45 protein-coding genes (2 of these 45 only partly in view) are annotated in these 57,671 nt (G+C 60.9%); 37 read left to right on the top strand and 8 right to left on the bottom strand.

Annotation, left to right across the window (positions count from 1 at the left end; genetic code table 11):
* Nucleotides 1-282, bottom strand: the 5' end (the start) of a protein-coding gene (locus HU759_RS14685; protein ID WP_186616942.1) for an MFS transporter. It extends 924 nt beyond the left edge of the window; only the first 282 of its 1,206 coding nucleotides appear in the window; its start codon is at nucleotides 280-282; the stop codon falls past the left edge of the window.
* Nucleotides 283-396: 114 nt separating this feature from the next.
* Here HU759_RS14685 and HU759_RS14690 point away from each other — a divergent pair, with 114 nt between their 5' ends.
* The 13 genes from HU759_RS14690 (at nucleotide 397) to HU759_RS14750 (ending at nucleotide 15,545) form a co-directional block, all read left to right on the top strand.
* Nucleotides 397-1,308: a LysR family transcriptional regulator gene (locus HU759_RS14690; protein ID WP_186616941.1), complete on the top strand. Its 912-nt coding sequence runs from the start codon at nucleotides 397-399 to the stop codon at nucleotides 1,306-1,308.
* Between the two features lie 42 nt (nucleotides 1,309-1,350).
* On the top strand, nucleotides 1,351-3,405 hold the full coding sequence (locus HU759_RS14695; RefSeq protein WP_186616940.1) for a prolyl oligopeptidase family serine peptidase: 2,055 nt from the start codon (nucleotides 1,351-1,353) through the stop codon (nucleotides 3,403-3,405).
* A gap of 50 nt (nucleotides 3,406-3,455) precedes the next feature.
* Nucleotides 3,456-4,298 (top strand): DUF1460 domain-containing protein, encoded by an 843-nt coding sequence (locus HU759_RS14700; protein ID WP_186616939.1) that lies wholly within the window; start codon nucleotides 3,456-3,458, stop codon nucleotides 4,296-4,298.
* A gap of 497 nt (nucleotides 4,299-4,795) precedes the next feature.
* Nucleotides 4,796-6,235: an ATPase domain-containing protein gene (locus HU759_RS14705; protein ID WP_186616938.1), complete on the top strand. Its 1,440-nt coding sequence runs from the start codon at nucleotides 4,796-4,798 to the stop codon at nucleotides 6,233-6,235.
* A gap of 23 nt (nucleotides 6,236-6,258) precedes the next feature.
* The gene (locus tag HU759_RS14710; protein ID WP_017135562.1) at nucleotides 6,259-6,624 is read left to right on the top strand and encodes a response regulator; all 366 of its coding nucleotides are present in this window, start codon (nucleotides 6,259-6,261) and stop codon (nucleotides 6,622-6,624) included.
* 180 nt (nucleotides 6,625-6,804) lie between these two features.
* Nucleotides 6,805-7,263 carry an Hsp20 family protein gene (locus HU759_RS14715; RefSeq protein WP_056859925.1) on the top strand — a complete coding sequence of 153 codons (459 nt, stop codon included), beginning with the start codon at nucleotides 6,805-6,807 and terminating at the stop codon, nucleotides 7,261-7,263.
* A gap of 146 nt (nucleotides 7,264-7,409) precedes the next feature.
* The gene (locus HU759_RS14720) at nucleotides 7,410-9,218 is read left to right on the top strand and encodes an ABC transporter ATP-binding protein (RefSeq protein ID WP_186616985.1); all 1,809 of its coding nucleotides are present in this window, start codon (nucleotides 7,410-7,412) and stop codon (nucleotides 9,216-9,218) included.
* A 216-nt stretch (nucleotides 9,219-9,434) separates the two neighbouring features.
* A complete protein-coding gene (locus tag HU759_RS14725) occupies nucleotides 9,435-10,382 on the top strand; it encodes an AraC family transcriptional regulator (RefSeq protein WP_186616937.1) in 948 nt (315 codons plus the stop codon).
* 107 nt (nucleotides 10,383-10,489) lie between these two features.
* Nucleotides 10,490-11,866 (top strand): Rieske 2Fe-2S domain-containing protein, encoded by a 1,377-nt coding sequence (locus HU759_RS14730; protein ID WP_186616935.1) that lies wholly within the window; start codon nucleotides 10,490-10,492, stop codon nucleotides 11,864-11,866.
* Entirely contained in the window at nucleotides 11,863-12,351 is a 489-nt protein-coding gene (benB, locus tag HU759_RS14735; RefSeq protein ID WP_186616933.1) for a benzoate 1,2-dioxygenase small subunit, read from the top strand. Before HU759_RS14730 ends, benB begins: the two co-directional genes overlap by 4 nt.
* A 10-nt stretch (nucleotides 12,352-12,361) precedes the next feature.
* On the top strand, nucleotides 12,362-13,384 hold the full coding sequence (gene benC, locus HU759_RS14740; protein ID WP_186616931.1) for a benzoate 1,2-dioxygenase electron transfer component BenC: 1,023 nt from the start codon (nucleotides 12,362-12,364) through the stop codon (nucleotides 13,382-13,384).
* Nucleotides 13,385-13,394: 10 nt separating this feature from the next.
* Complete coding sequence (locus tag HU759_RS14745) at nucleotides 13,395-14,156, top strand: 1,6-dihydroxycyclohexa-2,4-diene-1-carboxylate dehydrogenase (RefSeq protein WP_186616929.1); 762 nt, start codon at nucleotides 13,395-13,397, stop codon at nucleotides 14,154-14,156.
* Between the two features lie 54 nt (nucleotides 14,157-14,210).
* Nucleotides 14,211-15,545: an aromatic acid/H+ symport family MFS transporter gene (locus HU759_RS14750; protein ID WP_186616927.1), complete on the top strand. Its 1,335-nt coding sequence runs from the start codon at nucleotides 14,211-14,213 to the stop codon at nucleotides 15,543-15,545.
* Nucleotides 15,546-15,600: 55 nt separating this feature from the next.
* Here the strand turns inward: HU759_RS14750 and HU759_RS14755 are convergent, their stop codons facing one another.
* On the bottom strand, nucleotides 15,601-16,515 hold the full coding sequence (locus HU759_RS14755; protein WP_225933053.1) for a LysR family transcriptional regulator: 915 nt from the start codon (nucleotides 16,513-16,515) through the stop codon (nucleotides 15,601-15,603).
* 247 nt (nucleotides 16,516-16,762) lie between these two features.
* Between HU759_RS14755 and HU759_RS14760 the strand changes: the two genes are divergently transcribed.
* The 4 genes from HU759_RS14760 (at nucleotide 16,763) to pgm (ending at nucleotide 23,092) form a co-directional block, all read left to right on the top strand.
* Entirely contained in the window at nucleotides 16,763-17,785 is a 1,023-nt protein-coding gene (locus HU759_RS14760; RefSeq protein WP_017135574.1) for a zinc-dependent alcohol dehydrogenase family protein, read from the top strand.
* 720 nt (nucleotides 17,786-18,505) lie between these two features.
* Nucleotides 18,506-19,936, top strand: coding sequence for a hypothetical protein (locus tag HU759_RS14765; protein WP_186616925.1), 1,431 nt, complete (start codon nucleotides 18,506-18,508; stop codon nucleotides 19,934-19,936).
* Entirely contained in the window at nucleotides 19,933-21,339 is a 1,407-nt protein-coding gene (locus HU759_RS14770) for a PLP-dependent aminotransferase family protein (RefSeq protein ID WP_186616923.1), read from the top strand. The genes HU759_RS14765 and HU759_RS14770 overlap by 4 nt, the downstream gene beginning before the upstream one ends.
* Nucleotides 21,340-21,445: 106 nt before the next feature.
* Nucleotides 21,446-23,092, top strand: a complete 1,647-nt coding sequence (gene pgm, locus HU759_RS14775; RefSeq protein WP_186616921.1) for a phosphoglucomutase (alpha-D-glucose-1,6-bisphosphate-dependent) — start codon at nucleotides 21,446-21,448, stop codon at nucleotides 23,090-23,092.
* Nucleotides 23,093-23,207: 115 nt separating this feature from the next.
* Here pgm and HU759_RS14780 read toward each other — a convergent pair whose 3' ends face one another.
* The gene (locus tag HU759_RS14780) at nucleotides 23,208-23,903 is read right to left on the bottom strand and encodes a pirin family protein (RefSeq protein ID WP_169985964.1); all 696 of its coding nucleotides are present in this window, start codon (nucleotides 23,901-23,903) and stop codon (nucleotides 23,208-23,210) included.
* A 220-nt stretch (nucleotides 23,904-24,123) separates the two neighbouring features.
* Between HU759_RS14780 and HU759_RS14785 the strand changes: the two genes are divergently transcribed.
* Nucleotides 24,124-26,571, top strand: a complete 2,448-nt coding sequence (locus HU759_RS14785; protein WP_186616919.1) for a UvrD-helicase domain-containing protein — start codon at nucleotides 24,124-24,126, stop codon at nucleotides 26,569-26,571.
* A 139-nt stretch (nucleotides 26,572-26,710) separates the two neighbouring features.
* Here HU759_RS14785 and HU759_RS14790 read toward each other — a convergent pair whose 3' ends face one another.
* On the bottom strand, nucleotides 26,711-26,983 hold the full coding sequence (locus HU759_RS14790) for a DUF1652 domain-containing protein (RefSeq protein ID WP_026013572.1): 273 nt from the start codon (nucleotides 26,981-26,983) through the stop codon (nucleotides 26,711-26,713).
* Between the two features lie 256 nt (nucleotides 26,984-27,239).
* On the opposite strand from HU759_RS14790, the gene HU759_RS14795 reads away from it, so the two are divergent.
* Genes HU759_RS14795 through HU759_RS14810 form a run of 4 tightly spaced genes read left to right on the top strand, consistent with a single transcriptional unit; the run spans nucleotide 27,240 to nucleotide 31,010 of the window.
* Nucleotides 27,240-28,046, top strand: coding sequence for a helix-turn-helix domain-containing protein (locus tag HU759_RS14795; protein ID WP_017135582.1), 807 nt, complete (start codon nucleotides 27,240-27,242; stop codon nucleotides 28,044-28,046).
* 49 nt (nucleotides 28,047-28,095) lie between these two features.
* Nucleotides 28,096-29,502: an FAD-dependent oxidoreductase gene (locus HU759_RS14800; protein WP_186616917.1), complete on the top strand. Its 1,407-nt coding sequence runs from the start codon at nucleotides 28,096-28,098 to the stop codon at nucleotides 29,500-29,502.
* Between the two features lie 26 nt (nucleotides 29,503-29,528).
* Nucleotides 29,529-29,870 carry a cupin domain-containing protein gene (locus tag HU759_RS14805; RefSeq protein ID WP_176992238.1) on the top strand — a complete coding sequence of 114 codons (342 nt, stop codon included), beginning with the start codon at nucleotides 29,529-29,531 and terminating at the stop codon, nucleotides 29,868-29,870.
* Between the two features lie 60 nt (nucleotides 29,871-29,930).
* A complete protein-coding gene (locus HU759_RS14810; RefSeq protein WP_186616915.1) occupies nucleotides 29,931-31,010 on the top strand; it encodes a polyamine ABC transporter substrate-binding protein in 1,080 nt (359 codons plus the stop codon).
* A 129-nt stretch (nucleotides 31,011-31,139) separates the two neighbouring features.
* Here HU759_RS14810 and HU759_RS14815 read toward each other — a convergent pair whose 3' ends face one another.
* Nucleotides 31,140-31,925: a helix-turn-helix transcriptional regulator gene (locus tag HU759_RS14815; RefSeq protein ID WP_099549791.1), complete on the bottom strand. Its 786-nt coding sequence runs from the start codon at nucleotides 31,923-31,925 to the stop codon at nucleotides 31,140-31,142.
* Nucleotides 31,926-32,125: 200 nt separating this feature from the next.
* Here HU759_RS14815 and HU759_RS14820 point away from each other — a divergent pair, with 200 nt between their 5' ends.
* From HU759_RS14820 to HU759_RS14865, 10 genes are all read left to right on the top strand, one after another.
* Nucleotides 32,126-33,490 (top strand): APC family permease, encoded by a 1,365-nt coding sequence (locus HU759_RS14820; RefSeq protein WP_186616913.1) that lies wholly within the window; start codon nucleotides 32,126-32,128, stop codon nucleotides 33,488-33,490.
* A gap of 9 nt (nucleotides 33,491-33,499) precedes the next feature.
* The gene (locus HU759_RS14825; protein ID WP_099549790.1) at nucleotides 33,500-34,603 is read left to right on the top strand and encodes a P1 family peptidase; all 1,104 of its coding nucleotides are present in this window, start codon (nucleotides 33,500-33,502) and stop codon (nucleotides 34,601-34,603) included.
* 368 nt (nucleotides 34,604-34,971) lie between these two features.
* Nucleotides 34,972-36,420, top strand: coding sequence for a serralysin family metalloprotease (locus tag HU759_RS14830; RefSeq protein ID WP_170037105.1), 1,449 nt, complete (start codon nucleotides 34,972-34,974; stop codon nucleotides 36,418-36,420).
* Nucleotides 36,421-36,469: 49 nt separating this feature from the next.
* Complete coding sequence (locus HU759_RS14835; RefSeq protein WP_170037108.1) at nucleotides 36,470-36,838, top strand: protease inhibitor Inh/omp19 family protein; 369 nt, start codon at nucleotides 36,470-36,472, stop codon at nucleotides 36,836-36,838.
* A gap of 102 nt (nucleotides 36,839-36,940) precedes the next feature.
* Nucleotides 36,941-38,698 carry a type I secretion system permease/ATPase gene (locus HU759_RS14840; protein ID WP_186616911.1) on the top strand — a complete coding sequence of 586 codons (1,758 nt, stop codon included), beginning with the start codon at nucleotides 36,941-36,943 and terminating at the stop codon, nucleotides 38,696-38,698.
* Nucleotides 38,695-40,008, top strand: a complete 1,314-nt coding sequence (locus HU759_RS14845; RefSeq protein ID WP_186616909.1) for an HlyD family type I secretion periplasmic adaptor subunit — start codon at nucleotides 38,695-38,697, stop codon at nucleotides 40,006-40,008. The genes HU759_RS14840 and HU759_RS14845 overlap by 4 nt, the downstream gene beginning before the upstream one ends.
* Nucleotides 40,009-40,010: 2 nt before the next feature.
* Nucleotides 40,011-41,345: a TolC family outer membrane protein gene (locus HU759_RS14850; RefSeq protein WP_017135593.1), complete on the top strand. Its 1,335-nt coding sequence runs from the start codon at nucleotides 40,011-40,013 to the stop codon at nucleotides 41,343-41,345.
* A gap of 30 nt (nucleotides 41,346-41,375) precedes the next feature.
* Nucleotides 41,376-44,333 (top strand): autotransporter serine protease, encoded by a 2,958-nt coding sequence (locus HU759_RS14855; protein WP_186616907.1) that lies wholly within the window; start codon nucleotides 41,376-41,378, stop codon nucleotides 44,331-44,333.
* A gap of 169 nt (nucleotides 44,334-44,502) precedes the next feature.
* Entirely contained in the window at nucleotides 44,503-47,610 is a 3,108-nt protein-coding gene (locus HU759_RS14860; protein WP_177033004.1) for an autotransporter serine protease, read from the top strand.
* A gap of 192 nt (nucleotides 47,611-47,802) precedes the next feature.
* Nucleotides 47,803-49,233, top strand: a complete 1,431-nt coding sequence (locus tag HU759_RS14865) for a lipase (RefSeq protein WP_169985975.1) — start codon at nucleotides 47,803-47,805, stop codon at nucleotides 49,231-49,233.
* Here the strand turns inward: HU759_RS14865 and HU759_RS14870 are convergent, their stop codons facing one another.
* A complete protein-coding gene (locus HU759_RS14870) occupies nucleotides 49,234-49,506 on the bottom strand; it encodes a hypothetical protein (protein WP_017135597.1) in 273 nt (90 codons plus the stop codon).
* A gap of 189 nt (nucleotides 49,507-49,695) precedes the next feature.
* On the opposite strand from HU759_RS14870, the gene HU759_RS14875 reads away from it, so the two are divergent.
* Nucleotides 49,696-49,860: a hypothetical protein gene (locus HU759_RS14875; RefSeq protein WP_164487936.1), complete on the top strand. Its 165-nt coding sequence runs from the start codon at nucleotides 49,696-49,698 to the stop codon at nucleotides 49,858-49,860.
* Between the two features lie 127 nt (nucleotides 49,861-49,987).
* On the opposite strand, the gene HU759_RS14880 is transcribed toward HU759_RS14875, so the two are convergent.
* Nucleotides 49,988-50,212 carry a YgdI/YgdR family lipoprotein gene (locus HU759_RS14880; protein WP_017135598.1) on the bottom strand — a complete coding sequence of 75 codons (225 nt, stop codon included), beginning with the start codon at nucleotides 50,210-50,212 and terminating at the stop codon, nucleotides 49,988-49,990.
* A 187-nt stretch (nucleotides 50,213-50,399) separates the two neighbouring features.
* On the opposite strand from HU759_RS14880, the gene HU759_RS14885 reads away from it, so the two are divergent.
* On the top strand, nucleotides 50,400-52,043 hold the full coding sequence (locus HU759_RS14885; protein ID WP_186616905.1) for a VRR-NUC domain-containing protein: 1,644 nt from the start codon (nucleotides 50,400-50,402) through the stop codon (nucleotides 52,041-52,043).
* Nucleotides 52,040-54,301 carry an ATP-dependent DNA helicase gene (locus HU759_RS14890; protein WP_170037160.1) on the top strand — a complete coding sequence of 754 codons (2,262 nt, stop codon included), beginning with the start codon at nucleotides 52,040-52,042 and terminating at the stop codon, nucleotides 54,299-54,301. The genes HU759_RS14885 and HU759_RS14890 overlap by 4 nt, the downstream gene beginning before the upstream one ends.
* 151 nt (nucleotides 54,302-54,452) lie before the next feature.
* Here HU759_RS14890 and HU759_RS14895 read toward each other — a convergent pair whose 3' ends face one another.
* The gene (locus HU759_RS14895) at nucleotides 54,453-55,763 is read right to left on the bottom strand and encodes an MFS transporter (protein WP_170037163.1); all 1,311 of its coding nucleotides are present in this window, start codon (nucleotides 55,761-55,763) and stop codon (nucleotides 54,453-54,455) included.
* A 184-nt stretch (nucleotides 55,764-55,947) separates the two neighbouring features.
* Here HU759_RS14895 and HU759_RS14900 point away from each other — a divergent pair, with 184 nt between their 5' ends.
* A complete protein-coding gene (locus HU759_RS14900; RefSeq protein WP_169985981.1) occupies nucleotides 55,948-57,054 on the top strand; it encodes a sugar diacid recognition domain-containing protein in 1,107 nt (368 codons plus the stop codon).
* A 91-nt stretch (nucleotides 57,055-57,145) separates the two neighbouring features.
* Nucleotides 57,146-57,671, top strand: the 5' portion of a protein-coding gene (locus tag HU759_RS14905) for a glycerate kinase (RefSeq protein WP_186616903.1). It continues 620 nt past the right edge of the window; 526 of the gene's 1,146 nt are visible here — the first part of the coding sequence; the start codon lies at nucleotides 57,146-57,148; the stop codon falls past the right edge of the window.

A 57,671-nucleotide genomic window follows, 5' to 3' on the forward strand; every position in this document is an offset into this window, starting at 1 on the left:
AGGGGCGCCGAGAAAGCCCAGCGTGAACACACCGCAGAAGAGCAGGATAAGCCGGTAACTGCTCATCCGATCCACCAGAAAGCCGCCATACAGGCTCAGCAGCGAGCCGATGATCAGTGTGCTGCCGATCACCAAGCCGATATCGGCGATGCTCAAGCCAAAGTGGCTCGACAAATAGATGACCAGGTAGGGCAGGGTGATTGCGCGGGCGAGCGTCAGTATCAGCGAGGCGCTCAATAGCAGGTTGAGGGTGGCGGGGTAGTTTTTCAGCGTGGCCAGCATTCGAGCCTCAGAGTCCATTTATCAGAGTACAAGCAGCTTACCTTTGAACCGAGTTCTGATTTAGGATGGTTTTTATCCAGACACAGGAACTCAATTCATGAATAAGGGCTGTGCATGTTTTCTTCAGAGCGCCTGAAGGGCATCGATGTATTTGTCTGTGTCGCGCAGCACGGCAGCTTTACCGCGACCGCCGAGAAAATGAACCTGACCGCCTCGGCCGTGAGTAAAAGCATTGCGCGCCTGGAAGCCCGTCTGGGTGCCCGACTGTTCCACCGCACCACGCGCAGGTTGTCGCTGACCGATGCCGGCGTTGCCTACCTGCGCACCTGCACCGGCGTATTAACCGACCTGGAAGAAGCCGAATGGGCATTGCAGGCTGAAAACACCGAACTGCGCGGGCGTGTGCGCATCGACCTGCCCGGCGCCTTTGGCCAGGCGCAGGTGCTGCCGATCCTGCTGCCGTGGCTGAACACTCATCCATTGCTGACCCCGCACATCTCCTTCTCTGATGGCTTTGTCGATCCGTTCAAGGAAGGCGTGGATATCGTCGTGCACATCGGCGACGACCCGGCCTGGCCGGAGACGGTAGGGCACCAGTTACTTACCCGAGAGTGGCATGTTTTATGTGCGTCCCCTGCGTATCTCACTCGCCACGGCACGCCACAGTCCGAGCGTGACCTTGAACAGCATCAGTGCATTGCCTACGGCTGGGTCGATGGTCGCGTCAGCCACTGGCAGCACGCCGGCGAACATGGCGCGACACTGCACAGCCACGTGCAGCCGCAACTGGTGATCGGCCATGGCGCCGGGCTGAAGTTGGCTGCGCTGGCCGGCTGCGGTATCGCGCAACTGCCGTCGTGGCTGGTTGAGCAACACTTGCAGGACGGCTCGCTGGTGCAAGTCTTGCCGCAGTTGGCCAGTGTCGGCATGGGCATCAGTGTGGCCTGGGTCAAAAACCGCTATGCGCTGCCCAAGGTGCGTGCGGTGGTGGAGGTGCTGGTTGCAGGGTTGGGCGCGGTTGAGTGACACTCCTTGATTTTCCGAACAAATTTTCCACAGGATGCGCAGATGCCAAACCTCCCGACACCGCCTTCCACGGGCGACGATCCTTACCTTTGGCTGGAAGACGTCGACAGCACGCAGGCGCTGGATTGGGTGCGCGCACAAAACCTCAAGGCCCACGCCCGACTCGCCGAATCCGCGCCTTTCAAGGCGATGCAGGCCGACCTGCTGGCGGTGCTCGATTCGGACAGCAATATCCCTTACGTGGAAAAAATCGGCGCCCACTATTACAACTTCTGGGTCGACGCCGCCCACCCTCGCGGCCTGTGGCGGCGGACCACGCTGGCGCAATATCGCAAGGCGCAACCGGCCTGGGAAACCGTGCTGGACATCGACGCGTTAAATGCCCTGGAAGGTGAGAATTGGGTATGGCACGGCGCCGACTGCCTGCACCCTGGCTATCAACGCGCCTTGGTTGCACTGTCCCGGGGCGGCGCGGACGCGAGTGTCACGCGCGAATTCGACCTGGTCGAAAAAGCCTGGGTCAATGATGGCTTCGAGTTGCCCGAATCCAAGGGTGGGCTGGGCTGGATCGACCACGACAACGTGTATGTGTTTACCGACTTCGGTGCAGACAGCATGACCCGCTCGGGTTACCCGCGCATCGTCAAGCAATGGCAGCGCGGTACGCCCCTGAGTGCCGCGACGATCGTCTACGAAGGCCGGCACGACGATATGTATATCGCGGCGATGCACGACAGCACACCGGGCTACGAGCGTGATTTCGTCAGCCGCACCCTGGCGTTCTACAACAACGAACTGTACCTGCGCGCCCCGGATGGCACGCTGAGCAAAATCGACGCGCCGAACTCGGCCGACAAGTCGGTGCACAAAGACTGGTTGCTCCTGCAATTGCGTGATGATTGGACGGTGGGTGATGGCTACGTGGCCGGCTCGTTGCTGGCGATCAACTTTGCACGGTTCATGGCCGGCGCGCGGGATTTCGACCTGTTGTTCGTGCCATCGGACAGCACCTCACTGGCCGGCATGGACTGGACCCGCAACCACTTGGTACTCAACGTGCTGGAGGACGTCAGAAACCGCCTCAGCGCGCTGACGCCGGGCCCACAAGGCTGGGCACGCAGCGCATTTATCGGCGCGCCGGCGATGGCGACCGTGGATGTGAGCGCCGTCGACAGCGATGACAGCGATGCCGTGTGGATGGTCACCCGAGGTTTTCTCACGCCGGTCACGCTGTCACTGGCCGAGCTTGGCGCGCAACCTGAAGTGCTCAAAGCCATGCCGGCGTTCTTCGAGGCGAGCCGGCATGAGGTTGAACAGCATTTTGCCGTGTCCAAGGACGGCACCCGCGTGCCGTATTTCCTGGTGCACGAACAGGGCTTGCAGTACAACGCCAACGCGCCGACCTTGCTCTACGGTTATGGCGGTTTTGAAGTGTCGCTGTGCCCGGAGTATTCCGGCGGGCTGGGCCGCGCCTGGCTGTCCAAAGGCGGTGTGTATGCCGTCGCGAATATTCGCGGCGGCGGCGAATACGGCCCGCGTTGGCATCAGGCGGCGCTCAAGCACAAGCGTGCGCGCGCCTATGAGGATTTTGCCGCAGTGGCGCAAGACCTGATCAACCGCAAGATCACCTCGCCCCGACACCTGGCCGTGCAAGGTGGCAGCAATGGCGGCCTGTTGACCGGCAATATGCTCACCCAATACCCCGAGCTGTTCGCAGCCGTCGTCATCCAGGTGCCGTTGCTCGACATGCAGCGCTATCACCATTTGCTGGCAGGCGCCTCGTGGATGGAAGAGTACGGCAACCCGGACGTGCCTGAAGAATGGGCCTACATCCAGACGTTTTCACCCTACCACCTGTTCGACCCGGCCAAGACCTATCCGCCGGTGCTGTTCACCACCTCGACCCGCGATGACCGCGTACACCCGGCCCATGCCCGTAAACTTGCGGCCAAAATGATCGATGCCGGCCAGGACGTGACGTACTACGAAAACATCGAAGGCGGCCACGGCGGCGCGGCGGATAATGCCCAGAGTGCGTACATGAAAGCGCTGGTCTACGGCTTTTTGTGGGAGCGCTTGAGCGCCGGCCACGGCTGACTTGCGCTGGCAGGTATGATCGGATGCCCCTTGGATAAGTGAAGAGTCAGATGCGCACACCCTATGTTTTTATCTTGATGTCGATGCTGTTGGCGGGTTGCGGCTCGTCGGGCGCAACCACTGGAAGCCATGCGTTCGAACGTCAGCCAAACGCGCCGCTGACGCTCGATGCACCGCTGGATCCTTACACCGTTGAGAAGCTCAATGCGATTCTCCATGAGCGTCCAAACTACCGGTTGCTTCCCGCGGGCCAACAGATCGGCCTGATCTCGGAGGCCTTTTTAGGCACGCCCTATGCTGCCAACAAGTTACAGGGCTCACTGAGCACGCCCGAACAGTTGGTGGTCGATTTTCGAGGCCTGGATTGCTTTACCTACCTGGATTACGTCGAGGCCCTGCGACAATCGGCAGCACAACCCGACTTTATGAAGAACCTGCTGCGCACGCGTTATGTTGATGGCGATCTCGACTTTCTGAGCCGTAAGCACTTCTACACGGATTGGGCCTACAGCGGCACGTATAAACCGGCGCAAGACATCACCGCGCAGATAAGTGCCCATGCCGTTCGCCGCGAAAAACGCCTCAACCAAAAAGCCGACGGCAGTACCTACTTGCCTGGCCTGCCGGTGGTCCAGCGTACGGTCACCTACATTCCTGCCGGTTTTATCGATAAGAAGGTCATCAATCGCCTGCACGAGGGCGATTTTATTGGCATCTATACGCCCTTGGCCGGGCTGGATGTGACCCATGTGGGGTTCTTTATCATGACGGACAAAGGCCCCGTACTGCGCAATGCGTCCTCGCATTCAGGCAGCCAGAAGGTGGTGGATTCGCCGTTTCTTACGTATGTGGCTAACACGCCGGGGATTGTTGTGCTGAGGGCCAAGGAGTAAAGGCTCATCGCCCTGTTGGCGTTCCGGATCCAGTACACCGAAAGCCTTCCCATCATTGAGCATTCAGTGTCAATTGAGCCACTGTCCCGTCAGGGAGGCGACGTTTACAGTAAGTTTGGCTGCTGCATGAGTTAACGTTCATGTACGCGCCTTTCCGATGACTCGCTGGATACCGCCCCTATGAGATATCTGCCGCCCAGTGCGACCTTGCGTGCTTCTGAAGTTGCCGCCCGCCATCCGACTGGCGCCCGACCTTAGTGACACTCGTGTCGATTTGCATAGGTGCGGGGTCGGCATGGTGGTGCACTTCCACAAGGTCAAGGTGAGGTCTTTACCGCCGCTACCTGCGAATGGGTGCATGGGGAGACACGATCTGGAACTCCATCCCCGCTGATTCGCCCACCATGCTTCAGGTCTGAATGGCTCTAAAGCGTAAATGGCGTTAGCATTCCCACCACTCGGCTTAAACAGCCTGTTTTTCAGATCAGGGTCGCATTGTGGAAAAGCTAAAACGCCTCCAAAGTGGAATCGAAGGGCTCGACGCTCTGCTCAAGGGAGGGCTGGTCGCGGGCGCCTCCTACATAATCCAGGGGCGGCCAGGGTCTGGCAAAACGATCCTGGCCAACCAACTTGGGTTCCATCATGCGAACAATGGAGGCCGGGTTCTGGTCGCCACACTGCTGGCCGAGTCACACGACCGTCTTTTTCAGTTTCTTTCTACTCTGAGCTTTTTCGACGCGTCCAAAGTGGGCGCCGACATTCAGTTTGTCAGCGCGTTTGATACGTTGGAAAACGAAGGGCTGGACGAGGTGGTAAAACTGCTTCGGCGCGAGATAAGTCGACAAAAAGCTACAGTGATGGTGGTAGACGGCTTGCTTAATGCTCGCTCAAAAGCCGACTCGCACATCGACACCAAGAAATTCATTTCCGAGTTGCAAGGGCACGCTGCTTTCGCGGGTTGCACGGTGCTGTTTCTGACCAGCTCCCGTCTCGACGACGGCAGCCCTGAACACACCATGGTTGATGGCGTCATTGAAATGGGCGAAGAGCTATTTGGCACTCGCTCGGTACGTCGTATTCAACTGCGTAAAACTCGCGGCAGTGGAGCACTGACAGGCCTTCATGAGTGTGAGATTACCGACAATGGCTTGGTGGTTTACCCTCGTCTCGAAAGCCTTTATAGCCACCCGTCCGCCCCCGACAGCGCCGACATGACGCGTATTCCCAGTGGCATTGGTTCGCTGGACGGCATATTGGGTGGCGGCCTTTACAGTTCCAGCGTGTCTCTGGTCATGGGCCCCTCCGGCATTGGTAAAACGACGCTGGGCCTGAAGTTTCTGGCCGAGTCGACGGTGGAAGCTCCAGGACTGCATTTTGGCTTTTATGAAAGCCCGCAACGGTTGCGACTCAAAGGCCAATCACTGGGTATCGATATCCAGGGCATGGAGGACAGCGGCGCCCTGAGCATTGCCTGGCAGCCTACTACCGAGGGGTTGCTGGATGGGTTAGGCGCACGCTTGTTGAGTCTTGTAGAAGAGAAGGGCATCAAGCGCCTGTTTATCGATAGCCTTAGCGGTATGACACGAGTTTCTACAAATCCGGCGCGAATTACTGACTTCTTGAGTGCGCTGATGAATGAACTGCGCTCCAGGGGCGTAACCGTATTCGCGTCCTGGGAAATGCGTGATCTATTTGGCTCCGAGGTCAGCGCGCCAAACTCTGACCTGTCCAGCATCGTCGATAACTTGATGCTGATGCGGTTCTCTGAGAATCACTCTGAACTAAGCAGGACGCTTTCCATTCTTAAGGTACGAGATAGCTCTTATGACCCCTCCAGATTTGAGGTTGTCATTCAAGATCGCGATGTTTTCCTGAAAAAGGCTTCGAGACATGAACCTTCAGTCCCCACTGAGACATCGCCCGGTTCACTTTCTTAAGCTTTTGAGTGGGTTGAATTAACATGACCACCATCCTGGTCGTCGATGACGAGTATTTGATCGCTGACATTCTCAGCTTCGCACTGGAGGATGAGGGGTTCATGGTGGTGACTGCCAGCAATGGTCGAAAAGGACTGGAAGTGCTGGATAGAGAAAGGCCTGCCTTGATCATCACCGACTTTATGATGCCTGTTATGGACGGCCTGGAATTTGCCACAGCCGTTCGAGCCCTCCCTTGCGCTAATCAATTGCCGATCATCCTGATGAGCGGTGCTCAGGCACACATCGGCATGCAGAGATCGGATCTGTTTGATGCGGTATTGGCGAAGCCATTCAACATCGACTTGATCATTGCCGAAGTTAAAAGGCTACTCGCCTCTGATCAGTGAGTACTGCCTCTACCTACCCGGAGCCACGCAGGATTGGGCTCCGCCTGCCTAAACAATCGAGTTGAAAAAATTTTTCGAGGGGCTCTTGAAAACGTTTTGGTAGCACCTATTTTCGGTTCTACGCGATGCCGCAAACGGGTCGCGTCTTAAATCACTTGGAGAACACTCAGGAGATTTACTATGGCTACTACTCTTTCTTTGGCCCCTCTGTTCCGTCAGTCTGTGGGTTTTGATCGCTTCAACGACCTGTTTGAATCGGCGCTTCGTAGTGAGGCCGGTAATACCTATCCACCGCATAACGTGGAGAAGCATGGTGAGGATCAATACCGCATTGTGATTGCAGTGGCAGGGCTTACTGAGGAGGACATAGACATTCAGGTTGAAAATGGCGTATTGAGCGTTTCTGGTGGAAAACGTGAAAACGACGAGAAGGTGACTTACCTTCACCAAGGGATAGCGCAACGCGCCTTCCGCCTGTCCTTCCGGCTGGCTGACCATATCGAAGTGCAAGGTGCAGCGCTCACCCACGGTCTGTTAGCCATCGAGCTGCTTCGGGTTATACCCGAAGAAGCCAAGCCAAAACGTATTGAGATCGGTACTGCCGGCAAGCCAGACCAGCGTCAAGTAAGCCTGCAATAAGTGTGTTTAAGGCGCTCTGCGGAGCGCCTTTTTTCTTCTGTTTTAATTAATCTCCCGTTGCCTCGCCGTTGGATGTGCGCAACGCCATCGCCTGCCATAATCCACCCGTCTCACCCCAGCCCCCCCACACGGAGTCCATGCCATTCATGGTGCTGTTGAATCGATTGAGCGCGTTTTCCATCCAGGCGCGCCGGGCACTGAAGCTGGTGTGGGGCACGTCGCGTCCCTTATTCATAGGCCTGCTGTTGGCCACCATCATTGCCGGTCTGTTGCCTGCGCTGGCTGCCTGGATCGGCCAGCGCATTGTCGATGGCGTGGTGCACGCGATGCAGATTCATGCCGCCGGCAGCCAGGCGCCCGTGTGGCCGGTGATGCAGTACGTGCTGGCCGAGGCGGGCGTGTTGGCGCTGCTGGCCGCCGCCCAGCGTGCGTTGTCCATGCAGCAATCGTTGCTGCGGGTGCAGTTGGGGGTGAAGGTCAACCTGATGATTCTGGAGAAAGCCCAGACCCTCTCACTCCTGCAATTTGAAGACGCCGAGTTCCACGACAAGCTGGTGCGCGTGCGCCAGGGCGCGTCGACACGGCCGCTGAGCCTGGTCACCAAGGGCCTGGGGCTGGTGCAGAACCTGATCTCGCTGATCAGCTTTGCCGTGCTGTTGGTGCACTTTTCGCCGTGGGCGCTGGTGATTCTGGTGGTCGGCGCGTTACCGGTGTTCTTCGCCGAGACGCATTTCTCGGGCAATGCGTTTCGCCTGTTCCACCGGCGCGCGCCCGAGACCCGTCAGCAGAATTACCTGGAATCGCTGCTGTCCCACGAAACCCACGCCAAAGAGGTCAAACTGTTCGGCCTGGCGCCGCTGTTCCTCAAGCGCTACCGCGACAACGCCCGGCGCTTGTACACCGAAGACCGCCAGTTGACGGTGCGCCGGGATGCCTGGGGCTTTGCCCTGGGCCTGCTGGGCACCGCGGCGTTTTATGTGGCTTACGCCTGGGTGGTGCTGGACACCGTGCGCGGCCAGACCAGCCTGGGCCAGATGACCATGTACATCGTGCTGTTCAAGCAGGGGCAAAGCGCGATCACCGCCAGCCTCAGCGCGATTGCCGGCCTGTATGACGACAGCCTGTTTCTGTCGGACCTTTATGAGTACCTGCTGACCCCCGTGGTCGTGCCCCGTGGCCGGCTTACCCAGGGCGCGCGTCCCGGCGACGGTCTGCGCTGTGAGCACGTGGGCTTCAGTTATCCCGGCGCTGAGCGGCCGGCATTGACTGACATCAACCTGCACTTGGCGCCGGGGCAAAGCCTGGCCCTGGTGGGCGAGAACGGCTCGGGCAAAACCAGCCTGATCAAACTGCTCACGCGCCTGTATACCCCGCACGCGGGGCGCATTCTGCTGGATGGCAGCGACTTGCAAGACTGGGATGAACAGACACTGCGCCAGCGCATCGGGGTGATTTTTCAGGATTACATCCGCTACCAGATGACCGTCGGCGAGAACCTTGGCGTGGGTGACGTCGATGCGCTGAACGACGAGGCGCGCTGGCGCGCGGCCGCCACACAAGGGGTGGCCGCCGAATTTATCGAGCGTCTGAGCAAGGCCTACGGCACACCGTTAGGGCGCTGGCTTGGCGGCCAGGAGTTGTCGGGTGGGCAATGGCAGAAAGTCGCCTTGTCACGCGCGTATATGCGCCAAGAGGCGGACCTGCTGATTCTTGACGAGCCGACGGCTGCGCTGGACGCCGGCGCCGAGGCGGCGGTGTTCGAGCATTTTCGCGAACACGCCAAGGGCCGCATGACGTTGTTGATCTCCCATCGATTCTCCAGCGTGCGCAATGCCGACCACATCATCGTGCTGGACGGCGGGCGAATCCTGGAGGAGGGCCGCCATCACCAATTGATGGCGGCGGGTGGGCGCTATGCCGAGTTGTTCGATGTTCAGGCGCGGGGGTATCGCTAGGTAACCGAGCGGCCGTCCAATCCGGCCAAGCGTATTGTTTCAAAGTTTTAGCACGCCATGCTCACCGCAAGCCCTGCGCGCCCCGGCGCACCGCTGAAACCCTGGCGCAGAACGCCCGACAATACCTCCAGGGTATCCCTTCAGACTTTTTCCATATTGGACGCCCCCGTACCCACGCGTCAGCCTGAGCCCAATAACTATAAAAGAGTCGCAACCATGACCGTGCTATTGAGTGAGCGCAGCCAGATTTTTCGGGGCGCCGATGCCTACGCGGTGTCGGACTACGTCAACCAGCACGTGGGCAGCCACTGCATTCGCCTGCCTCCCAAAGGGCGGCCCCGGGCGAGTATCAGCCATCGCACCTTCGCCAGCCTGGACCTGTGCCGCATCAGCTACGGCGCTCCGGTACGGGTCACATCGGTGGCGCTGGAGACCATCTATCACCTGCAGATCCTGTTGAGCGGGCATTGCCGCTCCAGCTCCCGTGGTGAGGATCACGTGTTCGGGCCGGGGGAAATCCTGCTGATCAACCCGGACGACCCGGTAGACCTGACGTATTCCGCCGACTGCGAGAAATTCATCATCAAACTGCCGGTGCGCCTGCTGGAAAACGCCTGCCTGGAGCAGCACTGGAGCCTGCCGCAGGTGGGTATCCGCTTCGCGACGGCCCGCCACGCGCTCAGTGAAATGGGCGGCTTCCTGCCGTTGCTCGGGCTGATCTGCCATGAGGCGGAAAACGCTGCCGAGCCCCACACGCAGGGTCTGTATGAACGCATCGTGGCCAACAAGCTGCTGGCATTGCTGGGCAGCAATGTGTTGCGGGTGATCCCCCAGGCGGCCCACGGCGGTGGGTTTGAAGCGGTGCGCGAATTTATCCAGCAGCACCTGGGCGATGACATCAGCGTCGAGCAGTTGATGGCGGTGGCTAACGTCAGCGAACGTTCGCTGTACAGCCTGTTTGCGCGCCAGGTGGGGCTGTCGCCGCGCGACTATGTACGCCGCTGCAAGCTCGAACGCGTGCACGCACGCTTGCAACTGCGCAGCACGCGCAGCGTGACCGAGGTGGCTTTGGACCATGGCTTCATGCACCTGGGGCGGTTTTCCGAGGCCTATCGCAAATGCTTCGGCGAACTGCCGTCGCAGACCTTCAAACGCCATCGTTAAGTGACGTGCGCCGGGCGGATAACGATGTGCAGGCAGCGGATATTGACGCGCAGGGCGAACACGTACGGTGAGGGCGCCTGATACAAGAACAACGGAGGGCCCGCCCCATGATCAGTACACTCGACCGACTCGCCGGCCAATTGCGCGAGTCCGTACAGGAAGACCCCGCCACCGGAGTGTTCCGCTGCCGCCGCGACATCTTTACCGACCCCGACCTGTTTGCCCTGGAGGTGAAACACATCTTCGAAGGCGGCTGGATCTACCTGGCCCATGAAAGCCAGGTGCCCGAGATCAACGATTACTTCACCACCTGGATCGGCCGCCAGCCGGTGGTCATTACCCGTGACAAACACGCCGCGCTGCATGGCCTGGTCAACGCCTGCGCGCATCGCGGCGCCATGCTGTGCCGGCGCAAACAAGGCAACAAGGGCTCATTCACTTGCCCCTTCCATGGCTGGACGTTCAGCAACGCCGGCAAGCTGCTCAAGGTCAAGGACGCCAAGACCGGCGCCTACCCGGACAGCTTCGACTGCGACGGCTCCCATGACCTCAAGCGCCTGGCGCGCTTTGAAAGCTATCGCGGTTTCCTGTTCGGCAGCCTCAGCGATGCGGTGCCGGAACTGCGCGATTACCTGGGCGAAACCCGCGTGATCATCGACCAGATGGTCGACCAGGCGCCTTTGGGCCTGGAGGTGCTGCGCGGCAGCTCATCCTATGTCTATGACGGCAACTGGAAGCTGCAAATCGAAAACGGCGCCGACGGTTACCACGTCAGCTCCGTGCACTGGAACTACTCGGCGACCATGGGCCGGCGCAACTACGAGGCCGAAGGCACGCGCACCGTCGACGCCAATGGCTGGTCGAAAAGCCTGGGCGGCGTCTACGCCTTCGACCACGGGCATATCCTGCTGTGGACGCGCCTGCTCAACCCAGAAGTGCGTCCGGTGCACGCTCACCGCGAGGCCTTGGCCGAACGCCTGGGTCAGGCGCGTGCCGACTTTATCGTCGACCAGACCCGCAACCTCTGCCTCTACCCCAATGTGTACCTGATGGACCAGTTCTCGACCCAGATCCGCGTGGTGCGCCCCCTCGCCGTGGATAAAACCGAAGTGACTATCTATTGCATGGCGCCCATCGGCGAAAGCGCCCAGGAGCGCGCCACGCGGATTCGCCAGTACGAAGACTTCTTCAACGTCAGCGGCATGGGCACCCCGGATGACCTCGAGGAGTTCCGCGCCTGCCAGACCGGTTACCAGGGCGCGAGCACCCTGTGGAATGACCTCAGCCGTGGCGCCAAACAGTGGGTGGAAGGGGCTGATGAGAATGCTTTGGCCATGGGTATGCAACCGCAGCTCAGCGGGGTCAAGACCGAGGACGAGGGCTTGTTTGTGCGCCAGCATGCGCACTGGGCCCAAAGCCTGCAGCGTGCGATCGAGCGCGAACAGCAAGGGCTGATTGCCAGCGACCGCGAGGTGCAGCCATGAGCCTTGCCCGTGAGCACCTGCTGGATTTTCTCTACCGTGAAGCGCGCCTGCTCGACGACCGCCAATGGGATGACTGGCTGGCCTGCTATTCACCCAAGGCCGAGTTCTGGATGCCCGCCTGGGACGATCACGACACCCTCACCGAAGACCCGCAGCGCGAAATCTCGCTGATCTACTACCCCAGCCGTGACGGCCTGGAAGACCGCATCTTCCGCATCAAGACCGAGCGCTCCAGCGCCAGCACGCCCGAGCCGCGCACCGTGCATATGCTGTGCAACCTCGAAGTGCTGGCTGCCGACGGCGCGCAGGTGGACCTGCGTTTCAACTGGCACACCCTCAGCCATCGCTACAAAACCACCGACAGTTATTTCGGTACCTCCTTCTATCGCCTCGACATCCGTGCCGAGCAGCCGCTGATCACGCGCAAGAAGGTGGTGCTGAAAAACGACTACATCCACCAGGTCATCGACATCTACCATATCTGAGGACACCGCCATGACGTATGCCATTGCCCTGAACTTCGAAGATGGGGTGACCCGCTTCATCGACTGCAAGGTGGGGGAAAAGGTGCTCGATGCCGCCTTCCGCCAACGCATCAACCTGCCCATGGACTGCTCGGACGGTGTGTGCGGCACCTGCAAATGCCGCTGTGAAACCGGCGACTACGACTTGGGCGACGACTATATCGACGACGCGCTGAGCGCCGACGAAGCGCAGGCGCGCCAGGTACTGACCTGCCAGATGGTGCCGCAGTCCGACTGCGTGATCGCCGTGCCGGTGCCGTCCAGCGCCTGCAAGACCGGCACCACGCAGTTTGCCGCGACGCTGGCCGGCATCACCCGACATGCCGATGCCGCGCTGCAGGTGAGTTTCGAGCTGGACCCGGCGCCGGTATTCCTGCCCGGCCAGTACGTGAATATCAGCGTGCCCGACAGTGGGCAGACACGCGCTTACTCCTTCAGCAGTCGCCCGGGCGACACGCACGCCAGCTTCCTGATCAAGCACGTGCCCGGCGGGTTGATGAGCAGCTGGCTGGAGCACGCCCAGCCCGGCGACCGCGTGGCGATTAACGGCCCGCTAGGGAGTTTCTACCTGCGTGAGGTGGCGCGGCCGCTGCTGTTACTGGCCGGTGGTACCGGCCTGGCGCCGTTCCTCTCGATGCTTGAAGTGCTCGCACAGCGCCAGGAAACCCGCCCGGTCCGGTTGATCTACGGCGTAACGCGCGATCAGGACCTGGTGATGGTCGAGGCGTTGCAGGCTTTTACCGCGCGTTTGCCCGACTTCAACCTGGTGACCTGCGTGGCTGATCCGCACACCACTCACCCGCGCCAGGGCTATGTGACCCAGCACATGGCCGACGAAGCCCTCAATGGCGGCGATGTCGACGTGTACCTGTGCGGCCCGCCGCCGATGGTCGATGCGGTGCGCGAGCACTTCAAGCAGCAGGGCGTGACCCCGGCCAGCTTCCATTACGAGAAATTCACCGCTAACGCCGTCGCCACGTGCGATGCCGCCTGAGGACTGCCGCATGACTCAACGGTTTAACAACAAGGTCGCGCTGGTCACCGGCGCTGCCCAAGGGATCGGCCGGCGTGTCGCCGAGCGCTTGCTGGAGGAGGGCGCCTGGCTGGTCGCGGTGGATCGCTCCGAGCTGGTGCATGAATTGCAGCATGAGCGAGCGCTGCTGCTGACCGCCGACCTGGAACACTACAGCGAGTGCGCGCGGGTGATGGCCGCCGCCACGGCGCGTTTCGGGCGCATCGACGTGCTGGTCAACAACGTCGGCGGGACCATTTGGGCCAAGCCCTTCGAGCATTACGCCGAGGCTGAAATCGAGGCCGAAGTGCGCCGCTCGCTGTTCCCTACGTTGTGGTGCTGCCATTGCGTGCTGCCCTACATGCTGGAGCAGGGCGGGGGCGCCATCGTCAACGTGTCTTCCGTGGCGACGCGTGGGGTCAATCGCGTGCCGTATGGCGCGGCCAAGGGCGGCGTGAATGCCTTGACGGCCTGCCTGGCCCTGGAGACTGCCGGCAGCGGGATCCGGGTCAACGCCACCGCGCCCGGCGGCACCGAGGCACCGCCACGGCGGATCCCGCGCAACAGCCAGCCGCAGAGCGAGCAAGAGCGTGTGTGGTACCAGCAGATCGTCGACCAGACCCTCGACAGCAGCCCGATGAAACGCTACGGCAGCATCGACGAACAAGCTGGCGCGATTCTGTTCCTGGCCTGCGACGAGGCCTCCTACATCACCGGCGTGACCTTGCCGGTGGGCGGCGGCGACCTCGGCTAAGGCTTTTTCCATCAGCTGACACTGACTCACAACAACAATAAAGAGAGCACTGCCATGCGTAGCCATGATGTCCATTCGATTATCGATAATGCCCCGTTCAACCGCTTCCACTGGTTGATCGTGAGCCTGTGTGCCTTGCTATTGATCTTTGACGGCTATGACTTGTTTATCTACGGCGTGGTCCTGCCGTCAATCATGCGCGAGTGGGGGCTGACGCCGTTGCAGGCTGGCGCCCTGGGCAGCTATGCGCTGTTCGGCATGATGTTCGGCGCGCTGATTTTCGGCACCCTGGCGGACCGTTTCGGGCGCAAGAAAGGCATCGTGTTCTGTTTCACCCTGTTCAGTCTGGCCACCGTGATCAATGGCTTTGCCAGCAGCCCAACCGAGTTCGGTATCTGCCGTTTTATCGCCGGGCTCGGCTGCGGCGGGTTGATGCCCAACGCGGCGGCGCTGATCAACGAATACGCGCCGAAGAAATTGCGCAGCACCTTGATGGCCTTCATGTTCAGCGGCTATTCCCTGGGCGGCATGCTCGCCGCCAGCGTGGGGATTTTCATGCTACCGGCCTACGGTTGGCAGTCGATGTTTTTTGTGGCGGTGATTCCGCTGCTGCTGTTGCCACTGATTGTGTACTGGCTGCCAGAATCCATCGGCTTCCTGATCCGCCAGGGCCAACAAGACAAGGCTCGCGCGCTGCTTAATCGGTTGTCGCCAGGCACCAGGATCGAGGTCGACGATGCACTGGTGATCGTCGACAGCAACGGTAAAGGCGCCTCGGTGGTAGAGCTGTTCCGCCATGGCCTGGCGGTACGTACGGCGATGATCTGGGTCGCGTTTTTCTGCTGCCTGCTGATGGTCTACGCATTGAGTTCATGGCTGCCCAAGCTGATGGCCGGCGCCGGTTACAGCCTGGGGTCGAGCCTGTCGTTCCTGATCGCGCTGAACCTGGGCGGCATGGCCGGGGCGCTGCTCGGCGGCCGTTTGGGCGACCGCCTGAACCTGGTGAAAGTCGTGATCTGCTTCTTCGCCGCGGCCATGGTCTCGATCAGCCTGCTGGGCATCAACAGCCCGATGCCGGTTCTGTACCTGCTGATCTTCGTCGCGGGCGCCACCACCATTGGTACGCAAATCCTGCTGTACGCGGGGGCTGCGCAGCTCTACGGCTTGTCGATTCGCGCCACAGGCCTGGGCTGGGCGTCCGGCATCGGTCGCAATGGCGCGATAGTCGGCCCGCTGTTGGGCGGTGCGCTGATGGCGATCGAACTGCCTCTGCAACTGAATTTCATGGTCTTTGCGATCCCCGGCGCGATTGCGGCGCTGGCGATGACGGTATTTGCCCTGAATGAGCGGCGCACCCGTATTGCCATGCCCGTTGCCCCGGCGCTGTGACTGCCAAACCGTCGGCGTTGCTCTGGCAGTTGCATTCGAGCCCTCCAGAAGACGCCTAGAGACTGTCAGGGTCGCCAAAGAACATCTGAATCCGCGACCTCAACCACCGCTCCCCCGGATCATTATCCTGCGACCCACGCCACGCCATGTGCAGCTCAAACGTGCGCACCGGCAACGGTGGGTCCTCGGCGCGCAAACCGCCCGCCGAGGTCAGTGCTTCGGCGGCGTAATCCGGCACGGTGGCGAGGATGTCGGTGCCGGCCAGCAGTGTGCCCAGCCCGTTGAATTGCGGCACGGCCAATACCACGTGGCGTTTGCGATCGAGTTTTTCCAGCTCTTCATCAATAAACCCGCTCAGGTCGCCTGCGAAGGACACGAGGGCGTGAGGGCGGGCGCAGAAGTCGTCGAGGCTCAGGGCGCCGGGCACGCTGTCGGCGCGCAGCAGTTTTGGCAGGCTGCGGCGCAGCACTTTGCGCTTGGCGTTGGCCGGCAGGTCGGCGGTGTAGCTGACGCCGATGGAAATTTCGCCGGAGGCCAGCAGGCCCGGCATCAGGATGTAGTTGACGCGGCGCACCACCAGCACGATGCCAGGCGCCTCGGCACGCAGGCGTTTGAGCAGTTGTGGCAGCAGGGCGAATTCAACGTCGTCGGACAGGCCGATACGGAACACGGCGGTGCTGGTGGCCGGGTCGAACTCGGCGGCGCGGCTCACCGCGGTGGAGATCGAGTCCAGGGCCGGGGAGAGCAGGGCGAAGATTTCCACGGCACGTGCCGTCGGCTCCATGCTGCGCCCGGTACGTACAAACAGCGGGTCATCGAACAGCCCACGCAGACGCGACAACGCCGCGCTGATGGCCGGCTGGCCAAGGAACAATTTCTCGGCAGCGCGGGTCACACTGCGCTCATGCATCAAGGTTTCGAATACGATCAAGAGGTTAAGGTCGACACGACGCAGGTCGTTACGGTTCATCTTGTGTCCTGGAAGAGTCAGCTAACTTGACGTGAGCGGCCACATGTAAACAATGACCGGCATGAATCTTACGGGGAAAGGCTGGTACTCTGCACCGGATAATTGAGTTTTCCTACGATACTTGAGGCAAATGCCTCAGTTGCGGAATCAATGACAGACATGTCGACTATTAATGGCGACCGGTGGCCTTACCTGGAAAGCCCAGATAGAGTTCATGGCATTAGAGGTTACTTTGACGAGGTTTGCGATGTCCCGCACGATCCGTTTTCACAAGTTTGGTCCGGCCGAGGTGCTCAAATGCGAAGAGCATGCAGCCGCGCAGCCCGCACCGGGCGAAGTGCAGGTGCGTGTCGAAGCGATTGGCATCAGCTGGTATGACATTCTGTGGCGCCAGAACCTGGCGTCTTCCCATGCGCGTCTGCCGTCCGGCCTTGGCCATGAGATGGCCGGGGTGGTGGTGGCCCTCGGTGAGGGCGTAGATGACTTGGCGGTGGGCGATAAGGTGGCCAGCTTTCCGGCCGAGAGCCCCAATGATTACCCCGTGTATGGCGAGCAAATCGTGCTGCCGCGTTCGGCGCTGACCCGTTATCCGGATGTGCTGAGCCCGATTGAAGCCAGCGTGCATTACACGCCGCTGTTGATCGCCTACTTTGCCTATATGGACCTGGCGCGGGTCAAACCCGGCCAGTTTGCCCTGGTGACTGACGCCAGCCACTGTGCCGGCCCTTCGTTCGTACAACTGGGCAAGGCGCTGGGCGTGCGCGTGATCGCAGCGACCAAGGACAGCGCCGAGCGTGAATACCTGCTGTCGTTGGGGGCCGAGAAGGTCATCGTCACCGAAGAGCAGGACCTGCTGATGCAAATCAACAAGTTCACCGATAACCGCGGCGTGGATGTGGTGTTCGATGGCTTGGGCGGCCCGCAGATGTCATTGCTCGGTGATGTGCTGGCGCCCCGTGGCAGCCTGGTGCTCTACGGTTTGCAAGGCGGCAACCAGACGCCGTTCCCGGCCTGTGCAGCGTTCCAGAAGAACATCCAGTTCTTTGTGCACTGTATCGGTAACTTCACCGGTAAGCCGGAGTTGGGCATCATTCAGGACCACGTCGCCTTGCAACGCGCATTGCGTGACATCAACCAACTGACGGCCGATCGCGTGCTGGTGCCGCTGAAAACCACCGTGTTTGCGTTCAACCAGTTTGTAGAAGCACACCGTTACATGGACGAATGCCCGTGCCGCGAGCGCGTTGCGTTGCAGGTTGAGGCTGTTTGAGGTGTAGGAAGATTCGTAAATGAGTTTTACAAACCCTCGGCGCATGGGGCAAATGCGCCATTTGAAAGGGTTGAATCCGCGCGTTGTCTGAAACGCGCAACGGCCGTCCGGTCCCGCAAACGATGCCCTTTTTCCCGCCGCCGCCCTGAAATTCAGCGCGGCGTTGTTGTGTCTGCGCCCTGCGTATTTGGCCCGGCAACTATCTGAACTGGTTTTCGGCCAGCTTCTGTATCTGTTAATCATTATTTCAGCCCTGATAATTGGTACTTCACTTTCAACTCAAGGACTGAGTAATGAATGATTGTCTGATTCGTCAGCAGGTACTTCCTGCAACTACGCGTGACGCCATTGCTATCAGGACGCGAGGTGATCGGCACGCCAAGGACTGGTTCCGATCGATGCATGACCGGAGATTGAAAATTGACAAGTTTTATTTGTCAGATGGATCTTTAAATTCGAGGTTAAAGAGTTGTAGGAGCTTGTCTGAATATTCCTAGGAGCGCTGCTGAAAATCGCTGGGATGCTTGTGGTACGGCTGTTCGACGCCAGCGCTGCCGTGCAAGGAGCCCCCTACGCGGTCCTTATCGATTTGTTACCGGGTGCTAGTGTTTATCTGTCGCACACACTGCGCCGCAGGCAACGTTCTTACACATGCAATAGATCGGACAACTACGCTCGGTAGTTGTTTTGAACTGATATTTCAACTCAGGTAGTAGAACTATGAGCGCTATTCACGAGCAGGCCATGAATTATGTTTACCAGCAAGTTCAACAACGCTTGGTTGGGTATTTCACACGCGCGGAGCGCACCGCACTTCAATTATTGATTCAGCGTATTGTCGTGGCCGCCGGCGGCATGGAACAAGTAGGCGATTACAAAGTGCTGGTGGCCCATGGCGGTGGCGAAGTCAGCAGCTACACCTTGGCGCTACTGCGTGCCGCACAGTTGAGTATTGCCGCACGTGCGCCCAGGACCTTCCAGTTACGGGTGGCAACGTTACGCCACGCGGGTATGACGCAAGAAACCCTCGACGCGATTCATCGCGGTTATAGCCGGCTGTTTTTCCATGATGACGAGCGGGTCGAGTTGTTGATGGTCGAAAACGAACAGGTGTTGCCCTTCAACCATCAGCGTCCGGCCTCCAGCCGTGGCTGTGAAGCTCACCAGCGCAACATGTTGATGGTGGGGCACCTGACCTCCGGCGATGTTCGCGCCACGCTGTGTAACGATGCCTACCTGGCACTGGGGGACTTTTATCAGCGTGTCACCGCCTGGAACGGTGGCGTGCACGCGCTGGTCAGCGGCGATTCCGCGCGCAAACAGAGCCAGCTGCTGGCCTGGCTGAAAAAAGCCGCCCAGGCCAAAAGCGTCAAGGCTGCCAAGGGTATACCGACGTCGCTTGGCGAGTTGTTCACGCGCATGGATGAGTGGAGCGGCGACTTCTACCGTGACCTGTACGGCGAGCACTATGTGCCCAAAGCTGACGTCAGCCCAGGCGGGTATCGCCACCTGGCCTATATCGGCATTGCCGACTTGCTCGAAGGCATCGACCGCGCGACTGCGCCGTTGCTCATCGACTTCATGGCTTACACGCCAGATCCGTTGGGCTTTCACTTTAGCCACCCAAGCTTTGCCAACCCACCGTTGATGGCGCACCTGCGCGGCCTGCAGGCCGAATGCCTGCGCGAGTTGCATTACGAGGAGGGCGTGGAGGAGTTCCTCGGGCAGGCGCGCAATTACCTGCGGCGTCGGCAGGTGCCCGAAGAGCTGGTGAACCAGGTCGCCAATCGCGGGGAGCGTGCGTTGTCGAGCAGCCTTGCCCAACAATTTTTCGGTCTGGACGAGAACCAGTTGGTCTGCCTGCTGTTTTCGCCTTTCATTCATCATGGCGAACGGCTGGAAGGCTATTTGCGTCAGTGCCACCCTGGCATGCTGGTGGCGTTGCCCGAGTTGCACAAGGTTTTGCAGGGTAAACCGGCAGCCGAGATGCTGCAGCAATGGGTCGCCGATGCCAGTGGGTTGCCGTTGCCTTTGCTCCAGCATCTGTACCGCAAGCGGCCGATGAACCTGGCCCTCGGCGGTGCCCGCAGCGCGCCTGTGCAAAGGTCTCAAGCCCGTGATGGCATGGCCTTTCAGCTGTCTGGGCGATGACGCTGCGGGGCGCACGGCAGGCTGACTTTGCTTATCAGGCGGTCTACCGCTACATGATCAGCCTGATTAACGAGGTGAGCACGGATACGCGCGTAAAGCTGCCGTCATTGCGCCAGTTATCCCAGCGACTCAACGTGTCGATCTCCACCATTCAATATGCGTATTCGTTGCTGGAAAAGGAGGGCAGGGTGTATTCGGTGGCCAAGTCGGGGTACTACGCCTGGCCGCTCGCCGGTGGACCCGTGGCGTGTCCCAGCGGGGATCTGCTCGAGCGTCTCTATGTGGCGTCCCGGCGCCCGGGCATGACAGTGCTCAGCGGCGATGAACCGGCCTTGCTGGCATCATTGGACGGCACCTTGCTGCGCCTGGAGCGCGAGTTGGTGCGCCAGTATCCTGGGCATCTGCAGCCTTGGTCACAGCCCTGCGGGGTGTGGGAACTGAGAGCAGCACTGGCGGCTCGCTACACCTCATCACCGACCCGCTGCTGGCATGCTGACGACGTGTACATCGGCGCGGACTTGCGCGGTGTGCTCGACATCCTTATCGAGGTATTGGGCTTGCGCGGTGCCTCGGTGGTGGTCGAGTCACCCTGCGAGTGGTCGATCCTGCGCCTGCTGCAGGATGCCGGGGTACGTGTCCTTGAACTGCCCTGGGGCGAGGATGGCCACCTGGAGCTGGCATTGCTTGAAGGGATGCTGCGTCAAGAATCAGTGCAATTGGTCGTGCTGTCATCGTCGATCAGCTTGCCGTCAGCCTTTGCCTTGCAGCCCCAAGACCGCCTGGAGGTGGCGCAACTGCTCGATCGGTACGATTGCTGGCTATTGGAAAACGATACCTGCGGCGAACTGGGATTCAAGCCGGCACCGGTTGCCCTGCGCGATCTGGTCAACCCTGAGCGGTTGGTGGTGTTTGCCTCTTTCGAGAAAATACTCGGGCCAGAGGCGCCGTTTGGCTACGCATTGTCGCGGCACTTAAGCGGTGAGTTGCAGCGCCAGTTCCTGCTGCGCTCGTTCCGGCTATCCTCAATTCGCCAGCGCGCGATTGCGCGCCTGTACCACAGCGGCAAGATCGACCAGCACTTGCACCACTTACGCCTTCTGCTGCGTGAGCAGGCGCGCGAAATGGGCGAACTTGTGGGTCGGCACCTGGGTGATCAAGTGACTTACCGAATGCCGGCGGGCGGGGCCACCTTTTGGTTGGGCGCCTCCCGGGCGGTGGACATGCGCAAGGCTTTCCACGCCTTGCTGGCCCGTCAGGTAGTCGTGGCGCCCGGTGAGTTGTTCAGCCTGTGCGGCTTGCATCACCAGCATCTGCGGTTGAGCAGCACCTTCCATGGGCAGCCCAACCTGGACATTGCCCTGGCCTTGGTGGGCGAGGCGCTGCGTGATGCACAGATCAGCTAGATGCATGAAATTTCTCTGTGTCTTGTAGGATCAATACCGTCGCGCAGTAGTCCAACTCTCAGTAAACTGTCATTTTTTCCGAATCCTTCTTTCTCGAGGTTTATGCATGACAATCAGTCCTTTTGCGGGCAAGCCGGCGCCAGCTCAGTTGCTGGTGGATATCCCGCGACTGGTCACGGCCTATTACACCGGCCAGCCTGATGCAGCGATCTCCACCCAGCGCGTGGCCTTTGGTACTTCCGGTCACCGTGGCAGCTCGTTCGAGCTGAGTTTCAACGAATGGCACGTACTTGCTATCAGCCAGGCTATTTGCATGTACCGTGAAGCCCAGGGCATCAATGGTCCCTTGTTCGTCGGCCTGGACACCCACGCACTGTCGACTCCAGCGGGCGCGAGTGCCCTGGAAGTGCTGGCCGCCAACGGCGTGCACGTGATGCTGGCTGAAGGCGATGAATACACGCCGACCCCGGCCATCTCCCACGCCATCATTTGCTACAACCGTGGCCGTACCAGCGGCCTGGCAGACGGCATCGTGATTACGCCGTCGCACAACCCGCCACAAAGCGGCGGTTACAAGTACAACCCGCCCAATGGCGGCCCGGCCGATACCCACGTTACCAAGTGGATCGAAGCCAAGGCCAACGAGCTGCTGGCCAACAAACTGGCCGGGGTTAAACGCATTACCCACGCCCAGGCACTCAAGGCCGACACCACCCATCGCCATGACTACCTCAACAGCTATGTGGCCGACCTGGTCAATGTGATCGATATGGACGCCATCCGCAGCGCCGACCTGCGCCTGGGCGTGGATCCGTTGGGCGGAGCAGGGGTGCGCTACTGGTCGGCGATTGCCGAGCACTACCGTTTGAACCTGGACGTGGTGAACACCGAGGTCGACTCGACTTTCCGCTTCATGAGCGTCGACTGGGACGGCCAGATCCGCATGGACCCGTCCTCCAGCTATGCGATGCAAGGCTTGATCGGCCTCAAGGACCGTTTCGACGTCGCCTTCGCCTGTGACCCGGACCACGACCGCCACGGCATCGTTACGCCCTCGGGTGGCCTGCTGGCACCGAACAACTACCTCGCCGTGTCGATTGATTACCTGTTCCAGAACCGTGCGCAGTGGCGCGCCGATGCTGCGGTGGGCAAGACCGTGGTCAGCAGCGGCTTGATTGATCGCGTTGCAGCGCGTATCGGCCGTCGCCTGTTTGAGGTGCCAGTGGGCTTCAAGTGGTTTGCCGATGGCCTGTTCGAAGGCTCACTGGGCTTTGGCGGCGAAGAAAGCGCCGGCGCGTCGTTCCTGCGCAAGGACGGCACGGTGTGGAGCACCGACAAAGATGGTCTGATCCCGGCCTTGCTGGCCGCCGAAATGACCTCGCGCAAAGGCCAGGACCCAAGCCAGATCTACCGTGGCCTGACTGACGCGCTGGGCGAGCCGTTCGCGATTCGTGTCGACGCCAAGGCGACCCCGGCGCAGAAAGCGTTGCTGGGCAAGCTGTCGCCTGCGCAAGTCACCTCCACGCAACTGGCCGGGGAGAGCATCGAGCAGATCCTCAGCCACGCGCCGGGTAATAACCAGGCAATCGGCGGCTTGAAAGTGATGACCAAAAACGGCTGGTTCGCCGCACGGCCATCGGGCACCGAGGACATCTACAAGATCTACGCTGAAAGCTTTGTGGGTGAAGACCACCTCAAGCAGTTGGTGGAAGAGGCGCAGGTGCTGGTAGACGGCGCCATCAGTTCTAGCTGACGCAATGTGGGAGCTGGCTTGCCTGCGATTGCATCAACTCTGTGTACCTGATGTACCGAGTTGTGCGCATCGCAGGCAAGCCAGCTCCCACAGTTGATTGGGTTCAGGCTGAAGGTCAGGCCAGATCTACCAGGACGATTTCACTGTCTTCAACCGCTGTTACCCGCAACACCTGCTCATCTTCAACCGCCACACCGTCTCGCGCTTGCGCACGCAGGCCATTGACTTCAATCACCCCCGTCGCCGGCACCAGATACGCCCGGCGCCCGCTGTCCAGCCGATACTCGGCGCTTTCCCCAGCCTTCAGGTTAGCCGCCACCAGGCGTGCGTCCGCCCGAATGCGCAAGCTTTCAGTGTCACCGGCCTTGCCGCTGGCCAGGGTCACAAAACCCTCGCGATTGCCCTTGGGAAACGGCTTGGCACCCCAGGAAGGCGGCAGCCCGGCTTCATTCGGGATGATCCAGATCTGGAAAATCTTGGCGGGCATGGCTTCCAGGTTGTATTCGCTGTGGGCAATCCCGGTGCCGGCACTCATGACCTGAACGTCGCCCGCTTCGGTGCGGCCTTTATTGCCAAGGTTGTCGGCATGGCTGATGGCACCTTCACGCACATAGGTGATGATTTCCATGTCGCGATGCGGGTGCTGCGGGAAGCCCGTGCCGGGCGCAATGATGTCGTCGTTCCACACCCGCAGGTTGCCCCAGTGCATGCGCTTGGGGTCGTGGTACTCGGCGAAGGAAAAGTGATGATGGGCGTCGAGCCAGCCATGATGGGCGCCGCCCAGGGTAGTGAATGGTCGAAGTTCAAGCATGATGGGTCTCCTGTGGATGGTGGCTATCATCCAGCAGTACATGATCGATAAAAAGCGTAAAAAATGCCGGATTCCAATCTGTTTATTCGATTGATTGCTGGCGTTTTGACTTTTACTTCATCGCCTAACTGCATGACAACAAAGCAATTGGCTGGAACTGCGCGCCGATTCCGGCGACCATGGCACCTTCGCCAAAACCAACCTCATCGCTGGAGTCCGCGTGCCGCAACAAACGCCCGATCTGCCCCCCGAACTGCGTCCCCTGGCAGAAATGCCCCTGCTGAAACGGCTCGCCGCCCGTTTGTTTGGCCATGGCCTGACGCGTTTGCGTGCCCAGCATCGGTTTTCCTGGCTGCACGGCCAGGCGGACGGCTTTCGCAGCGGGCACGAAGCCGGCGTGGAATATGGCTATCGCGAAGGCAAGGCCGACGGCCTCGAGGAAGGTCGGCAGGTGTTGCTGATCCGCGACTTTCGCCCCGACGAGCACCGCGCACCGGGGGTGGATGACAGCTTGTTCGACGATTGGCGCTTGCCACTCACGGCCGACGTGAAGAAGCGCATGAAGGCTGACGTAGCACGTCTGCTACCGGCCCACGCCCAGCCCAGTGCCGCGCAATGGAAGATGATCTTCAGTGACACCCCCTCGACCTCAGTGATTGCCGGTGCCGGGGCGGGTAAGTCCACCTCGCTGGTGCTGCGCATCCTCTTGCTGAACCACTATCTGGGCTTTGAGCTGAGTTCGATGACCGTGGTGACCTTCACCCGCGAATCGCGCAAAGACTTCATCAACAAGCTCATGGAAATTCTCGGCCTGTGGGGCCAGCCCCTTGGTTTCAAAGAAGCCCAGGCCGTGGTGCGTACCTTTCATTCGCGCATTCTGCCGATGGTGCGCAGCCTGCCGGGCTTCGAGCGGCTGCAAGCGTTTGAAAACCTCAGCAGCGGTTTCGACGATGCCGACAGCAACCCCTTCGACCTGCGTATCAGCGACGCCCAGCGCCAACAGATGAACACCTGTTATCACCGGCTGCATGGCCGCCATGCGCGCTTTCGCGAGCTGATCGCACCACTGGCCCGCCATGGCCTGCAACTCAAGGAACTGGAGCGCGACCACCCCGACGTGCAGAAACGCATCGCTGTCACCGAACTGGCAGCCAAGCGCGATGAAGAACTCTGCGACGTGATCGAGGACCTGTGGTTTCGCGCCGGCGCCTGGCCGATCAAGGGCATAGAGCCCAGTCGCCAGACCTTCGAAATCAATGGTGCGCAATTTCACTGCCACGGCTACATCCCGGAACTGGATGCCTGGGTAGTACTGGGTTTTGATCCGCGGGAAAACGCTCAGATCAGCCGGCCAAATTCAAAGCTTTCAGTGCGCGCTGAGTGGGCGGTAAAGCGCACCTTGTTTCAAGCTTTCTGTCGCAAGCCATTGATATGGATCGATAACTACGAATCATCAAAGCGCCTTTTAAGCAGCCTGGCGGGCGATGCCAGCGCCGGGCCTGGATTTGATTACAAGGTCAAGGGCGAGCTGGCCTCGGCGCCGCTGTTGGACAGTTTCGTGATGGCGGCCGGGTTTATCGAGAATCTCGGGTTGGATGTGCCAACGGCTGTGGGCCAAATGAGCTTCGCCAAGGACGACCCGGACCGGGGCTACTTTGAAGCCTTGAGCATTTTCTGGAAGGCGCTGGAAGATCATTTGCTCGATCAATCGCCGCCGATCATGACCTATAACCGCATGTTTTCGCTGTTCGGTGAGAACACCCCGGAGAACCTCAAGCTGCTCAGCGATCCACTGCTACGGCCGATGTCGCACCTGATGATCGACGAGTTCCAGGACGTATCGCCGCAGATCGTCTCGTGGATCCGCGCCAGCCTGCGCGAGATTCGCAGCCGTGGCCCGGCGATGCACGTAGGGCGCGGGGCGCAACGCTCGTCGTTGCTGTGCGTGGGTGATGACTGGCAGTCGATCTACGGCTGGCGCGGCAGTTCACCCAAGTACTTCATGGCGTTCAACCAGGAATTCCCGTCACCCAGCACCACCCGCGTGATGCTCAGCGAGAACTACCGCAGCCACCAGCACATCATCGACGCCGCCGAACATGTGGTGCGCGCAGCCCCGGCGATCCCTGGCAAGAAGGCCAAGGCCAGTGGCGAGCCCAAGGCTTTGGTGCCCGTCGTGGTGCTGGAACGGGACGACGCCGCACTGGGGCGGCAGTTGCTGGAGCACTATCAGCGCGGTAATACAGTGCTAATGCTTTATCGAAAAAGTAGCGATAAGTTATTGATACAGGAGCATATTCAATCTGTAGTTAATGTGGATTCTAGCTTGCAGCCACAGGATCGCCGACTCAAACAGCTGACTTATCACAGTGCCAAGGGCCTGCAAGCAGACGCGGTATTCCTGCTCGGGGATTGCCAGCACGTCACCAGCTCGCCTTACAAAAACCAGGTTTACCGCATGGCGGGCCTGGGCAAGGACGGCGACAGCGAGCCCTACGACAGCGCGCAGAAAGACGAAGTGCTGCGCCTGGCGTATGTTGGCATTACCCGGGCGGTGAGCCATTGCTATTGGTATGTGGAGAAGCCGGAAGGCCAGGGCGTGAACGTGCCAAGGGCTTCGGAGCGGGTTGATGGGCGCAAGGCGTTTTTTGATGACCGACGCAGCTAGCAGCTAAACACAGTACCCAATGTGTGGGCGGGCTTGCCCGCGATAGCAGTAGATCAGTTGGCAACCTTGCAAACTGACACTCCGCCATCGCGGGCAAGCCCGCTCCCATATTGGTTAAGATTTACCTGTTAAATCGGGTTCACGCCCGCAACGACAGCGGCGGCACAAAACACTCCAGCTCATCCTCCACCGCTTCGATGATGCGCTCCACATCGGCCGCATTCATCACCGTGGCGCAAGGAATGCCGGCAATCGCGATCAACGTCTCGCCGCTGGCCCGGTCGAACAGGCGCGCAACCATACTGCCGGGGGCGTCCATACTCCCCTCGAAGCCCATCGGATGAAAATGCCAGCGCATCAGCTGGCAGGCGTTGGGAAATGTCACTTTGTTCATGTTGCCCACCTTGTTCATTGAGCGCTTCCTTTAGCTCGCGGCAGGGGGCCATGGCCTTCACTGGTCGTGGCATCAAGACCTTCAAAATAGCATTCGTTCGCAAGCGCGCGGTGACTTTTTAGGGGCCGTTCGGCAGTTCTTTAGCGATCATATGACGTGGATCATTTCTTACTCAAAACCAGGCAAAAGGCCATTAGTCAGAAGTTCCAATTGACCATTGAATGCCGCCGGCAAATTCGGCAATCTCCCAGGCATTCCCGCCGCAGAGCCTTCCATGCAGCCCGTCTTGAGTGAAGAGTACGAACAAACCCAAGCCACCGGCGATCTGGTGTTGCGCCATCACCTGTGCTGGCGCCATCGCGACCTGGATGGCGTGATGTCCTACTACCACCCCGACATTCAGTACCACGACTTTTTCCAAAACCGCGTGGTGGGTCAGGCCGAGTTGCGCGAGTACCTGCAAGCCAGCATGCCGCGTGGCGCCGACGAGGCGATTGAGCACATCGACCGTATTCGCGCCGACGGCGATACCGCGTTTATCCAGTACCGCATTACGCTGCGCGGCGGCCAGGGCCTGGTGTCATTTCGCACCAGTGAGGCGATTACCGTGCGCGATGGGTTGATCTGGCGCGTCAACGAGTACGCCTCCCTGGTGCATGAGCAGCCGACCCAAACCCTGCGCCCGACAGTCAGCCGCCTGGGCCTGTCGCCCCAACAATTGGGGCATATGGCCAAAGATCTGCAGCAGTACTTCGAACTCAAGCAACCCTATCTCGACCCGGAGCTGGACCTGCAACGTGTGGCCAATGAGTGTGGCTACAGCCGCAACCAGATTTCCTACCTGCTTAACCAGGTGCTGGGGCAGAGCTTCTACCGTTACGTCAACCAGGCCCGGCTCCAACACCTGCTGGCTGCGCTGGACAAGGCTGTGCCGCCGATAAAGGTCGATGACCTGGCCTTTGCCGCCGGTTTTAATTCGCTGTCGGCGTTCTACAGCGCGTTCCGCCAGCACACCGGGCAATCGCCCAAGGCCTACGTCAAACAAATTTCTCTGCGTGCACGCGCGCAAGACAGCCCATAACGCCGCGCTCTAGGATCCAGCCTATCGAAATGAGGTTGGGGAGCTTGGCATGCCGGCATGGCGCAACATCAGTTTATGGATGGACCAGTTGGACGACCCGCTGGTGGCGCGGCCGTCCCTTGCGCACGACCTGGACGTCAATGTGGCGATTATCGGCGCCGGCTACACCGGGTTGTGGACCGCCTACTACCTCAAGCGCCAGGCCCCGGAGCTGAAGATTGCGATTATCGAAGCGCAGACAGCAGGCTTCGGTGCGTCTGGCCGCAATGGCGGCTGGCTGATGGGCAACCTGTTGGGCGAAGACCGCCTGCTGGCCGGCCTGTCAGCGCAACAACGGCGCGCCTCGTTTGACCTGTTGCATGGCATCCCCGACGAGGTTGCCCAAGTGCTGGCCCGTGAAGGCATCGACTGCGACTACCGCAAAGGCGGCGTGCTGTACTGCGCGGCGCGCTACCCGGAGCAGGAAGGCAGCCTGCGCCGTTACCTGGACACGCTCCACGCCCAGGGCCTCACCGAAGCGGACTACCGCTGGCTGAGCCCGCAACAGCTGGCCGAGCATATCCGCATCGCCAAGCCGTATGGCGGTATCTATGCGCCCCATGTCGCAACCATCAACCCCGCCAAACTGGTACGCGGCCTGGCGCGGGTGGTGGAGAGCATGGGCGTGACGATCTATGAAAACAGCCCGGTCACCCATTGGCAGTCCGGCAGCGTGCGCACGGCCAATGCCAGCGTGCGCGCCGCGTGGGTAGTGCCGGCGGTTGAGGGTTACGCCACCACGTTGCCGCCGCTGGGGCGCTATCAGTTACCGGTGCAAAGCCTGATGGTCGCCACTGAGCCGTTGCCGGCCAGCACCTGGGATGAAATTGGCTTGAGCCGAGGCCAGGCCTTTGGCGAAAGCAGCCGCCAGGTCACCTACGGCCAGCGTTCGGCGGATGACCGCCTGATATTCGGCGCCCGTGGCGGCTATCAGTTTGCCGGCAAGCTGCGCCACAACTTCGACCTGACCACCAGCGAAGTGGAGCTGCGCCGCTACCTGTTCAGCGAACTCTTCCCACAGCTCAAACACGTCAGGATTACCCACTCCTGGGGCGGCAACCTCGGCATGTCGCGCAACTTCCGGCCGCACATGCTCTGCGATCACACCACCGGCATCGCGCTGTCCGGTGGTTATGGCGGGGAGGGCGTAGGTGCCACCAACCTCGGAGGCCGCACCCTGGCCGATATGATTCTGGGCCTCGATACGCCGCTGACCACCCAGCCCTGGGTGATTCGCGAGCGTGGCCTGGACGCGCTCAAGGCCTGGGAGCCCGAACCCTGCCGCTGGCTGGGTTACAACGCGATCATTCGCAGTTTTGTCCATGAAGACCAGGTGCTGGCCAACCCCAACAGCGCGCCGTGGCGGCGCAAATTGGCGACCGGCGTGGCCGGGTTCATGGAAGGTTTCATGCACTGAGACGTTTCACTCACACGGGAAAACCCATGAGCATCACTCACTTCAAAGACGCGCTGAACGCCCACCTGCCGGACTCGTCACCGGTGGCCGTGCCCTTGGGCGAGCCTATCGCCGTAGCCTCGACCTTGAGCGTGGAGCGCAACGATGGCGTCGAAACCGGCATTTGGGAATGCACCCCAGGCCGCTGGCGTCGGCAGATCAAATCCCAGGAGTTTTGCCACTTTATCCAGGGCCGCTGCACCTTCACCCCCGACAACGGTGAAGTCGTTCACCTACAAGCCGGCGATGCACTGATGTTGCCGGCCAACAGCACCGGTATCTGGGACATCCACGAGACCGTGCGCAAGACCTACGTGTTGATTCTGTAACGCTTTGATCCTTGATCGCCTGCCATAAAAACAGCCCTAAAACCGCCAGGAAATCGAACCATGAAAGCCATTGCCCTGTTGCCCATGATGTTGGTGGCCTCTATCAGTCAGGCCGCCGAGACGGTGAAGATCTACAACTGGTCGGACTACATCGCGCCGGACACCACCAAGAACTTCCAGAAAGAAACCGGCATCGGTTTTACCTACGACGTATACGACAGCAACGAAACCCTCGACGGCAAGTTGATGACCGGCAAATCCGGCTATGACGTGGTGTTTCCGTCCAACCACTTCATGGCTCGGCAGATCCAGGGCGGCGCCCTTAAAAAACTCGACAAGAGCCAGCTGCCCAACTGGAAAAACCTCAACCCGGTGCTGCTCAAGGCTCTGCAAAACAACGACCCGGGCAACGAGCATGGTTTCCCGTACCTGTGGGGCAGCACCGGCATCGGCTACAACATCGACAAGGTCAAGGCGGTGCTCGGCGACAACGCGCCGGTGGATTCCTGGGACTTGATCTTCAAACCCGAGAACATGGCCAAGCTGCAAAAATGTGGCGTGGCGATTCTCGACAACGGCCCGGAACTGCTGCCGGCGGCGCTTAATTATCTGGGCCTGCCGCCCCACAGCAAGAAGGCCGAGGACTACAAAAAGGCTGAAGGCCTGTTGATGAAAGTGCGTCCGTATGTGGCCTACTTCCATTCCTCGAAGTACACCGCCGACCTGGCCAATGGCGACATCTGCGTGGCTGTCGGCTTCTCCGGCGACATCCTGCAGGCCGAAAGCCGCGCCAAGGAAGCCAGGAACGGTGTGAATATCGGCTACAACATTCCCAAGGAAGGCGCCGCGATCTGGTTCGATATGGTCGCCATGCCCGCCGACGCCCCGGATGAAAAAGCCGGTTACGCGTTCATGAACTACCTGCTGCGCCCGGAGGTGATGGCAAGCATCACCAACTACGTGCACTACGCCAACGGCAACGCGGCGGCTGACAGCCTTGTAGACCCTGCAATCAAGGCCGACACCAAGGTGTACCCAAGCCCGGAAATGATGGGCAAGTTGTTCGCCCTGGAAGCAATGCCGCTGAACATCGACCGGATTCGCACGCGGGTGTGGAACACCATTCGTACCGGACGCTAGGGGTTACACCGAGCCCCTGTGGGAGCTGGCTTGCCTGCGATTGCGACCTGTCCGTCGGCTAGTGGGTGACTGACACACCGCTATCGCGGGCAAGCCCGCTCCCACATTTTGACTGTGCAATGCCGGTTTTCAGGGATTTTCCAGATCATGCCCCAACGACTGGATAAACAACGAAAACAGCTCCGGCTGCGACGAAATATCCAGCTTTGCGTACAGGTGCCGCCGATGCACCTTGACCGTGTCCGGCGAGATTTTCAAACGCTCGGCCATGGCCTTGGACGAGAACCCACGCAGCACCAGGCGCGCCACTTCCAGCTCGCGCTCCGACAGTACACCGCTGCCAAAATGGCTCAGCGCATCGCGAATCTGCGTGTCCATCGCCGGCGCACGCTGGGTGCTTTGCTGCCAGTGCTGCTGCATCAACGGCAGCACCCAGGCCGCCAGTGTGGTCATCAACCCGGTCTCTTCAAAGTTGAAGCGTCGCTGCATGCCCAGCGACAAAGACAGCGTGCCTGTACCGGGTAACTGCAGAATGAATTGCACCTCGTCTTCCAACACGTTGTCGTGGAAGTAGTTGAGGAAGTATTCACTCTGGCGAAAATGGTCCGGTGCCACTTCCTCCAGGCGATACACGCCGCTGGCATAACCTTCGCGGTAAGCCTGGTAAAACGGGTCGATCAGGTACAGGCCATTGAGGTACACCAGCATCGAGGCCGGTTTGCTGCTGGGCTGGGCGTCGTATTCTTCCAGGGCCACGGGCGGGCCATCGAGGGGGTAAAAAATCGCCAGGGCGTTATCGAACGGCAGGCATTGGTGCAGCAACAGCACCAACTGCTTCCAGAAGTGCTCGGTGCCCAGGTGTGCGACGGTGCGGCCCAGGCCTGCGTGCATGCCGACCTCTCTGAACAGGCTCATAAACACGGCTCCAGCCCTCAATAGATCAGCCAAGGGTTCGGCTTTTGCCGAGTATCGTCAAGGGGAGTACGCCAATAGGGGAATTGGCCCGCATAAACACAGCGTTTACTTTGCCGTCATCCAGCGAGAAACATATCTCGCAACCGCCCGACTTTTTTCGTTTCTGCCTCCTACCAAAAATAACGACAGAGGATAACGATATGAGTGCTTCCCCCGCGCCAGACGGCGTGCTCAAGCCAACGCTGAGTGTTTTCGATGTGGTGGCCATCACGGTTTCGGCGGTAACGCCGGCCAGCTCCGTATTCGTGATTGCGCCGTTTGCCATCCAGCAGGCGGGCAGTGGTGTGTTCATGGCGTTTGTGATGGCGGCCTTGCTCGCGCTGATGTTCGCCTTCTGTTACGCCGAACTCGGTCGCGCCCATAACAGCGCCGGTGGTGAATATGTGTATGCCAAGCGAGTGTTTGGCGGCATGGCCGGTTATGCGACGTTTCTGACGGTGCTGGTGATGCTGTTGTTTATCCCGCCGGTCTTGGCCACAGGGGCCGCGACGTACCTGAATAACGCCCTGGGCACAAAATTCGACTCGCAAACCGTCGCCCTGGTGATCGTGGTGTGCAGCTACGCCCTGGGCATCCTCAATATCAAGCTCAATGCCTGGATTACCGGCACCTGCCTGCTGTTGGAAGTGGCGGCGTTGCTGGTGATCGTGTTCATCGGCTTTGGTCATCCCGTGCAGCCCGCCAGCGTGCTGTTCCAGCCGCAGATCGTCGAAAACGGCGTGCTGCACCTGGCGCCCTGGGCCCTGGTAATTGGCGCCGTCGGCATCGGCCTGTTCTCGTTCAATGGGTATGGTCCTGCGGTATTGCTGGCCGAAGACATGAAGTGCGGTGGCAAAGGCGTGCACAAAGCGGTGCTGTGGTCGCTGGGGTTGGTGGTGGTGATCGAGCTGGTGCCGATCACGGCACTGCTGATCGGCGCGCCGTCGCTGAGCGCGATGATCAGCAGCCCTGACCCGATTGGCTATCTGCTGACCAGCCACGGCAATGAAACCCTGTCACGCCTGGTCAGTGCCGGGATCTTCCTGTCGGTGTTCAACGCGATTGTCGCCATCGTCATCCAGATTGGTCGAGTGGTGTTCAGCAGCGGCCGCGATGCGCTGTGGACGCCGCGCATCAACGCGCTGTTCACGCGTATTCACCCGCGCTGGGATTCCCCATGGCTGGCGACGCTGTTCCTGGCGGTGCCTTCGGCGCTGTTGAGTTTCAGCTCGAACCTGGCGGACCTGACGTCCTTCAGTGTATTGCTGATCATCCTGGTGTACCTGGTGGTGGCGTTGAGCGCGCTGATGAGCCGGGTGCTGCTGCGTGATCGCGAGCACCCTTATCGCATGCCGTTATGGCCGCTGCCGGCAGTGCTGGCGGTACTGGGCGCCGGTTACCTGCTGGTGACCCTGATCGCCGCGGCGTCGGTGCGCGACATCATGATCATCATCGGCTTGCTGGCCTTGTCGGTGATTTTGTATTGCATCACTGGCCGGACGAGTCCGGCGTTTCAGAAATTGTAAGGAGTGGGTATGCGAGCACGTCAACTGGGCATTACGTTGGGGCTGGGCACGCCCGGCAAATTGAATGCCATCACCGATGTTCCCGGTGTCCGGGTGGGGCACGCCACGCTCAAGACCAGCATCGACGGCAAGCAGGTGCGCACCGGCGTCAGCGTGATCCAGCCGCGCGCCGGGGAGGCGCGACAGCAACCGTGTTTCGCCGGCTACCACGTGCTCAACGGCAATGGCGACGCCACCGGCCTTGAGTGGATCAGCGAAGCGGGGCTGCTGACCACACCCATCGCTATCACCAACACCCACAGCATCGGGATTGTGCGTGACAGCCTGATTGCCCTGGAGCGCGAGCGCCTGGCGGACCCGGCGGTGTACTGGTGCATGCCGGTGGTGATGGAAACCTACGACGGCCTGCTCAACGATATCTGGGGCCAGCACGTCAAGCCTGAACATGTGCGCCAGGCGCTGGACGCGGCCGAGGGCGGCCCGGTGCAAGAGGGCGCCGTCGGCGGCGGCACCGGCATGATCTGCCATGAGTTCAAGGGCGGCATCGGCACGGCATCCCGGCGTGTGCCAGAGGAGCAGGGCGGTTGGACCGTCGGCGTGCTGGTGCAGGCCAACCATGGCAAGCGCCAGGAGCTGCGCGTGGATGGCTACCCGGTCGGGCGCCAGTTGATGGACATTCCATCACCCTTCGCCGAGCGCGGCACGCCGGGCATGGGTTCGATCGTGGTGATCATCGCCACCGACGCGCCGTTGCTGCCCCATCAATGCCAGCGCCTGGCGCAACGCGCCTCCATCGGTATCGCGCGCACGGGCGGCGGTACCGAGGATTCCAGTGGCGACCTGTTCCTGGCCTTCGCCACCGGCAATCACGGCCTGCCACCGGCAGATTACGGGCGCAAGGACCTGGCACTCAGCAGCGTATTGCGCATGGTCAACAACGACCATATTTCGCCCTTGTTCAGTGCCGCCGCAGAGGCGGTGGAGGAGGCGATTATCAACGCGATCCTGGCGGGCGAGGACATGACGACGGAAGACGGCATCACGGTGCCCGGACTTGCCGACGAAGTATTAATCGGCGCGTTAAACAAGTGCGGCTGGAGTCTGTCCCGGTAATGGGGGGCACGCACTTTAATAGTGCGGGTGGTGGCTTTTTAATATTGAACTATGACACCGTGTCAATATATTGGATCCATTATTAAAGAGGGCCGCTCAGCAAGAGCGGCTTTACCGCTATTTAATATTTAAATAACAGTCGGCGGCGATTTGCGGCGCTAGCGCAATTACCCCCAGCAAACGCTGTGTGCGACTTCCTTAAGTTGAATCTACGTCACATTTTTGTTGCGGAAATATTTGTAGACGAAAGATTTCAAGTTGTGTCAGTTTCGATACGCCTTCAAAAGAGGCGAGTGATAGGACGATCCTCGCCCGCGAGGTTCCTATCGAACAAAGACTGATGCACTTGCAAACAAGGAAGTACGTTTATGTCAAAAGTAAAAGACAAAGCTATTGTATCTGCCGCGCAAGCCAGCACTGCTTACTCGCAAATCGATAGCTTCAGCCATCTGTATGACCGTGGCGGTAACCTCACGGTCAATGGAAAGCCCTCGTTCACAGTGGACCAGGCCGCCGACCACCTGTTGCGCGAGAATGCTGCGTATCGGGACATTGATGGCAACGGCAAGATCGACCTCACCTACACCTTCCTGACCTCGGCTTCCTCGGCCACCATGAACAAACATGGCATCTCCGGGTTCAGCCAGTTCAACACCCAGCAGAAAGCACAGGCCGCATTGGCCATGCAATCCTGGGCGGATGTGGCCAACGTCACCTTCACCGAGAAATCCTCGGGCGGTGACTTCCACATGACCTTTGGCAACTACAGCAGCGGCCAGGATGGCGCAGCGGCCTTCGCTTACCTGCCTGGCACCAATGCCAAGTACAACGAGAGCGGGCTGGACGGTACTTCCTGGTACCTGACCAACAACAGTTACACACCGAACAAGACCCCGGACCTGAACAACTATGGCCGGCAGACCCTGACCCACGAAATCGGGCACACCCTGGGCCTGGATCACCCTGGCGACTACAACGCCGGGACCGGCAACCCTTCGTACAAAGACGCGGACTATGGACAGGACACGCGTGGCTACAGCGTCATGAGTTACTGGAGCGAGAGCAACACCAACCAGAACTTCAGTAAAGGCGGGGTCGAAGCCTATTCGTCCGGCCCGCTGATCGACGACATTGCCGCGATCCAGAAGCTCTACGGCGCCAACTACGCCACCCGCGCCGGCGACACCACCTACGGTTTCAACTCCAACACCGGGCGTGACTTCCTCAGCGCCACGTCCAATGCCGACAAGCTGGTGTTTTCGGTATGGGACGGTGGCGGCAACGACACCCTGGACTTCTCCGGTTTCACCCAAAACCAGAAGATCAACCTCAATGAGGCCTCGTTCTCCGATGTTGGCGGCCTGGTGGGCAACGTGTCCATCGCCAAGGGCGTTACCATCGAGAACGCGTTCGGCGGTTCGGGCAATGACCTGATCATCGGCAACAACGCCGCCAACATCATCAAAGGCGGTGCCGGCAACGACATCATCTACGGCGGTGGCGGTGCGGACCAACTATGGGGCGGCGCCGGCAATGACACCTTCGTGTACGGTGCCAGTTCCGACTCCAAGCCGGGTGCGGCGGACAAGATCTTTGACTTCACCTCCGGTTCGGACAAGATCGACCTGTCCGGCATCACCAAAGGTGCAGGCTTGAGCTTCGTCAATGCATTCACCGGGCATGCCGGCGATGCTGTACTGAGCTATGCCTCGGGTACCAACCTGGGCACCTTGGCGGTGGACTTCTCCGGGCACGGCGTGGCGGACTTCCTCGTCACCACCGTCGGCCAGGCAGTCGCCAGCGACATCGTAGCCTGATGTAAAGCGCGCGGCGCCCCGGCGCCGCGCTCTCAGGATGGAGCAGCAGATGCCGCGTTTTTCCCATTTGATCGCCTGTGCTTCACAGGTGTTGTTCGTTTCGGCAGGAGCCCACGTCATGGCGAGCAGTCTGGTTTTACCCACCACCGCGCAATTGGCCGGCCATTGGCAATTGCAGCAACAGGACCAGGTGTGTGCACTCGACCTGTTGGATGAGCCCAACGCCGTGGCCGGTGATGTCGCCTGCGCCGAGCTATGGCTGAGGGAAAAGCCCCTGACTTGGTTGCCGACCCCGGACGGTATCTGGCTGTTTAATGCAGAGGGCAGCGGGATTATTCATTTGAATCGCGAGAAAGACGGTGAATACAAAGGGCGCACGCCTTCAATACCGGAAGTTGTGCTGCAACGAACACCCTAATTAAAAAGTTATAAGCTTATAACAAGAGTTTAATAGTTGGCCGCCCACTTCAGGGCACGGGCAACTATTGCGCGTCATTGGCTTCGGGGAAGAACAGACACTATGGCGAAGTCCAATGTGGTTGCGCCCTTATTTAGGGCGCTGGGTGAATACAAGGGTATTTTGATCAGCATCGGCTGCTTTACCGCCTTGATTAACCTGTTGATGCTGGTGCCGTCGATTTACATGCTGCAAGTGTACGACCGTGTGTTGTCCTCCCAGAATGAAACCACCCTGGTGATGTTGACGCTGATGGTCGTGGGTTTCTTTGTCTTCATCGGCACGCTGGAAGTGCTGCGCAGTTTTGTCGTGATTCGCATCGGCAGCCAGTTGGAGCGGCGCTTCAACTTGCGCGTGTACAAAGCCGCGTTTGAACGCAACCTGCAACGCGGGCAGGGGCATGCCGGGCAATCGCTGGGCGATTTGACCGTGATTCGCCAATTCATCACCGGGCCTGCGTTGTTCGCGTTCTTCGATGCGCCGTGGTTTCCCATCTACCTGTTTGTGATTTTCCTGTTCAACGTGTGGCTGGGCGTGTTGGCCACGGCGGGCGCTGTGTTGTTGATCGCGCTGGCGTGCCTGAATGAATACCTGACCAAAAAACCACTGGGCGAGGCGGGTGTTTTTTCCCAACAATCAACCCAGCTGGCTACCAGCCACCTGCACAACGCCGAGACCATTCAGGCCATGGGCATGCTCGGCGCGTTGCGTAAACGCTGGTTCGCCGTGCATTCGCAGTTCCTCGGGTTTCAGAACCGGGCCAGCGACACCGGCTCGGTGATTACCTCGCTGAGCAAATCCCTGCGCCTGTGCCTGCAATCCTTGGTGCTGGGCCTGGGCGCCTTTTTGGTGATCAAGGGCGAGATGACCGCCGGGATGATGATCGCCGGGTCCATCCTGATGGGCCGTGTGCTTAGCCCTATCGACCAATTGATTGCGGTGTGGAAGCAGTGGAGTTCGGCCAAGCTGGCTTACCAACGCCTTGACGACCTGCTGCGTGAATTCCCACCCGAAGCCGAGCAAATGGCGTTGCCGGCGCCCAAGGGCCAGGTGAGTTTCGAACACGTCAGCGCCGGCCCGCCGGGGCGGCGTGTGGCGACCTTGCAACAGGTCAGTTTCAACCTCGGCGCCGGTGAAGTGCTGGGCGTGCTCGGTGCTTCGGGTTCGGGCAAATCGACCCTGGCCCGCGTGCTGGTTGGCGTGTGGCCAACCCTGGCCGGCACCGTGCGCCTGGACGGCGCGGATATCCATCGCTGGAACCGCGACGATCTCGGCCCGCATATCGGCTACTTGCCCCAGGACATCGAACTGTTCAGCGGCAGCATCGCCGACAACATTGCGCGCTTTTGTGATGCCGACCCGGAGCGGGTGGTGAAAGCCGCGCAACAGGCCGGTGTGCATGAGCTGATCCTGCGTCTGCCGCAAGGCTACGACACCGTGTTGGGCGACAACGGTGGCGGCCTCTCCGGCGGCCAGAAGCAGCGGGTAGCCCTGGCGCGTGCGCTGTATGGCGCGCCGCGTTTGATCGTGCTGGATGAACCCAACTCCAACCTCGACACCGTGGGCGAGGCCGCCCTGGCCAGTGCCATCGTGCAGATGAAAGCCCAGGGCAGCAGCGTGGTGCTGGTCACCCACCGCTCCTCGGCGTTGGCCCAGGCCGACAAGTTGCTGGTGCTCAGTGAAGGCCAATTGCAGGCCTTCGGCCCCAGCCAGGAAGTGCTGCGCGCGTTGTCGGGCCAGCAACAGCAGGAAGCGCCACGGGAAAAGGCCGGTGTGAGCCTTAGCCGTCAGTACCAGACCGGAAGGAATCCAGGCGCATGAGCAGCCTTACTGTAGAGCCCCGCTTTAAAGAACGTGATGCCGGTTTTTTCGTAAAGATGGGCTGGTGGTTGACGATTGTCGGCGCCGGTGGGTTTTTCCTTTGGGCCAGCCTCGCGCCCTTGGACCAGGGCATCCCGGTGCAAGGCACGGTGGTGGTCTCGGGCAAGCGCAAGGCCGTGCAAACCTTCAGCCCTGGGGTGGTCAGCCGGATCCTGGTGAAGGAGGGCGAGTTGGTCAAACAGGGCCAGCCGCTGTTTCGCCTCGACCAGACCCAGAACCAGGCCGACGTGCAGTCGCTGCAAGCCCAGTACCGCATGGCCTGGGCCAGCGTGGCACGCTGGCAGAGCGAGCGTGACAACCAAGCGGCGATTACCTTTCCCGCTGAGCTGAGCGCCAACCCCGACCCGGCCCTGGCCCTGGTGCTGGAAGGCCAACGCCAGCTGTTCAGCAGCCGCCGTGAAGCCTTTGCCCGTGAACAAGCCGGTATTCGCGCCAACATCGACGGTGCCACCTCGCAACTGAGCGGCATGCGCCGCGCCCGTACCGACCTGTCTGCCCAGGCGCAATCCCTGCGCGACCAACTGGCCAACCTGCAACCCCTGGCCGACAACGGCTATATCCCGCGCAACCGCTTGCTGGACTACCAGCGCCAACTGTCCCAGGTGCAACAGGACCTGGCGCAAAACACTGGCGAAAGTGGCCGCGTGGAGCAGGGCATTCTCGAATCACGCCTCAAATTGCAGCAGCACAGTGAGGAATATCAAAAAGAGGTGCGCAGCCAACTGGCCGACGCGCAACTGCGCAGCCTGACCCTGGAGCAGCAACTGACCTCGGCGGGCTTTGATTTGCAGCACAGCGAGATCAATGCGCCAGCCGATGGCATTGCAGTCAACCTCAGTGTGCACACCGAGGGCGCCGTGGTGCGCGCCGGTGAGACTCTGCTGGAGATCGTGCCACAAGGCACGCGGCTGGAAGTGGAAGGGCATTTGCCGGTGCACCTGGTCGACAAGGTGGGTACGCACTTACCCGTCGACATTCTGTTTACCGCCTTCAACCAGAGCCGCACCCCGCGTGTACCGGGCGAAGTCAGCCTGATCTCGGCCGACCAGATGCTCGATGAAAAGACCGGCCAGCCTTACTACGTGCTGCGCACCACGGTCAGCGAGGCTGCATTGGAAAAACTCCACGGCCTGGTGATCAAACCGGGCATGCCCGCCGAGATGTTTGTACGCACCGGCGAACGCTCCTTGCTCAACTACCTGTTCAAACCGCTGCTCGATCGCGCCGGTTCTGCGTTGACTGAGGAATGAGCATGCGCGTTGTGTTCATTTCGTTGATGTTGGTGTGCGGCGTTTCCCAGGCAGCCATGGGGCCGTTTGATGTGTACGAGCAGGCATTGCGTAACGATCCGGTGTTTCTGGGCGCCATCAAGGAACGCGACGCGGGCCTGGAAAACCGCACCATTGGCCGTGCCGGGCTGCTGCCGCGGCTGTCGTACAACTACAACAAGGGCCGCAACAACTCCGAGGCGCACCTGCCGGACGGGCGCGGCGGCAGTTATCGCGACGACCGCAACTACAACAGCTATGGCTCGACCTTCAGCTTGCAACAGCCGTTGTTCGACTACGAAGCCTATGCCAACTATCGCAAGGGCGTGGCCCAGGCGCTGTTCGCCGATGAAAGCTTTCGCGACAAGAGCCAGGCGCTGCTGGTGCGGGTGCTGAGCTATTACACCCAGGCGCTGTTTGCCCAGGACCAGATCGACATCGCCCGCGCCAAGAAAAAGGCCTACGAGCAGCAGTTCCAGCAGAACCAGCACCTGTTCCAACAGGGCGAAGGCACACGCACCGACATTCTCGAAGCCGAGTCGCGCTATGAGCTGGCTACCGCCGAAGAGATCCAGGCGCTGGACGAGCAGGACGCGTCGTTGCGCGAGCTGGGGGCGTTGATCGGCGTACAAAGCGTCGACATCCACGACCTGGCGCCGCTGAACCAGAGCTTTGCTGCCTTCACCCTGACCCCGGCCAACTACGACACCTGGCATGAACTGGCGCTGAGCAATAACCCCACGCTGGCGTCCCAGCGCCAGGCCGTGGAAGTCGCGCGTTATGAAGTGGAGCGCAACCGCGCCGGGCATTTGCCCAAGATCACCGCGTATGCCAGCTCGCGCAAACAGGAGTCCGACAGCGGCAACACCTACAACCAGCGCTACGACACCAACACCATCGGCGTTGAAGTCAGCCTGCCGCTGTATGCCGGTGGCGGGATCTCCGCCTCCACTCGCCAAGCCAGCCGCGGCATGGAGCAGGCCGAGTACGAACTGGAAGGCAAGACTCGCGAAACCCTGATCGAACTGCGCCGCCAGTTCAGTGCGTGCCTGTCGGGGGTGAGCAAATTGCGTGCGTACCAAAAGGCCCTGACCTCGGCCGAAGCGCTGGTGGTGTCGACCAAGCAAAGCATCCTCGGTGGCGAGCGGGTCAACCTCGACGCACTGAACGCCGAGCAGCAGCTGTACAGCACCCGTCGCGACCTGGCCCAGGCCCGCTACGACTACCTGATGGCCTGGACCAAATTGCACTACTACGCGGGCAACTTGCGCGACACCGACCTGGCGAAAGTCGATGAGGCTTTCGGCCCGGTGAAATGAGCATCCATAAGAAGAATAAGGAGGGGTTAGATGATCACCCATTCACCACGTTTCAAACCGTTTACCGCAGGCTCGTTACTCCTGTTGTCCGTTGCGGCACAGGCGGCCTATACCGAAAACGGCCAAGCGGGTAACCCCGGCAGTTGGCGCTCCGCCGAATTCCAGAGCGACTGGGGCCTGGGGCGCATGAAGGCGGATGAAGCCTATGCGGCCGGTATCACCGGCAACGGCGTCAAAGTCGGCGCGCTGGATTCGGGTTTTGACCCCAACCACCCTGAAGCTTCCAAAGACCGCTACCACGCTGTCACCGCCAGCGGCACCTACGTCGATGGCAAGCCGTTCAGCACCACCGGCGCACTCAACCCCAACAATGATTCCCACGGCACCCATGTCACCGGCACCATGGGCGCAGCCCGTGATGGCGTGGGCATGCACGGTGTGGCCTACAACGCGCAAATCTACGTGGGCAACACCAACGCCAACGACAGCTTCCTGTTTGGCCCGACCCCGGACTCCAAGTATTTCAAGGCGGTGTACACCGCGCTGGTGGATTCCGGCGTGCGCGCCATCAACAACAGCTGGGGCAGCCAGCCCAAGGATGTCAGCTACCAGACCCTCGGCGACCTGCACGCCGCCTATGCCCAGCATTACAACCAGGGCACCTGGCTGGATGCCGCGGCGGATGTGGCCAAGGCCGGGGTGATCAACGTGTTCAGCGCCGGCAACAGCGGGTATGCGAATGCCAGCGTGCGCTCGGCCTTGCCGTATTTCCAGCCGGAACTGGAAGGCCACTGGCTGGCGGTGTCCGGCCTGGATAAAGCCAATAACCAGAAATACAACAAATGCGGAATCGCCAAATATTGGTGCATCTCTACGCCTGGCGCGCTGATCAACAGCACCATTCCCGATGGCGGTTATGGGGTCAAGTCCGGCACCTCGATGTCGGCACCGCATGCCACCGGCGCGCTGGCGCTGGTGATGGAGCGCTACCCGTACATGACCAATGAGCAGGCGTTGCAGGTACTGTTGACCACTGCCACGCAACTCGATGGCTCTGTCACTCAAGCACCGAATACCATCGTCGGCTGGGGCGTGCCGGACCTTGGCCGAGCGATGCATGGCCCGGGGCAATTGCTTGGCAACATGAACGTCAACCTCGCGGCCGGGCAGGGCGATGTGTGGAGCAACGGCATCTCCGACCAAGCGTTGGTTCAACGCCAGGCCGAAGACCGCGCCGAGCACAGTGCCTGGCAGCAAACCCTGATCGACAAGGGTTGGCAGAACGGCGTGGGCGCGAATGCCAGCCAGCAGGACCAGACCGATTACGCCGTTGGCACTGCCCGTGATCAGGCCGCAGCCAACCGCGTGCATGAAGGCAGCCTGATCAAATCCGGCGCCGGCAGCCTGGTGCTCAGCGGCGACAGCACGTATCGCGGTGCGACCAGCGTCAATGGCGGCCTGTTGGCAGTCAACGGTTCGCTGACCTCGGCGGTGACCGTCAACAACAGCGGCACCCTCGGCGGCTCCGGGCGCATCGGCGCCTTGAGCGTCAACAGCGGCGGCACCGTGGCACCGGGTAATTCGGTAGGCACCTTACAGGTGGCCGGTGATGTGAACCTGGGCGCAGGCTCCACCTATGCGGTGGAACTCACGCCCACCAGCAGCGACCGCATCGTCGCAGGCGGCAAAGCCGTGCTGGGCGGCGGCACCGTGACCCTGGCGCTGGAAAACAGCCCCACACTGCTCAGCCAGAGCCAAGTGCAAAGCCTGATCGGCCGCCAGTACACCATCCTCCAGGCGGCGGGTGGCGTTCAGGGCCAGTTTGGCCAGGTGCTGCCGAACTACCTGTTCCTCGGCGGCACCCTCGATTACGCCGCCAACGGCGTGCAGTTGGATGTGGGGCGCAACAACGCGGCGTTCGCCAGCGTTGCCGCCACGCGCAACCAGCGCAGTGTCGCGGCGGCGGCCGAGCAGTTGGGCGCCGGCAACCCGGTGTATGAAAGCCTGTTGCAGTCGGACTCGGTGGCCACGGCCCGCCAGGGCTTGCAGCAACTGTCGGGTGAGATCTACCCGGCGATTGGCGCGATGCTGATCAACGACAGCCTGCAGCTGCGCGATGCTGTAGGTGAGCGCCTGCGCCATGTGCCGGTGAACGGCGAAAGCAACCTGTGGCTCAAGGCCCTTGGCGCCTGGGGCAAGACCGACAGCCGCAGCGAAACGGCAGGCTCGACCACCTCGATTGGCGGTTTGCTCGCTGGTGTGGACGGCGCGCTGGATGAACAGACCCGCGTGGGTGTGGTTGCCGGCTACAGCGACAGTTCGCTGAACATGGGCAGTGGCACGCACTCGTCGGCGTCCATCGACAGTTACCACTTCGGCGCGTATGCCGGGCGTGAACTGGGCGACTGGCGCGTCAGCGTGGGTGGTGCCTACAGCTGGCATCGCGGCGACGTAAAGCGTGACCTGCAGTACGGCGAAGTCAGCGGCAAGCAAAAGACCAAGCTGGATGCGCGCACGGCGCAGTTGTTCACTGAAGCTGCGTACCGCATTCACCTGCAACCGCTGGCGCTGGAGCCGTTCGCCAACCTGGCCTATGTACACCTGGACAGTGATTCCTTTCATGAAAAAGGCGCTGCGGCGGCGCTGGAACGTGGCAGCGATCGGCGCGATGCGGTGCTCAGCACCCTCGGTGTGCGGGCCTTGAAAACCCTGCCTCTGAATGACCATCAGCAGCTGGAACTGTCCGGTTCGCTGGGCTGGCAGCACAGCCTGACGGCGGTTGAATCCGAAGAACACTTGGCGTTTGTCGCCGGCGGGCCGTCCTTTGCCGTGCGCAGTTCGCCGTTGTTGCGCGATGCCGCGCTGGTCGGTGTGCAGGCCAGCCTGGCGCTGAGCAAGGCCACGCGGGTCAACCTGGATTACAACGGCCAGTTGGGTGGGCGTGCGAACACCCAAGGCGTGGGGCTGAGCCTGAACTGGCAGTTCTAAACACGCCGCAGCGATGATCGTTCCCACGCTTTGCGTGGGAATGCCTCTTGTGACGCTCTGCGTCACGCTTTGGACGCAGAGCGTCCTGGGCTGCATTCCCACGCGGAGCGTGGGAACGATCAGGTTGGATTTCCAAAAAAGTGCAATAAGAAAACTAAGGAAGGTCACCGTGAACAAACGCAAACCAGGGTTAAATACCGCCACTCACACAGGCCCGGGCTACCCGCTCAAGGCTTTGAGCTGCGTGCCATACGGCGCGTTGCTGTGCTGCCTGGCAAGTCTGGGGACCGCCCAGGCCGCACCCTATGTGGAAACCGGCAAACTGGGCGATACCGCCAGTTGGCGCAGCAACGAGTTCAAGGCCGATTGGGGGCTGGGCGCCATCCATTCAGACACTGCGTATGCCGCCGGCTACACCGGCAAAGGCGTCAAGCTGGGCATCTTTGACCAGCCGGTGTATGCGCAGCACCCGGAGTTCGCCAGCCCCAACAAGGTGGTGACGATTGTCACCGAGGGCATCCGCCAATACACCGACCCGTATATCCCGGTGAAGGCCGGCGATGCGTTCCGCTATGACGGCACGCCGTCCAAGGACTCCAACGGCAAGCTGGGTAACCACGGCACCCACGTCGGCGGGATTGCCGCCGGTAACCGTGACGGCGGGCCGATGCATGGCGTGGCGTTCAATGCGCAGATCCTCAGCGCCGAAAACGGCGACCCAGGCCCGGAAGACGGGATCATCCTCGGCAACGACGGCGCGGTGTACAAGGCCGGTTGGGATGGGCTGGTGGCCAGCGGCGCACGCATCATCAACAACAGCTGGGGCATCGGCATTGGCGATCAATACGCCAAGGGCGGCCGCGATCCGGCGTACCCCAACTTCACGGTCAATGAAGCCCAGGCGCAGTTCAACAACATCCGGCCGATCCTCGGCACGCTTGCCGGCGGCGCCTACCAAGGCGCAATCGATGCCGCCCGCAGCGGCGTGCTGACCATCTTTGCCGCCGGTAACGACTACAACCGCAACAACCCGGACGCGATGTCGGGTCTTGCGTACTTTGTGCCGGAAATTGCACCGAACTGGCTGTCGGTAGCCGCCTTGCAGCAAAACCCGGACACCGCGAGTGCCAACCCGTATGTGATCAGCACCTTCTCGTCACGTTGCGGTTATGCGGCGAGCTTCTGTGTGTCGGCACCCGGTACCAAAATTTTCAGCTCGATCATCAACGGCACCGACCTGAGCAACCTGACCACCGACTGGGCCAACAAAAACGGCACCTCCATGGCTGCGCCCCATGTGGCCGGCGCAGCGGCGGTGCTGATGGAGCGCTTCCCGTACATGAGCGGCGAGCAGGTCGCCACCGTGCTCAAAACCACCGCCACCGACCTTGGCGCGCCGGGCATCGACGCGCTGTATGGCTGGGGCATGATCAACCTGGGCAAAGCAGTCAACGGGCCAGGGATGTTCGTGACCGCTGAGGATATTCCTGCTGAGTTCCGTATCGACGGCGCCTATGGTAGCAGCCAGTTTGTCGCCGACCTGCCAGGCATTGGTGCGGTGGTGGATGCCGGTAAACCGACCCAGCGTCTGTGCACCGACGTGCATTGCGGCCTGGATGTGTGGAGCAATGACATTTCCGGCCATGGCGGCCTGACCAAGCAGGGCATCGGTACGCTGGTGCTGAGCGGCACCAACACCTACAGCGGGCCGACCCTGGTCAACCAGGGCTTGCTGGCGATTAATGGTTCGGTCACTTCCGACGTCACCGTCAGCCAGGCCGGCGTGCTCGGTGGCTCGGGCCGTATCGGCTCGCTGACTGCCAAAAGCGGCGGCACCGTGGCGCCGGGCAACTCCATCGGCACCTTGAATGTGGCAGGCAATGTCACCTTTGATGCGGGTTCGACCTACGCGGTTGAGCTGTCGCCCACCAGCAGCGACCGCATTGTGGCCGGCGGCACCGCCACACTCAATGGCGGTACCGTGACCCTGGCCCTGGAGAACAGCCCGACGCTGCTAACCAACGCCCAGGCGCAAAGCCTGATTGGCCGCCAGTACAACATCCTGCAAGCCGCAGGCGGTATTACCGGCAGCTTCGGCGCGGTGCTGCCGAATTACCTGTTTATCGGCGGCACGCTGAACTATGCCGCCAACGGCGTGCAACTGGACGTGGCACGCACCAACAGCTTCGCCAGTGTGGCGGTCACGCCGAACCAGCGTGCGGTCGCGGCGGCGGCGGACCAATTGGGCGCCGGCAATGCGGTGTATGAAAGCCTGTTGCTGGCGCCCAATGCGGCCTCGGCCCAAGGCGCGTTCCAGCAGCTCTCCGGCGAAATCTACCCGGCACTGCAAAGTGCGTTAATCAACGACAGCCGTTACGTGCGCGAAGCCGTTGGCGAACGCCTGCGCAATGGCGAGATGGGCGCCAGCAGCGAAACCATCGACAGCCGTGGCAACGTGTGGGTCAAGGCCTTGGGCGCGTGGGGCAAGACCGACAGCCGCAGCGACACCGCGGGCTACACCACGTCGCTGGGCGGCATGCTCGCCGGTGTGGATGGCGCACTGGATGACTCGACGCGTATCGGTTTGGTCGCTGGCTACAGTGACACCTCCTTGAACATGGGCAACGACACCCATTCCCGTGCCTCGGTCGACAGCTACCACTTCGGTGCCTATGCCGGGCATGAAATCGGTGCCTTGCGCCTGAGCGGTGGGGCGACCTACAGCTGGCATCGCGCCGATGTGAAGCGTGACCTGCAATACGGTGATGTGGCCGGCAAGCAGAAGGTCAAAGTGGACGCGAGCAGCACCCAGGTGTTTGGTGAGGCGGCTTACCGCGTCAACCTGCAACCGCTGGCCCTGGAGCCATTCGCCAACCTGGCCTATGTGCATCTGGACACTGATGGGTTCACCGAAAAGGGTGACGCCGCCGCGCTCAAAGGCCATGACGACACCCGCGATGTGGTGCTGAGCACCCTGGGCGTGCGCGCCTTGAAGACCTTTAACGTGAACGATCACCAGCAACTGGAAGTGTCCGGCACCCTGGGCTGGCAGCACAACCTGAGCAGCACCGATTCCGAGCAGCACCTGGCGTTCGCTTCGGGCGGCCCTGCGTTCGCAGTGGAAAGTGCGCCGATGGTGCGCGACGCCGCGTTGGTCGGTGCGCGGGTCAGCCTGGCGCTGAGCAAGGATGCGCGGGTCAATTTTGATTACAACGGCCTGTTGGCCAGCAAGGACAAGGTCCACGGGGTGGGGTTGAGCCTCGACTGGGCGTTCTAAAAGGCTTCACACCTTGTATGAGGTTGGGCTTATGTGGGAGCCGGGCTTGCCCGCGATGCAGACACCTCGGTCGGTCAGTTGTACCGAGGTGAGGCTATCGCAGGCAAGCCAGCTCCCACATAGGCTCACTCACCACGAGGGCCACACGTGTTTTCGCTTTCTCTACAAATCCAACAACAGAGAGGCACTACCATGGGTATCTTTGACTATAAAAACCTCGGCACCGAGGGCTCCAAAACACTGTTCGCCGATGCCATGGCGATCACGCTGTATTCCTACCACAACCTGGACAACGGCTTTGCCGTGGGTTACCAGCACAACGGCCTGGGGCTTGGCTTGCCGGCCACGCTGGTGGGGGCGTTGCTGGGCAGTACTAATTCGCAAGGGGTGATCCCGGGGATTCCCTGGAACCCCGACTCGGAAAAGGCCGCGCTTGAGGCGGTGCAAAAAGCCGGCTGGACGCCTATAAGCGCCAGTGACCTGGGCTATGGCGGCAAGGTCGATGCGCGCGGCACCTTCTTTGGCGAAAAAGCCGGTTACACCACCGCCCAGGTCGAGGTGCTGGGCAAGTACGATGACGCCGGCAAACTGCTCGAAATCGGCATCGGCTTTCGTGGCACGTCGGGGCCACGGGAAAGCTTGATCACAGATTCCATCGGCGACGTGATCAGCGACCTGCTGGCGGCCTTCGGCCCCAAGGATTATGCAAAGAACTATGCGGGCGAAGCCTTTGGCGGCTTGCTCAAGAATGTCGCCGACTATGCCGGCGCCCATGGCCTGAGCGGCAAGGACGTGGTGGTCAGCGGCCACAGCCTGGGCGGGCTGGCGGTCAACAGCATGGCAGATTTAAGCAACAACAAATGGTCGGGGTTCTACAAGGACGCCAACTACGTGGCCTATGCCTCACCGACCCAGAGCGCGGGCGATAAAGTGCTCAATATCGGCTACGAAAACGACCCGGTGTTCCGCGCGCTCGACGGCTCATCCTTCAACCTGTCGTCCCTGGGCGTGCACGACAAACCCCACGAGTCGACCACCGACAATATCGTCAGCTTCAACGACCACTACGCCTCGACGTTGTGGAATATCCTGCCGTTTTCGATCGTCAACCTGCCGACCTGGGTCTCACATTTGCCCACCGGTTATGGCGACGGCATGACGCGCATCCTCGAGTCCGGCTTTTACGACCAGATGACCCGCGACTCCACAGTGATTGTCGCCAACCTGTCCGACCCGGCACGGGCCACTACCTGGGTGCAGGACCTTAACCGCAATGCCGAACCGCACAAGGGCAACACCTTCATTATCGGCAGCCACGGCAATGACCTGATCCAGGGCGGCAAGGGCGCAGACTTTATCGAAGGTGGCAAAGGCAATGACACAATCCGCGACAACAGCGGGCATAACACCTTCCTGTTCAGCGGCCATTTTGGCAATGATCGGGTGATTGGCTACCAAACCACGGACAAGCTGGTGTTCCAGAATGTGGAGGGCAGCACCGACCTGCGTGACCATGCCAAAGTGGTCGGCGCAGACACGGTGCTGACCTTTGGCGCCGACTCGGTGACCCTGGTCGGCGTCGGGCACGGCGGCCTGTGGGCGGATGGCGTCAGCATCGGCTGATCAGTGCCAGTGTTGCCCCCGCCAGCCACCGCCCCAATACGGCCGGTGGGGGTAGCCGTAGCCATAGCTGTAAACATGATGTGGGTAGTAATAAGGCCGTGGGGCGTAACCCCAATGCCCGTAATAAACCGGCGGCGGCGGGGGAGCAACCACGATGACCCGCGGCGGCTGACGAATGATGATGGTATCGGCAAACGCCGGCGCGCTGGCCAGCGCCGCCAGGCTCAGGGGGATGAGTAACAGCGCGCGTACCGTCCGGGACATGAGTGCCATGGCCGTCTTTCTCCGTTCTACCGTCTTCGAAGATGAAGGCGGCTTATCGGTTGAACGCCGGGTTGGCGAAAATCCTTCGGTAAATAAATCTTCACCGACCAGCGGCGCAACGCTGCGACGGGTCCGGCAGGCCTCACGCGTTTAATCACTACCCGCGAGCTGTTTCGCGCGTCATGTGAGGAACCGAACATGTCCCGACTTCGATTGCTGCTGTGCGCCTTGGTGCTACTGGGCTTGGGCGGGTGCGCGGTGTACCCGGCCTATCCTGGCCCATGCTGCTACCGGCCGTACTACCACTCGTATTACTACCATCCCTACTATCACCCGTATTACCACCCGTACTACCGGTACTGATCGTTCCCATGCTCTGCGTCACGCTTTGGGACGCGAAGCGTCCTGGGCTGCATTCCCACGCGGAGCGTGGGAACGATCAAACAAAAAGCCCCGCATTGCGGGGCTTTTTATGTTCAGGCGATTGCTTTCACTTTTCGCTGCGTACCGTCGCAACGTCATCAGCCTTGATGCGGATGTGCTTGCCGGCGATGTCGGTGAATTCATAGAACCCATCGGCTGTCTTGGTCTTGGGGGTGTCCTTGGTCAAATACTGCGTGCCATTTTGCAATGTCACTACGGTTTGCGTGGAGCAACCGGCCATTAGCAGAAAAGTGAGTGCAACCAGCGGCAGACCCAAATTCTTCATGTTCATTACCCTTACCTTTAACCCTGAAAAGTCCCGCGCCTAAGGCTTCGGGCCACAAATGTTACGCCATCAACTGTCCTATCTGATCACTTTTATACAAAAAGTTGCGTGGGCCATTTATCTATTACTGATTGCAACAGCCCGCCGCTGGCGGCACTCTGTATGCATAACCAGTATTTGATCAGTGCGCGACATGGCCAATCCCCTCGACGATCCCTTGTATTACCTGCATAACTTCCGCCAAGTCCTGCTGTGGCTGGGGCAGCGTTATGCCGATTTGCTCGACCCGGATGAAATGCAGTTTATTCAGCAATTTGACAGGTTGCCGCAGCCGTCCCAGGCGTTATTGGTGCGCATGGTGATGCGCAAGGGCGCGCATTTTCGTGCGAGTAAACTCAATTACCTCGAAATTGGCTGCACCCACACGGCGGCGCTTGCACTGGTGCAGCAGGGCTGGGTGGATCAGCAGAGCCAACTGGGTTTTGATGAGCTGTTCGCACTGCTGCAAAAAGGCGAAATCCTCGCCGCCTTCGCGCCGTGGATTGACCAGCCCAAAGGCAAGAAGGCCGACTGGCTGGAAGGGCTGGCGGCGCAGTTCACTGAGTCACGCAGCTTTGCCCAGTGGTGCCCCGAACTGAGCGACACGCTCTACAGCCTCACCGTGATGGACCTGTGCGACCGCCTGCGGCTGATGTTCTTCGGCAACCTGCACCAGGACTGGTCGGAGTTCGTGCTGGCTGACCTGGGCATCTACACCTACGAAAAAGTCGAGTTCTGCGCCGAATCCCGTGGCCTGCGCAGCCGTGACGATGTGCACGGTTTTCTGTTCCTGCACCAATGCCAGCAGGCCTTCGAAGCCGGCCAGGCGTTGGACGAGGTACTGGCGCAGATCGTGCTGCTTGCCACCGATAACCCGTGGCTGGAAAAACGTCGGGCCAAGTTACTGTTCCAGATCGGCCACTATTGCGAACGCAGTGCCGAGCTGGAATTGGCGGCGCAGATCTACCGTGATTGCACCTATCCCGGCGCGCGCTCGCGGTTGATTCGCGTGCTCGAACGCCAGGAGGATTACGCTCAAGCCATGGCCCTGGCGTGCGCGGCGCAGCAAGCACCGCAAAGCGCTGCCGAACAGCAACACCTGCTGCGCGTGCTGCCACGCCTGCGGCGCAAGCTCGGTGAACCGGCGCTGCCCAAGGTCAAGCCACGTGAGGTCTCGCGCCTGGACCTGGCGCTGGTGCAGGCGCCGCTGATGTCGGTGGAATCCTGCGTGCAGGCGCACCTGAGCGCGCCCGATGCGCCGGTGCATTACGTCGAAAACGGGCTGATCAATTCGCTGTTCGGGCTGTTGTGCTGGGAGGCGATTTTCGCGCCGCTGCCAGGGTCGTTTTTCCACCCGTTCCAGCGCGGGCCGGTGGACCTGCACAGCGAAGACTTTCATCAACGTCGGGCTGTGTTGTTCGCCGCGTGCTTCGAACAGCTTACGGATGAGCGTTACAAAACCACCATCCGCCAGCGCTACGTGGACAAATGGGGCATCCAGTCGCCGTTCGTGTTCTGGAACCTGCTCAGCGAAGAGTTGCTGGAGCAAGCCCTGACGTGCCTGCCGGCCGAACACCTGCGTTACTGGTTTGAACGCCTGCTGCTGGATATCCGCGCCAACCGCGCCGGCATGCCGGACCTGATCCAGTTCTGGCCGGCGCAAAAGACCTACCGCATGATCGAAGTCAAAGGCCCTGGTGACCGACTGCAGGACAACCAACTGCGCTGGCTGGAGTTCTGCGGCGAATACCAGATGCCGGTGACTGTCTGTTATGTGCGCTGGGCGCAAACCGCTTGAGCTATAGCGTTGCGGTGCGTGCGCTGTGCGAGTTCACGGCCAAGGTCGGCGACCTGGACCTGCGCTTTACGCCATCGCCCAGCGCCCAGGAAGGCATTATCGGCCATCGCACGGTGGCCTCACGACGCAGTGCCCATTACCAGAATGAAGTGGCCCTGGAAGGCGAATACCAGCAGCTCAAAGTGCGGGGCAGGGCAGACGGCTACGATCCGGACAGCAATCGCCTGGAAGAAGTCAAAACCTATCGCGGCGACCTCGACGCGCAACCCGCCAACCATCGCCAATTGCATTGGGCGCAGGTCAAGGTGTACGGCTGGCTGATGTGCCACAAACTCGGCCTGCAAGAGATCGACCTGGCGTTGGTGTACTTCGATATTGTTGGCGAAGGTGAAACCTTGCTGAACCAGCGCTTTCAAGCGGCCGACCTTGAGCAGTTCTTTAACCAGCAATGTGCGCTGTTCCTCGGCTGGGCACGCCAGGAAATGCAGCACCGCGCGGCGCGCAACGACGCCGCGCGGGCGCTGGCGTTTCCCCATGCGCAGTTTCGCACCGGCCAGCGTGCGTTGGCCGAGTCGGTCTACAAGGCCGTCAGCACGGGCCGCTGCCTGATGGCCCAGGCGCCTACCGGCATTGGCAAGACCGTCGGCACGATCTTCCCGCTGCTCAAGGCGTTGGCGCCGCAGCAGCTGGACAAGGTGTTCTTCCTCACCGCCAAGACGCCCGGGCGCAAGTTGGCCCTCGACGCCGCGCACGTGCTCTACACCAGCAGCCCCGATTTGCCGCTGCGCGTGCTCGAACTGGTGGCGCGTGACAAGGCCTGCGAGCACCTGGACAAAGCCTGTCACGGTGATTCCTGCCCGTTGGCCAAGGGCTTTTATGATCGCTTGCCGGCGGCACGCGTGGCGGCGTCCAAGGTGCGCCTGTTGGACCAGCGCAACCTGCGCGAGGTGGCGTTGGCCCATGACGTCTGCCCGTATTACCTGAGCCAGGAAATGGCGCGCTGGGCCGACCTGGTGGTCGCCGACTACAACTACTATTTCGACTTCGGCGCCATGCTGTTCGGCCTGGCCCAGTTGAACCAATGGCGCGCCGCCGTGCTGGTGGACGAAGCCCACAACCTGGTGGAGCGCGCCCGCTCGATGTACAGCGCCAGCCTTGATCAGTACAGCCTCAAGACCCTGCGCGACAGCGCGCCTGAGCCGTTGAAAAAACCTTTGCAGCGCCTGAACCGCGAATGGAATGCCGTGCACAAGGACCAAGTCGCACCGTACCAGGCCTACGCCAGCAAACCCGACAAGCTGTTGCAGGCCTTAAGCCTGTGCACCAGCGCCATGGGCGATTACTTCAACGACCACCCCGAGGCCCTCAGCGGCGACCTGCAAACCTTCTATTTCGAGGCGTTGCAGTTTGCCAAGGTGGCGGAGCTGTTCAATGAACACTTCATCTTCGATATCAGCCAGCGCCAGTTCGGCAAGCGCAGCGCCTCGACCCTGTGCCTGCGCAACGTGGTGCCCGCCGAATTCATCCGCCCCAGGCTGACCGCCGCCCGCAGCAGCGTGCTGTTCTCCGCCACCCTGAGCCCGCGCCACTATTACGCCGACTTGCTCGGATTGCCTGCCGATACTGCGTGGGTCGATGTGGAATCACCGTTCCAGGCCGAGCAACTGCAGGTGCGCATCGTCGATGCGATCTCCACGCGTTTTGTGCATCGCCAAGCCTCCTTGGCGCCGATTGTCGAGCTGATTGCCGAGCAATTTGCCACGCAACCGGGCAACTACCTGGCGTTTTTCTCAAGTTTTGATTACCTGCAACAAGTGGCGCAGTTGATGGCCGAGCGGCACCCGCAGATTGTGCTGTGGTTGCAGTCACGCGGCATGGCCGAAGCCGAACGCCAAGGGTTTCTGGACCAGTTCACCCAGCACAGCCGGGGCATTGGCTTTGCCGTGCTGGGTGGCGCGTTTGGCGAAGGCATCGATTTGCCCGGCACGCGCTTGATTGGCGCTTTTATCGCCACACTGGGCTTGCCGCAACTGAACCCGGTCAACGAGCAAATGAAAGCGCGCATGGGCGCGATTTTCGGCGCGGGCTATGACTACACCTATTTGTATCCGGGTATCCAGAAGGTCGTACAGGCGGCGGGACGGGTGATCCGCAGCCAGCAGGACCAAGGCGTGGTGATGTTGATCGATGACCGCTTTGGCGAAGCCCGTGTGCGGCAGTTGTTGCCGCGCTGGTGGGCGGTTGGGCGAGGCGCATAACTGGTATTGGGGTAACCGCGGCGTAGAGTTGCGCCATCACCCCAATAACGGTTATGCCTCCCACTCTTGCGATAGAGCAGCCCAGCCGAGGCCAAGACTTACCTAGATACCCACGCGCATCCCAGGCAAGCCAGCCCTCAAAGAGACCGCGTTATGCCTTCAAGGTACGGGTCATGCGCAACGCCAACACACTGCCGGCCACAATCACCGCCGCCAGCAGGTACAGCGCCATGTCCGTGGACCCGGTGGCATCCTTCACAAAGCCGACGATATACGGGCTCAAGAACCCTGCCATCTGCCCCATGGAGTTGATCAGCGCCAGGCCGCCAGCCGCTGCACCCGCGCTGAGCAGGGCAGTGGGTACTGGCCAGAACATCGGCAGGCCGGTAAGGGCACCCATGGTGGCGATGGTCAGGCCGAGAATCGCAAGCGCCGGGGTGGTGGCGAAGTTCACCGCAATCACCAAGCCAATCGCACCCATCAACATCGGCACCACCAAGTGCCAGCGACGTTCCTTGCGCAAGTCGGCGGAGCGGCCCACCAACAGCATGAACACGGCGGCCAGCAGGTACGGAATCGCACTCAGCCAGCCAATCACCAGGTTATCGCTGAAGCCCAGGTTCTTGATGATGGATGGCAGCCAGAAGTTGATGGCGTACACGCCGCTCTGGATACAGAAGTAGATCAGGCCGAACGCCCAGATCGCCGGGTTCTTGAACACTTCGCCGAGCGAATCGGTGGTGGTTTTCGGTTTGTTGGCCAAGTCCGTCGCCTGATCGGCTTCCAGCACTGCACGTTCATGGGGCGTGAGCCACTTGGCGTTGGCAAAGCTGTCGCTGAGCAGGAAGTAGGCGAGGGCGCCCAGGATCACCGTGGGAATGCCTTGCAGCAGGAACATCCACTGCCAGCCCGCAAGGCCGCCTTGGCCGGCGGCGAAGTGGTTGAGGATCCAGCCGGAAAATGGGCTGCCCAGCAGGCCGGACACCGGAATTGCCGACATGAACAACGCCATGATCCGCCCACGGCGAAAGGTCGGGAACCACTGCGAGAGGTACAGCACCACGCCGGGGAAGAACCCGGCTTCTGCGGCACCGGTCAACAGGCGCAAGCCGTAGAAGTGGCTGGGAGTGGTGACGAACAGCAGGCAGGTGGAAAGCGTGCCCCAGACGATCATCATCAGTGCAATCCAGCGCCGAGGGCCGAACCTGGTCAGCGCCAGGTTGCTCGGTACACCACACAGCACGTAGCCGATAAAGAAGATCCCGGCCCCCAGGCCGTACACGGTCTCGCTGAATTTCAACGCATCGAGCATCTGCAACTTGGCAAAGCCAACGTTCACCCGGTCCAGGTAGTTGAACAAGTAGCAGATAAAAATGAAGGGGATCAGGCGCAGGGTAATGCGCTTGTAGATGGCGTTTTTATCGTCATCGGTGGCCAGTGTGGCAGCGGCGCTCTGTGACATGGCAGTCTCTCTTTATTATGATTTTTCGCGATGCGAGGGTAACGTTGATCGCCCAAAGAGTCTCGGCCACCTTGCTGGGTGCTGTCTTTGTGCCCGCGCACAGTCAAGCAGGCTTTGCGCTGTGCCTCTGAACAACAGCATGAACACCCCATGAACAACCGCGCCTTTCAAGGAACTTAGCCTCATGTTCGAGCTCGATCATGACCTGGCGCAGGATATCGTCAATCGCACCATGGCGATCCTGCCCTATAACGTCAACGTCATGGACAGCCAGGGGCTGATTCTGGGCAGTGGCGAGCCGGAGCGAATCAACACTCGCCATGAAGGCGCGCAGTTAGTGCTGGCCAATGGTCGCGTAGTGGAAATCGACGGCCAGACCGCCAAACACCTGAAGGGCGTGCAGCCCGGTATCAACTTGCCGTTGATGCACGACCAGCGCCTGATCGGCGTGCTGGGCATTACCGGCGAGCCGGCGTTGCTGCGCACCTACGCGCAACTGGTGCGCATGACCGCCGAAATGCTGGTGAGCCATCGCCATCAGCAAGCCGAGCAGCAATGGCGGCGCCAACGCTGTGATGACCTGCTGGCCTTGCTGCTGGCCGACAGCGGTAACTCGCCGCGCCTGGTGGATGAAGCCCAGCAGTTGGGGCTCAAGCCTCAGCTGGCCCGCACGCCCTACCTGTTCGAGTTGGGCGCAGGGCAATCGGCGGAGGCATTAAGTGCCTGGCTGACCAGCCGTTACCCGGACAGCTGGTGCGTGAGTTCCGCACAATTCTCGTTGTTGTGGTGCCGGCCTGCGTTGGCTCAAGTGGATAACCCAAGGCTGCTGGAAAAGCTTCAGGGGCTGGGCTGGAATATCTTGCGGGTCGCCGTCGGCGGGCAGGCCGATGGCCTCGCCGGGCTGCGTCGTTGTTACCGGCGTGTGGGGGATCTACTGGCCTATGGTCGCGATATCCTGCCGCAATCGCAGCTGTTGACCCTCAATCGCTACCGCCTGCCGGTGATGCTCTGGCGTCATCGCAACGACGATGCCTTGGACGAACTGCTCAACCCCTTGCGCAAAGTCCTGGCCAAGGACACCAACGGCCAACTGTTGGCTACTTTGCGCAGTTGGTGTGAACACGATGGCCAAAGCCAGGCCTGTGCCGACGCCCTGGGCATTCATCGCAACAGCCTGCGTTACCGCATGGAACGCATTGCCGAACTCAGCGGCGTCGACCCGCTGACCCTTGACGGCATGCTCGCGCTGTACCTTGGCGTGCAGCTATTGCCCCAGGCTTTGTCGCAATGAACAACAAACCTCACCCGCACTTGTGCATCGGACCGGCGTCATTGTCGATGGCAACTGGCAGCATGGGCGTTATAAAAACCGGAGAAAGCCCATGAAAATCATCATCGCCCCCGACTCATTCAAGGACAGCCTGAGTGCCGAAGGCGTAGCCCAGGCGATTGCCGACGGCCTCGCGCAGGTGTGGCCGGATGCACAGGTAGTCCAGTGCCCGATGGCCGACGGCGGTGAAGGCACGGTGGACTCGGTTCTCGCCGCCTGCCATGGCGAGCTGCGTCGCGAAACGGTGAGCGGGCCACTGGGCGAGGCGGTGGAGGCACGCTGGGGCTGGCTTGCCGACAGCCATACCGCGATGATCGAAATGGCCGAAGCCAGTGGCTTGCAACGTGTACCGACGGGCCAGCGTGATGCTTGCATCAGCAGCACATTCGGCACCGGCGAGCTGATCCGCGCCGCCCTGGATGCCGGTGCGCAGCGCATCATCCTGGCGATTGGCGGCAGCGCCACCAACGACGGCGGCGCGGGCGCGATGCAGGCGCTTGGCGTGCAGTTGTTCGACGCTCAGGGTCTGGCCCTTGCGCCCGGCGGCCTGGCCTTGGCAAACCTGGCGAGCATCAGCC

Source organism: Pseudomonas sp. OE 28.3, from assembly GCF_014268205.2.
In the GTDB taxonomy this organism is placed as follows: domain Bacteria; phylum Pseudomonadota; class Gammaproteobacteria; order Pseudomonadales; family Pseudomonadaceae; genus Aquipseudomonas; species Aquipseudomonas edaphica.

Coding starts and splice junctions, on each gene's coding strand:
- HU759_RS14690 (WP_186616941.1), top strand. CDS start 397: ATGTTTTCTTCAGAGCGCCTGAAGGGCATCGATGTATTTGTCTGTGTC.
- HU759_RS14695 (WP_186616940.1), top strand. CDS start 1,351: ATGCCAAACCTCCCGACACCGCCTTCCACGGGCGACGATCCTTACCTT.
- HU759_RS14700 (WP_186616939.1), top strand. CDS start 3,456: ATGCGCACACCCTATGTTTTTATCTTGATGTCGATGCTGTTGGCGGGT.
- HU759_RS14710 (WP_017135562.1), top strand. CDS start 6,259: ATGACCACCATCCTGGTCGTCGATGACGAGTATTTGATCGCTGACATT.
- HU759_RS14715 (WP_056859925.1), top strand. CDS start 6,805: ATGGCTACTACTCTTTCTTTGGCCCCTCTGTTCCGTCAGTCTGTGGGT.
- HU759_RS14720 (WP_186616985.1), top strand. CDS start 7,410: ATGGTGCTGTTGAATCGATTGAGCGCGTTTTCCATCCAGGCGCGCCGG.
- HU759_RS14725 (WP_186616937.1), top strand. CDS start 9,435: ATGACCGTGCTATTGAGTGAGCGCAGCCAGATTTTTCGGGGCGCCGAT.
- HU759_RS14730 (WP_186616935.1), top strand. CDS start 10,490: ATGATCAGTACACTCGACCGACTCGCCGGCCAATTGCGCGAGTCCGTA.
- benB (WP_186616933.1), top strand. CDS start 11,863: ATGAGCCTTGCCCGTGAGCACCTGCTGGATTTTCTCTACCGTGAAGCG.
- benC (WP_186616931.1), top strand. CDS start 12,362: ATGACGTATGCCATTGCCCTGAACTTCGAAGATGGGGTGACCCGCTTC.
- HU759_RS14745 (WP_186616929.1), top strand. CDS start 13,395: ATGACTCAACGGTTTAACAACAAGGTCGCGCTGGTCACCGGCGCTGCC.
- HU759_RS14750 (WP_186616927.1), top strand. CDS start 14,211: ATGCGTAGCCATGATGTCCATTCGATTATCGATAATGCCCCGTTCAAC.
- HU759_RS14755 (WP_225933053.1), bottom strand. CDS start 16,515: ATGAACCGTAACGACCTGCGTCGTGTCGACCTTAACCTCTTGATCGTA.
- HU759_RS14760 (WP_017135574.1), top strand. CDS start 16,763: ATGTCCCGCACGATCCGTTTTCACAAGTTTGGTCCGGCCGAGGTGCTC.
- HU759_RS14765 (WP_186616925.1), top strand. CDS start 18,506: ATGAGCGCTATTCACGAGCAGGCCATGAATTATGTTTACCAGCAAGTT.
- HU759_RS14770 (WP_186616923.1), top strand. CDS start 19,933: ATGACGCTGCGGGGCGCACGGCAGGCTGACTTTGCTTATCAGGCGGTC.
- pgm (WP_186616921.1), top strand. CDS start 21,446: ATGACAATCAGTCCTTTTGCGGGCAAGCCGGCGCCAGCTCAGTTGCTG.
- HU759_RS14780 (WP_169985964.1), bottom strand. CDS start 23,903: ATGCTTGAACTTCGACCATTCACTACCCTGGGCGGCGCCCATCATGGC.
- HU759_RS14790 (WP_026013572.1), bottom strand. CDS start 26,983: ATGAACAAGGTGGGCAACATGAACAAAGTGACATTTCCCAACGCCTGC.
- HU759_RS14795 (WP_017135582.1), top strand. CDS start 27,240: ATGCAGCCCGTCTTGAGTGAAGAGTACGAACAAACCCAAGCCACCGGC.
- HU759_RS14800 (WP_186616917.1), top strand. CDS start 28,096: ATGCCGGCATGGCGCAACATCAGTTTATGGATGGACCAGTTGGACGAC.
- HU759_RS14805 (WP_176992238.1), top strand. CDS start 29,529: ATGAGCATCACTCACTTCAAAGACGCGCTGAACGCCCACCTGCCGGAC.
- HU759_RS14810 (WP_186616915.1), top strand. CDS start 29,931: ATGAAAGCCATTGCCCTGTTGCCCATGATGTTGGTGGCCTCTATCAGT.
- HU759_RS14815 (WP_099549791.1), bottom strand. CDS start 31,925: ATGAGCCTGTTCAGAGAGGTCGGCATGCACGCAGGCCTGGGCCGCACC.
- HU759_RS14820 (WP_186616913.1), top strand. CDS start 32,126: ATGAGTGCTTCCCCCGCGCCAGACGGCGTGCTCAAGCCAACGCTGAGT.
- HU759_RS14825 (WP_099549790.1), top strand. CDS start 33,500: ATGCGAGCACGTCAACTGGGCATTACGTTGGGGCTGGGCACGCCCGGC.
- HU759_RS14830 (WP_170037105.1), top strand. CDS start 34,972: ATGTCAAAAGTAAAAGACAAAGCTATTGTATCTGCCGCGCAAGCCAGC.
- HU759_RS14835 (WP_170037108.1), top strand. CDS start 36,470: ATGCCGCGTTTTTCCCATTTGATCGCCTGTGCTTCACAGGTGTTGTTC.
- HU759_RS14840 (WP_186616911.1), top strand. CDS start 36,941: ATGGCGAAGTCCAATGTGGTTGCGCCCTTATTTAGGGCGCTGGGTGAA.
- HU759_RS14845 (WP_186616909.1), top strand. CDS start 38,695: ATGAGCAGCCTTACTGTAGAGCCCCGCTTTAAAGAACGTGATGCCGGT.
- HU759_RS14850 (WP_017135593.1), top strand. CDS start 40,011: ATGCGCGTTGTGTTCATTTCGTTGATGTTGGTGTGCGGCGTTTCCCAG.
- HU759_RS14855 (WP_186616907.1), top strand. CDS start 41,376: ATGATCACCCATTCACCACGTTTCAAACCGTTTACCGCAGGCTCGTTA.
- HU759_RS14865 (WP_169985975.1), top strand. CDS start 47,803: ATGGGTATCTTTGACTATAAAAACCTCGGCACCGAGGGCTCCAAAACA.
- HU759_RS14870 (WP_017135597.1), bottom strand. CDS start 49,506: ATGGCACTCATGTCCCGGACGGTACGCGCGCTGTTACTCATCCCCCTG.
- HU759_RS14875 (WP_164487936.1), top strand. CDS start 49,696: ATGTCCCGACTTCGATTGCTGCTGTGCGCCTTGGTGCTACTGGGCTTG.
- HU759_RS14880 (WP_017135598.1), bottom strand. CDS start 50,212: ATGAACATGAAGAATTTGGGTCTGCCGCTGGTTGCACTCACTTTTCTG.
- HU759_RS14885 (WP_186616905.1), top strand. CDS start 50,400: ATGGCCAATCCCCTCGACGATCCCTTGTATTACCTGCATAACTTCCGC.
- HU759_RS14895 (WP_170037163.1), bottom strand. CDS start 55,763: ATGTCACAGAGCGCCGCTGCCACACTGGCCACCGATGACGATAAAAAC.
- HU759_RS14900 (WP_169985981.1), top strand. CDS start 55,948: ATGTTCGAGCTCGATCATGACCTGGCGCAGGATATCGTCAATCGCACC.